The 57,671-nt window shown below is 34.4% G+C and carries 59 protein-coding genes (1 of these 59 running past the window's edge); 28 read left to right on the top strand and 31 right to left on the bottom strand.

What is annotated here, in order from left to right:
* From AC4FQ5_RS14660 to ruvX, 5 genes are all read right to left on the bottom strand, one after another.
* Nucleotides 1-919, bottom strand: partial view of an FUSC family protein gene (locus AC4FQ5_RS14660; protein WP_491144481.1) — the 5' portion only. 161 nt of this gene lie to the left of the window's left edge; 919 of the gene's 1,080 nt are visible here — the first part of the coding sequence; its start codon is at nt 917-919; its stop codon lies off the left edge, out of view.
* Nucleotides 920-1,687, bottom strand: a complete 768-nt coding sequence (gene mazG / locus AC4FQ5_RS14655) for a nucleoside triphosphate pyrophosphohydrolase (RefSeq protein WP_491144479.1) — start codon at nt 1,685-1,687, stop codon at nt 920-922.
* Between the two features lie 123 nt (nt 1,688-1,810).
* Complete coding sequence (locus tag AC4FQ5_RS14650) at nt 1,811-2,374, bottom strand: DUF5606 family protein (protein ID WP_491144477.1); 564 nt, start codon at nt 2,372-2,374, stop codon at nt 1,811-1,813.
* 81 nt (nt 2,375-2,455) lie between these two features.
* Nucleotides 2,456-3,028 carry a peptide deformylase gene (gene def / locus AC4FQ5_RS14645; RefSeq protein ID WP_491144475.1) on the bottom strand — a complete coding sequence of 191 codons (573 nt, stop codon included), beginning with the start codon at nt 3,026-3,028 and terminating at the stop codon, nt 2,456-2,458.
* Nucleotides 3,025-3,441 (bottom strand): Holliday junction resolvase RuvX, encoded by a 417-nt coding sequence (ruvX, locus tag AC4FQ5_RS14640; RefSeq protein WP_491144473.1) that lies wholly within the window; start codon nt 3,439-3,441, stop codon nt 3,025-3,027. The genes def and ruvX overlap by 4 nt, the downstream gene beginning before the upstream one ends.
* 115 nt (nt 3,442-3,556) lie before the next feature.
* Between ruvX and AC4FQ5_RS14635 the strand changes: the two genes are divergently transcribed.
* Complete coding sequence (locus AC4FQ5_RS14635) at nt 3,557-4,039, top strand: SixA phosphatase family protein (RefSeq protein ID WP_491144471.1); 483 nt, start codon at nt 3,557-3,559, stop codon at nt 4,037-4,039.
* Between the two features lie 417 nt (nt 4,040-4,456).
* On the opposite strand, the gene AC4FQ5_RS14630 is transcribed toward AC4FQ5_RS14635, so the two are convergent.
* Nucleotides 4,457-5,998, bottom strand: coding sequence for a serine hydrolase (locus tag AC4FQ5_RS14630; RefSeq protein ID WP_491144469.1), 1,542 nt, complete (start codon nt 5,996-5,998; stop codon nt 4,457-4,459).
* Nucleotides 5,999-6,077: 79 nt separating this feature from the next.
* Between AC4FQ5_RS14630 and AC4FQ5_RS14625 the strand changes: the two genes are divergently transcribed.
* From AC4FQ5_RS14625 to AC4FQ5_RS14610, 4 genes are all read left to right on the top strand, one after another.
* Nucleotides 6,078-6,575 carry a metallophosphoesterase family protein gene (locus AC4FQ5_RS14625; RefSeq protein ID WP_491144467.1) on the top strand — a complete coding sequence of 166 codons (498 nt, stop codon included), beginning with the start codon at nt 6,078-6,080 and terminating at the stop codon, nt 6,573-6,575.
* A 118-nt stretch (nt 6,576-6,693) separates the two neighbouring features.
* The gene (locus AC4FQ5_RS14620) at nt 6,694-7,188 is read left to right on the top strand and encodes a DUF8465 domain-containing protein (protein WP_491144465.1); all 495 of its coding nucleotides are present in this window, start codon (nt 6,694-6,696) and stop codon (nt 7,186-7,188) included.
* Nucleotides 7,189-7,206: 18 nt separating this feature from the next.
* The gene (locus AC4FQ5_RS14615; protein WP_491144464.1) at nt 7,207-7,923 is read left to right on the top strand and encodes a DUF3822 family protein; all 717 of its coding nucleotides are present in this window, start codon (nt 7,207-7,209) and stop codon (nt 7,921-7,923) included.
* A 72-nt stretch (nt 7,924-7,995) separates the two neighbouring features.
* Nucleotides 7,996-8,595 carry an RsmD family RNA methyltransferase gene (locus AC4FQ5_RS14610; RefSeq protein WP_491144462.1) on the top strand — a complete coding sequence of 200 codons (600 nt, stop codon included), beginning with the start codon at nt 7,996-7,998 and terminating at the stop codon, nt 8,593-8,595.
* A 100-nt stretch (nt 8,596-8,695) separates the two neighbouring features.
* Here AC4FQ5_RS14610 and murI read toward each other — a convergent pair whose 3' ends face one another.
* The 6 genes from murI to AC4FQ5_RS14580 all read right to left on the bottom strand — a co-directional run bounded on the left by murI (nt 8,696) and on the right by AC4FQ5_RS14580 (nt 15,572).
* On the bottom strand, nt 8,696-9,526 hold the full coding sequence (gene murI / locus AC4FQ5_RS14605; protein WP_491144460.1) for a glutamate racemase: 831 nt from the start codon (nt 9,524-9,526) through the stop codon (nt 8,696-8,698).
* Between the two features lie 42 nt (nt 9,527-9,568).
* A complete protein-coding gene (locus AC4FQ5_RS14600; RefSeq protein ID WP_491144458.1) occupies nt 9,569-11,164 on the bottom strand; it encodes a DUF4139 domain-containing protein in 1,596 nt (531 codons plus the stop codon).
* Nucleotides 11,165-11,202: 38 nt separating this feature from the next.
* On the bottom strand, nt 11,203-12,327 hold the full coding sequence (gene hemW, locus AC4FQ5_RS14595; RefSeq protein ID WP_491144456.1) for a radical SAM family heme chaperone HemW: 1,125 nt from the start codon (nt 12,325-12,327) through the stop codon (nt 11,203-11,205).
* 51 nt (nt 12,328-12,378) lie between these two features.
* Nucleotides 12,379-13,329 (bottom strand): PorP/SprF family type IX secretion system membrane protein, encoded by a 951-nt coding sequence (locus AC4FQ5_RS14590; RefSeq protein ID WP_300354316.1) that lies wholly within the window; start codon nt 13,327-13,329, stop codon nt 12,379-12,381.
* 51 nt (nt 13,330-13,380) lie between these two features.
* The gene (locus tag AC4FQ5_RS14585) at nt 13,381-14,445 is read right to left on the bottom strand and encodes an RluA family pseudouridine synthase (RefSeq protein WP_491144454.1); all 1,065 of its coding nucleotides are present in this window, start codon (nt 14,443-14,445) and stop codon (nt 13,381-13,383) included.
* A gap of 71 nt (nt 14,446-14,516) precedes the next feature.
* A complete protein-coding gene (locus AC4FQ5_RS14580) occupies nt 14,517-15,572 on the bottom strand; it encodes a PASTA domain-containing protein (RefSeq protein WP_491144452.1) in 1,056 nt (351 codons plus the stop codon).
* 153 nt (nt 15,573-15,725) lie between these two features.
* Between AC4FQ5_RS14580 and AC4FQ5_RS14575 the strand changes: the two genes are divergently transcribed.
* The 4 genes from AC4FQ5_RS14575 to AC4FQ5_RS14560 all read left to right on the top strand — a co-directional run bounded on the left by AC4FQ5_RS14575 (nt 15,726) and on the right by AC4FQ5_RS14560 (nt 18,317).
* Nucleotides 15,726-16,715 carry a D-alanine--D-alanine ligase gene (locus tag AC4FQ5_RS14575; RefSeq protein WP_491144450.1) on the top strand — a complete coding sequence of 330 codons (990 nt, stop codon included), beginning with the start codon at nt 15,726-15,728 and terminating at the stop codon, nt 16,713-16,715.
* Between the two features lie 68 nt (nt 16,716-16,783).
* Nucleotides 16,784-17,251 (top strand): pantetheine-phosphate adenylyltransferase, encoded by a 468-nt coding sequence (coaD, locus tag AC4FQ5_RS14570; RefSeq protein WP_491144448.1) that lies wholly within the window; start codon nt 16,784-16,786, stop codon nt 17,249-17,251.
* Nucleotides 17,252-17,281: 30 nt separating this feature from the next.
* Entirely contained in the window at nt 17,282-17,650 is a 369-nt protein-coding gene (locus tag AC4FQ5_RS14565; RefSeq protein ID WP_491144446.1) for a four helix bundle protein, read from the top strand.
* Between the two features lie 34 nt (nt 17,651-17,684).
* On the top strand, nt 17,685-18,317 hold the full coding sequence (locus AC4FQ5_RS14560) for a trimeric intracellular cation channel family protein (RefSeq protein WP_491144444.1): 633 nt from the start codon (nt 17,685-17,687) through the stop codon (nt 18,315-18,317).
* 58 nt (nt 18,318-18,375) lie between these two features.
* On the opposite strand, the gene AC4FQ5_RS14555 is transcribed toward AC4FQ5_RS14560, so the two are convergent.
* Nucleotides 18,376-18,942: a DUF2892 domain-containing protein gene (locus AC4FQ5_RS14555; RefSeq protein WP_491144442.1), complete on the bottom strand. Its 567-nt coding sequence runs from the start codon at nt 18,940-18,942 to the stop codon at nt 18,376-18,378.
* Between the two features lie 75 nt (nt 18,943-19,017).
* Nucleotides 19,018-19,512, bottom strand: a complete 495-nt coding sequence (locus AC4FQ5_RS14550) for a dihydrofolate reductase (RefSeq protein WP_491144440.1) — start codon at nt 19,510-19,512, stop codon at nt 19,018-19,020.
* A 162-nt stretch (nt 19,513-19,674) separates the two neighbouring features.
* Here AC4FQ5_RS14550 and AC4FQ5_RS14545 point away from each other — a divergent pair, with 162 nt between their 5' ends.
* From AC4FQ5_RS14545 to AC4FQ5_RS14525, 5 genes are all read left to right on the top strand, one after another.
* A complete protein-coding gene (locus AC4FQ5_RS14545; protein ID WP_263004791.1) occupies nt 19,675-20,283 on the top strand; it encodes a LemA family protein in 609 nt (202 codons plus the stop codon).
* The gene (locus tag AC4FQ5_RS14540) at nt 20,280-20,711 is read left to right on the top strand and encodes a TPM domain-containing protein (RefSeq protein WP_491144656.1); all 432 of its coding nucleotides are present in this window, start codon (nt 20,280-20,282) and stop codon (nt 20,709-20,711) included. The genes AC4FQ5_RS14545 and AC4FQ5_RS14540 overlap by 4 nt, the downstream gene beginning before the upstream one ends.
* Nucleotides 20,692-21,489: a TPM domain-containing protein gene (locus AC4FQ5_RS14535; RefSeq protein WP_491144438.1), complete on the top strand. Its 798-nt coding sequence runs from the start codon at nt 20,692-20,694 to the stop codon at nt 21,487-21,489. The genes AC4FQ5_RS14540 and AC4FQ5_RS14535 overlap by 20 nt, the downstream gene beginning before the upstream one ends.
* Before the next feature lie 306 nt (nt 21,490-21,795).
* Nucleotides 21,796-22,317 carry an NAD(P)H-dependent oxidoreductase gene (locus AC4FQ5_RS14530; RefSeq protein WP_491144436.1) on the top strand — a complete coding sequence of 174 codons (522 nt, stop codon included), beginning with the start codon at nt 21,796-21,798 and terminating at the stop codon, nt 22,315-22,317.
* Entirely contained in the window at nt 22,318-24,204 is a 1,887-nt protein-coding gene (locus tag AC4FQ5_RS14525) for a monovalent cation:proton antiporter-2 (CPA2) family protein (RefSeq protein WP_491144435.1), read from the top strand. It abuts the gene before it with no gap.
* Nucleotides 24,205-24,206: 2 nt separating this feature from the next.
* Here the strand turns inward: AC4FQ5_RS14525 and AC4FQ5_RS14520 are convergent, their stop codons facing one another.
* Nucleotides 24,207-25,007 (bottom strand): head GIN domain-containing protein, encoded by an 801-nt coding sequence (locus AC4FQ5_RS14520; protein WP_491144433.1) that lies wholly within the window; start codon nt 25,005-25,007, stop codon nt 24,207-24,209.
* 228 nt (nt 25,008-25,235) lie between these two features.
* Between AC4FQ5_RS14520 and AC4FQ5_RS14515 the strand changes: the two genes are divergently transcribed.
* Together AC4FQ5_RS14515 and AC4FQ5_RS14510 are read left to right on the top strand one after the other, a co-directional pair.
* Nucleotides 25,236-27,377, top strand: coding sequence for a M3 family metallopeptidase (locus AC4FQ5_RS14515; RefSeq protein WP_491144432.1), 2,142 nt, complete (start codon nt 25,236-25,238; stop codon nt 27,375-27,377).
* A gap of 393 nt (nt 27,378-27,770) precedes the next feature.
* Nucleotides 27,771-28,148 carry a YchJ family protein gene (locus AC4FQ5_RS14510; RefSeq protein WP_491144430.1) on the top strand — a complete coding sequence of 126 codons (378 nt, stop codon included), beginning with the start codon at nt 27,771-27,773 and terminating at the stop codon, nt 28,146-28,148.
* Between the two features lie 64 nt (nt 28,149-28,212).
* On the opposite strand, the gene AC4FQ5_RS14505 is transcribed toward AC4FQ5_RS14510, so the two are convergent.
* Together AC4FQ5_RS14505 and AC4FQ5_RS14500 are read right to left on the bottom strand one after the other, a co-directional pair.
* Nucleotides 28,213-28,713, bottom strand: coding sequence for an FKBP-type peptidyl-prolyl cis-trans isomerase (locus AC4FQ5_RS14505; protein ID WP_491144428.1), 501 nt, complete (start codon nt 28,711-28,713; stop codon nt 28,213-28,215).
* Nucleotides 28,714-28,809: 96 nt separating this feature from the next.
* Nucleotides 28,810-29,073: a VF530 family protein gene (locus tag AC4FQ5_RS14500; protein WP_491144426.1), complete on the bottom strand. Its 264-nt coding sequence runs from the start codon at nt 29,071-29,073 to the stop codon at nt 28,810-28,812.
* A 120-nt stretch (nt 29,074-29,193) separates the two neighbouring features.
* On the opposite strand from AC4FQ5_RS14500, the gene AC4FQ5_RS14495 reads away from it, so the two are divergent.
* Nucleotides 29,194-29,343, top strand: a complete 150-nt coding sequence (locus AC4FQ5_RS14495; RefSeq protein ID WP_491144424.1) for a hypothetical protein — start codon at nt 29,194-29,196, stop codon at nt 29,341-29,343.
* Between the two features lie 240 nt (nt 29,344-29,583).
* Here AC4FQ5_RS14495 and AC4FQ5_RS14490 read toward each other — a convergent pair whose 3' ends face one another.
* Nucleotides 29,584-30,432 (bottom strand): hypothetical protein, encoded by an 849-nt coding sequence (locus AC4FQ5_RS14490; protein WP_491144423.1) that lies wholly within the window; start codon nt 30,430-30,432, stop codon nt 29,584-29,586.
* Nucleotides 30,433-30,515: 83 nt separating this feature from the next.
* Here AC4FQ5_RS14490 and AC4FQ5_RS14485 point away from each other — a divergent pair, with 83 nt between their 5' ends.
* Both AC4FQ5_RS14485 and AC4FQ5_RS14480 read left to right on the top strand, forming a co-directional pair.
* A complete protein-coding gene (locus AC4FQ5_RS14485) occupies nt 30,516-31,721 on the top strand; it encodes a metallophosphoesterase family protein (protein ID WP_491144421.1) in 1,206 nt (401 codons plus the stop codon).
* A gap of 3 nt (nt 31,722-31,724) precedes the next feature.
* Nucleotides 31,725-34,769, top strand: coding sequence for an AAA family ATPase (locus tag AC4FQ5_RS14480; RefSeq protein WP_491144419.1), 3,045 nt, complete (start codon nt 31,725-31,727; stop codon nt 34,767-34,769).
* Between the two features lie 51 nt (nt 34,770-34,820).
* Here the strand turns inward: AC4FQ5_RS14480 and AC4FQ5_RS14475 are convergent, their stop codons facing one another.
* The 3 genes from AC4FQ5_RS14475 to AC4FQ5_RS14465 form a co-directional block, all read right to left on the bottom strand.
* Entirely contained in the window at nt 34,821-35,258 is a 438-nt protein-coding gene (locus tag AC4FQ5_RS14475; protein WP_491144417.1) for a lipocalin family protein, read from the bottom strand.
* 84 nt (nt 35,259-35,342) lie between these two features.
* A complete protein-coding gene (locus tag AC4FQ5_RS14470) occupies nt 35,343-36,362 on the bottom strand; it encodes an LLM class flavin-dependent oxidoreductase (RefSeq protein WP_491144415.1) in 1,020 nt (339 codons plus the stop codon).
* Nucleotides 36,363-36,579: 217 nt separating this feature from the next.
* A complete protein-coding gene (locus AC4FQ5_RS14465; RefSeq protein ID WP_491144413.1) occupies nt 36,580-38,721 on the bottom strand; it encodes a S9 family peptidase in 2,142 nt (713 codons plus the stop codon).
* 384 nt (nt 38,722-39,105) lie between these two features.
* Between AC4FQ5_RS14465 and AC4FQ5_RS14460 the strand changes: the two genes are divergently transcribed.
* The 3 genes from AC4FQ5_RS14460 to AC4FQ5_RS14450 all read left to right on the top strand — a co-directional run bounded on the left by AC4FQ5_RS14460 (nt 39,106) and on the right by AC4FQ5_RS14450 (nt 41,748).
* A complete protein-coding gene (locus AC4FQ5_RS14460; protein ID WP_263004813.1) occupies nt 39,106-39,618 on the top strand; it encodes a YceI family protein in 513 nt (170 codons plus the stop codon).
* Between the two features lie 75 nt (nt 39,619-39,693).
* Nucleotides 39,694-40,521 (top strand): 4,5-DOPA-extradiol-dioxygenase, encoded by an 828-nt coding sequence (ygiD, locus tag AC4FQ5_RS14455; RefSeq protein ID WP_491144411.1) that lies wholly within the window; start codon nt 39,694-39,696, stop codon nt 40,519-40,521.
* Between the two features lie 57 nt (nt 40,522-40,578).
* Nucleotides 40,579-41,748, top strand: a complete 1,170-nt coding sequence (locus AC4FQ5_RS14450) for a carboxypeptidase-like regulatory domain-containing protein (RefSeq protein ID WP_491144409.1) — start codon at nt 40,579-40,581, stop codon at nt 41,746-41,748.
* Here the strand turns inward: AC4FQ5_RS14450 and AC4FQ5_RS14445 are convergent.
* The 5 genes from AC4FQ5_RS14445 to hutH all read right to left on the bottom strand — a co-directional run bounded on the left by AC4FQ5_RS14445 (nt 41,745) and on the right by hutH (nt 46,196).
* Entirely contained in the window at nt 41,745-42,194 is a 450-nt protein-coding gene (locus AC4FQ5_RS14445) for a GNAT family N-acetyltransferase (RefSeq protein ID WP_491144407.1), read from the bottom strand. The genes AC4FQ5_RS14450 and AC4FQ5_RS14445 overlap by 4 nt on opposite strands.
* Nucleotides 42,195-42,336: 142 nt before the next feature.
* Complete coding sequence (locus tag AC4FQ5_RS14440; RefSeq protein WP_491144405.1) at nt 42,337-43,839, bottom strand: S8 family serine peptidase; 1,503 nt, start codon at nt 43,837-43,839, stop codon at nt 42,337-42,339.
* Between the two features lie 108 nt (nt 43,840-43,947).
* Nucleotides 43,948-44,319, bottom strand: a complete 372-nt coding sequence (locus AC4FQ5_RS14435; RefSeq protein ID WP_491144403.1) for a hypothetical protein — start codon at nt 44,317-44,319, stop codon at nt 43,948-43,950.
* A 40-nt stretch (nt 44,320-44,359) separates the two neighbouring features.
* Nucleotides 44,360-44,629, bottom strand: coding sequence for a GNAT family N-acetyltransferase (locus AC4FQ5_RS14430; protein ID WP_491144402.1), 270 nt, complete (start codon nt 44,627-44,629; stop codon nt 44,360-44,362).
* 76 nt (nt 44,630-44,705) lie between these two features.
* On the bottom strand, nt 44,706-46,196 hold the full coding sequence (hutH, locus tag AC4FQ5_RS14425; protein ID WP_491144401.1) for a histidine ammonia-lyase: 1,491 nt from the start codon (nt 46,194-46,196) through the stop codon (nt 44,706-44,708).
* Between the two features lie 127 nt (nt 46,197-46,323).
* Here hutH and AC4FQ5_RS14420 point away from each other — a divergent pair, with 127 nt between their 5' ends.
* Nucleotides 46,324-47,088, top strand: coding sequence for a hypothetical protein (locus tag AC4FQ5_RS14420; protein ID WP_491144399.1), 765 nt, complete (start codon nt 46,324-46,326; stop codon nt 47,086-47,088).
* 79 nt (nt 47,089-47,167) lie between these two features.
* Nucleotides 47,168-48,961, top strand: a complete 1,794-nt coding sequence (gene uvrC, locus AC4FQ5_RS14415) for an excinuclease ABC subunit UvrC (protein ID WP_491144397.1) — start codon at nt 47,168-47,170, stop codon at nt 48,959-48,961.
* A gap of 213 nt (nt 48,962-49,174) precedes the next feature.
* On the opposite strand, the gene AC4FQ5_RS14410 is transcribed toward uvrC, so the two are convergent.
* Nucleotides 49,175-49,999 carry an anti-sigma factor gene (locus AC4FQ5_RS14410; protein WP_491144395.1) on the bottom strand — a complete coding sequence of 275 codons (825 nt, stop codon included), beginning with the start codon at nt 49,997-49,999 and terminating at the stop codon, nt 49,175-49,177.
* 1 nt (nt 50,000) lies between these two features.
* A complete protein-coding gene (locus AC4FQ5_RS14405; RefSeq protein WP_491144393.1) occupies nt 50,001-50,567 on the bottom strand; it encodes an RNA polymerase sigma factor in 567 nt (188 codons plus the stop codon).
* A 134-nt stretch (nt 50,568-50,701) separates the two neighbouring features.
* Here AC4FQ5_RS14405 and msrB point away from each other — a divergent pair, with 134 nt between their 5' ends.
* Together msrB and AC4FQ5_RS14395 are read left to right on the top strand one after the other, a co-directional pair.
* Entirely contained in the window at nt 50,702-51,193 is a 492-nt protein-coding gene (gene msrB / locus AC4FQ5_RS14400; protein ID WP_491144654.1) for a peptide-methionine (R)-S-oxide reductase MsrB, read from the top strand.
* 131 nt (nt 51,194-51,324) lie between these two features.
* A complete protein-coding gene (locus AC4FQ5_RS14395; protein WP_491144392.1) occupies nt 51,325-51,894 on the top strand; it encodes a fasciclin domain-containing protein in 570 nt (189 codons plus the stop codon).
* Between the two features lie 62 nt (nt 51,895-51,956).
* Here the strand turns inward: AC4FQ5_RS14395 and AC4FQ5_RS14390 are convergent, their stop codons facing one another.
* From AC4FQ5_RS14390 to AC4FQ5_RS14380, 3 genes are read right to left on the bottom strand one after another with little or no spacing between them, the layout of a single operon-like run.
* Complete coding sequence (locus tag AC4FQ5_RS14390; RefSeq protein ID WP_491144390.1) at nt 51,957-52,712, bottom strand: hypothetical protein; 756 nt, start codon at nt 52,710-52,712, stop codon at nt 51,957-51,959.
* Nucleotides 52,713-52,738: 26 nt separating this feature from the next.
* Nucleotides 52,739-53,821 (bottom strand): putative type IX sorting system protein PorV2, encoded by a 1,083-nt coding sequence (locus AC4FQ5_RS14385; protein WP_491144388.1) that lies wholly within the window; start codon nt 53,819-53,821, stop codon nt 52,739-52,741.
* A gap of 12 nt (nt 53,822-53,833) precedes the next feature.
* Nucleotides 53,834-54,712 carry a DMT family transporter gene (locus tag AC4FQ5_RS14380; RefSeq protein ID WP_491144386.1) on the bottom strand — a complete coding sequence of 293 codons (879 nt, stop codon included), beginning with the start codon at nt 54,710-54,712 and terminating at the stop codon, nt 53,834-53,836.
* A gap of 369 nt (nt 54,713-55,081) precedes the next feature.
* Here AC4FQ5_RS14380 and AC4FQ5_RS14375 point away from each other — a divergent pair, with 369 nt between their 5' ends.
* The gene (locus AC4FQ5_RS14375) at nt 55,082-56,710 is read left to right on the top strand and encodes an acyl-CoA carboxylase subunit beta (RefSeq protein ID WP_491144385.1); all 1,629 of its coding nucleotides are present in this window, start codon (nt 55,082-55,084) and stop codon (nt 56,708-56,710) included.
* 189 nt (nt 56,711-56,899) lie between these two features.
* Nucleotides 56,900-57,370, top strand: coding sequence for a VanZ family protein (locus AC4FQ5_RS14370; RefSeq protein ID WP_491144383.1), 471 nt, complete (start codon nt 56,900-56,902; stop codon nt 57,368-57,370).
* The last annotated feature ends 301 nt before the right edge of the window (nt 57,371-57,671 follow it).

Raw genomic sequence — 57,671 nt, 5'->3', positions numbered from 1 at the left:
GATGAATGGGACTCCCCGCTTCTATTAAAAGTAAGGTAAGCGGCGTAATAAAAATCACGGCCAAACCATAATTTCTCACAATCATCAATTCTACAATGAACTGTAAAACTACAATAATTCCTATCATTATAATCTTTTCAGGATCAAAAAGTAGAATCAGCCAAGCCAAACCGAGACCGATGAAGGTTCCGAAAATCCTGTGCATATTTCTCTGACGGACATGCTCGAAATTCCGTCCCTGAATAATGGCAACAGTGGAAATGGAAATCCAATACGTATTTTGAAATTTTAAAAGATGGCCTACAATTAAAGTCAGCATCATGATCAAACCAATAATCGTACTTTCTACAAACTTGGTATATCTTCTCTTCTTAAAAACTCTTCGGGGAACACTCACCACCTCACTCTTTTCAACAAAAACGGAATATATAAAAGCCAATGAACATGATAAAATGGCTCCCATTACAACCAATCCAACTCTCGTAGGAATCATTTCCAAATCAAACTGAAAAGTGCTTGCCATCGCAGCAAGCATAATAAAGAAAAAATTTCCAGGTGGCGGAATTTTAAAATAAGAAGTGATGAAATGTGACAGAAAAGAAACAATCCCGAAGGATAAAGCTGCCATATAAATATTAAAGCTGAAAAAAAGACTTATGGTAAAGGAAAATATAATCCCAAAAGCGCAAACTGCCAAATGAATCATTCGCTGACTGATTGGTGCTGTGGTAAAATACAATATCGTCAACGCACCCAAGCTCGAAAGACTTCCGTAGTTTGGTTTTCCGGAAAACCAGCCCAGCAAAAGCGGCGTACCAATGCACAAAGCCGCAAGAAACGGAAAATGCCATTTCCTTTCAGTTTTCTTAATTTCAATCAGATACTGAAATCGGTTTCGTGCAGGATGATTGGTTTTCATTTAATCAAAACGTTTTGCTTTTTCCCAAAGAACATCCATTTCTTCGAGAGACATTTCGCCCAACTTTAAATTTTCTTGTAAAGCTAAATTTTCCATTTTCTGGAACCTTGAAATGAATTTAAGATTGGTTCGCTCCAAAGCTGAATCAGGATTTAAACCTGAAATTCGGGCGTAATTGATTAGCGAAAAAAATACGTCTCCCAATTCCTGTTCTTTTTTATCTAAATCAGTTTCCTCATGAAATTCCTGAATTTCTTCATCTACTTTTTTCCAGGCATCTTCAGCATCATGAAATTCAAAACCAATTCCTTTTACTTTATCCTGAATTCTATACGCTTTCACCATACTTGGTAAACCTTTCGGAACGCCACCCAAAATAGATTTATTGCCTTCTTTGAGTTTCAGTTTTTCCCAATTCTGTTTTACTTCTTCTTCATCTTTCACCTCAACATCACCGTAAATATGAGGATGACGGAAGATCAGTTTTTTATTCAATGAATTGATCACATCAGCAATATCAAAACTTTCTTTTTCTGAACCTATTTTAGCATAAAAAACCAAATGCAGAAGCACGTCACCGAGTTCTTTTTTAATTTCAATTAAATCTTCCTGCAAAAGCGCATCTGAAAGCTCGTACGTTTCTTCCAACGTCAGATGACGAAGCGTCTGAAGCGTCTGTTTCTGATCCCACGGACATTTTTCACGAAGGTCATCCATAATATCCAATAGTCTTCCGAAAGCTTCGAGTTTTTCTTGTCTGGTGTTCATATAATTTAAGAATTGAAATTAATGCAAATTTAGAAGTAATTTTCAGAGTTTCGTAAAAGTGCATAGAAATAAAAAAACCTCATCATTGCTGACAAGGTTTTGTATAGATTCAGATAAAATAAATTATCCCATTTTTCTGTGTGTACTTTTTGTAGCTGCTTTTGCTCCTGAGCTTGCTTTCACCTTAGGAGTTGCAGGTTTGTCAGCTTTCGGTGCTGCTTTTTTCGGAGCTGCTTTATCTGCGGTAATATCTGCTTCTGCACTTTCTCCCTCTACAGTTTCCGGTTCTGCTTTTACGAAGCTTTCTGGTGTAATATATCCTGCTTTGTGAAGAATATTATACCATTGAGCCAATTTTTTAATATCAGAATAGTATACTCTTTCTGTATCATAATTCGGAAGAGATGCTCCCATAAATTCTCTCAATTCTTCGTCAGTAGACTTATGAGAAATTGTTTCTTTGTACTCGTAGTTTTTAGCAATATTTTCAAAAACTTCAAACAAAGGAACTTCTTTGTCGAATGTGAACATAGCAATATTATCCAACAAACTCACCTGACTTGAGTTACCGATGCTTACTTTCTTTTTTGTTGTAACGTCTTCAATAATAAATCCGTTTTTCAATTGCGAAACTAATTTGTAAAGACCTGGTTTACCAGAAATCGAAATTATTTTTTCTAACAGCATAATCTTATTTTTTTAAAAATTTTAGCAATCTGCTCAAGACAAACCGCACTTTATTATTTATTTACTTATTTTCTATTTTTATTACTTCGGAAATCTCATTTTGTAGTTGATTGATACATCACCCTGAGAGATTTTCACCAGTTTACCTTTTACCAGTTTTTTCTTTAAAGAACTTAAATGATCGGTAAACAGCGTGCCTTCAATATGGTCATACTCATGCTGAATTACGCGGGCTCTAATATCGGAAAAAGTTTCTGTATGCTTCACAAAATTTTCGTCATAATATTCTATTACGATCGTACTTTTTCTCTTGACATCTTCCCGCACATCGGGAATCGAAAGACATCCTTCATTAAATTTCCACTCTTCACCCGATTCTTCAAGAATCTGAGCATTGATAAATACTTTTTTAAAGTCTATCAGCTCTTCAGCAATATCTTCATAATCTTCATCTTCTGCCAACGGACTTACATCTACGATAAACACACGGATATCTAAACCAATCTGTGGGGCAGCAAGCCCAATACCATTGGCACTGTACATGGTTTCAAACATATTGTCGATGAGCTCCTGCAAATCAGGATAATCTTTATCTATATCTTTTCCCACTTTTCTCAAAACAGGATCTCCAAAGGCTCTAATTGGTAAAATCATCTTGTTCTTTGTTCTAAAAAATTCTGCAATATGATGGTTGCACTTACTCTATCTATTAATCCCTTTTCCTGTCTCTGTTTTTTGCTCTTCCCGCTTTGGGAAATAAAAAACGAAGCCATTTTTGACGTAAATCTTTCATCAAGACGATGAACCTGAATATCTGGAAATTCTTTTTTAAAACTTTCAATAAATTTTAAAATATCCGTTTCCACTTCAGAAAGATTTCCCCGCAAATCAACAGGAAGACCAACTACAATGTCTTCTACTTTATTTTCGCTGAAATATTTTGTCAAAAATTCCATCAAAAACTTTGTTTCCACAGTCTGCAGTGCGCTGGCAATAATCCTCATATCATCGGTTACTGCAAGACCACAACGAGCCTTTCCGTAGTCTATCGCAAGGATTTGTCCCATAAGTCTGCAAATTTAAGAAATTTTAATGATTTTATTCATAACGCAGTTTTTTTTATAAAATGATGTGACATTCAACGATTTTTTTTTATAATTTTAATATTCCAAACTCAGAACTATGAAGAAACTCATCTTAGTAAGACATGCAAAAAGTGACTGGCCGGAAGAAACGGAAGACTTTGACAGACCTTTGGCTGACAAAGGGTTACAGGATGCTCTGAAGATGTCTAAATTTTTAAAAAACAATAATGTAGCGATTGACTATTTAGTTTCAAGTCCGGCGGTGAGAGCCTTGAATACGTGCAAAATCTTTAATCAGACCTACAGGCTGAATTACATAACAAACGAAAAATTATACAATCCTTCCGAAAATAATTTTCAGTCAGTAATTTATGATTTGAATAATGAGGTCGATTCGGTCGCATTGTTCTCACACAACAACGGAATTTCAAATTTTGCCAATTCGATTTCGGAAGATATTTTTCATTTTCCCACTTGTGGGGTTGCTGGTTTTGAAGTCAATTGTGATTCTTGGTCACAGTTTGATGGAGCCGATAAAAAGCTTTTATTTTTTTATGAGCCGAATAAGATCCAATTATAAATTTATTCTAATGAAAATCCGATTGAATACTTTTATTTTGACAGCAAGCATTTTTTGTTTGGGATACATTCTATTTTTAGTGTATTATTCTTTAAAAATGGAAAAGATCAATGTAATAAATGTATTTGCAGAAATTCTGACAATTCCGATCATCCTTGGAATCATTTTCTTTTTCTTCTTTAATATTTATATTTTAATTAAAAATAAATTTAAATCTGTATCAATAAATATTTTGAGTTTGTGTGTACAGTTAGTCTGCTTTTTAACAATATTTTTTGCTGATTAATAATTTTCAAAGTTTTTTGCTAAAAAAATAAAAAACGGACTAAAGTCCGTTCCTATTGATCATTGAACCATTAACATTTATTAAGTTGGTAAAGTATATCTAAAATGAATGTTAACGGTTCATTTTTTATTTCACTTTCTCTTCAAATCCAGATCATCAAAATCAAAACTAAAATCTGTAATATCAGAAATTGCTTTTATTTTTGCAGATTGAGCTTTTCCGTTTTCGTCATAGTTGAAAATAATATAAGCATCGGCATCGTAGCTTCTGTCGTCCCATCTGATGATGAAAGAATTGTTTGAATAGGGAAGCAATTCGCCTTTTAATCGTGGAGAATTCTGACAGGAAATTCTGTATGTATTTCCTTGCTGAATAATGTCAACATCACCAAACCAGACATCATTGTATTTCCCTACAAACTGTTCTGCTTTTGGCAAAAGGTTTTTTTCTTTTCTGAAAGCATCAGATTTGGCAAACGCTTCTTTTTTCTGCTTATCATATTCTGCATCGGCTTTTTTTATTCTGTCACCGTAAGTTTTCAACCAGTTTCTGTCAGCAATTCCAAGGTAAGAATCTTTTACAGTATTGGTAATTGTATTAAAAGCTGCTCCGGATTGTTGATTGGTCAAAACTACAATTCCAAGTTTCATATCAGGAATCAAAGTAAACTGAGTTACTGTTCCGATCAAACCTCCTGTATGCTGAACTTGTTTATGACCTTTCACATCACTTAAAAACCAGCCCAAGCCATAACCATAAAAACCTGTATCATAAGGGTTTTTCATCGCAACCGGACTTGCAATCTGCAAATTCCAAAGCTGCTGAATTTGTTTATCTGAAACTAATTTCTTTCCTTCTTTAGTGGTGAATCCGTTTAAAAGAAATTCTGCCCAAATTGTCATGTCTTTAATATTACTCATGATTCCACCTGCTGCATTTCCGGTTTCGTTCCAGTCGTGAGGAACTGCAATTGCTTTTCCGTCAACCGGAGCGTGCGCGTCGATTTTGTTGGTAACCGCTTTTGCCCTGTTGTAACTTCCGAAACTTGAATTCATTCCTACGGGTTTCATGATTCTTTGTTCGATAAAATCTGCCCAATTCAATCCCGAAACTCTGTGAATCACTTCTCCGGCAACGATAAACATCACATTATTATAATCTAAAGTTGTTCTGAAAGGATTTTCGGGTTTTAAATATCTTACGTTATGAACAATATCATTGACAGTCAGATTTCCGCCTTCAGGAAAAAACATCAAATCGCCCTGTCCAAGACCTAACCCGGCTCTGTGCGTCACCAAATCCTTAATCGTAACATTTTGAGAAACATACGGATCATACATCTGAAATTCAGGAATATATTTGGAAACTTTGTCATCCCAGTTCAGTTTTCCTTCGTCTGCTAAAATCGCTAAAGCTGTACAGGTAAATGCTTTAGAATTGGAAGCAATGCCTACTAAAGTAGTATCATCCATCGGTTGTTTTGTCGTCAAAGAACGTACTCCAAAACCTTTTGAATAAATAATTTTCCCATCTTTGATGACTCCGACCGACATTCCGGGAACATCGAATGTTTTTAAGGTATTTTGGATCAATTCGTCTAATTTCTTTTCTTCGACCTGAGCGAATGCGATAAAAGAGATAAGAACAAAGAATAGAGATAGCTTCTGCTTCATTTTTTTTAAATTTTTCCAAAGTTAATCAATTCGGTATTATTGAGTAAATTTGCATTTCAAAAGAAATTCTCATTTAACAATGACCAAAATCCTCCTACTCTCCGATTCTCATTCTTACATCGATGACCGAATTTTAGATTACGCTCAACAGGCTGATGAAATTTGGCATTGCGGAGATTTTGGAAGTTTTGAAATCATTGAACAGCTTGAAAAAATAAAACCTTTAAAAGGTGTTTACGGAAATATTGACGGCGCAAAAATCCGTTCAGAATTTCCCGAAGTGACACGCTTTTTTTGTGAAAATGTAGAAGTTTTAATGATTCATATCGGTGGTTATCCCGGAAAATATACACCTTTAGCACAAAAAGAAATCTCTGGAAAAGCACCGAAATTATTTATTTCAGGACACTCTCATATTTTGAAAGCGATGTTTGATCAGAAAAACAATCTTTTACATTTAAATCCTGGAGCTTGTGGAAAACAAGGTTGGCACAAAATGAGAACGATGATGCGATTTGTAATTGATGGTACAGAAATTAAGGATTTGGAAATTATTGAATTAGGAACAAAGATTTAATTATAATTGATAAATTTCCGGCATATTGGAGGAATCTAAATTTATTTTAAAAAATTTTTAGTGCTGAGATTCCTCCGGAATGACAAACTTTAAGTAGATATTTTGTTTAGAAAAAATTATGAAAATAGGCGATAAAGTTTCGGTAGTGGATGAAGATTTGAGTGGAGTAATCACTTCGGTTAATGGAAATATCGTGGTTTTCAAAGACGAATATGGTTTTACTCATCAATATCCGAAAGAAAAACTGGTTCCCAAAAATGCTTCTATCTACGAAAATATAAAAGTAGTACAAAAGGCCGAACCCAGAAAAGTAACTTCTAAAAAACACGATAAACATCCTTTGGTTCTCGACCTGCATTTTCACAATTTAGTCAAAAATCCGAATGACTATGATAGTTTTGAGAGATTATTTATGCAGAAGGAAAAACTGATTCAGACCATTAATTTTTGCCGGAAAAATCATTTGAAAAGGCTTGAAATCATACATGGAATCGGTGATGGTGTACTTCAGAAATTAGTTTGGGACGTCCTTGAAAGTCAAACAGGTCTGGATTTTTACAACAAAGAAATACTTCATCACCAATCGGGTGCGGTAATGGTAGAATTTCACTAAATTTGCAGCAATTGTCATATGAACGTACTAAATTTACTTTTCACGAAAGACGGACTGATCTATCAGATTTCCAAGAATAAAAATGTTTTGGAAGAGAAATCTTATCTGGTTGATGAAGAATCTCCGAAGAATTTTATTGCTCAAAAACTTGAAGAAGTTTTACTGAAACAAAGGTTTGATGAAGTTTCTGTAATCTCAGCATTAAATCATTTTACGCTAATGCCGGAAGGTTTTGCGGAACATGATGCAGGATATGATCTCATTTCTTTCAATGCGCCTGTTGATAAAGAAAATGAAGAACTCATGCTTTCGGTAAATAAAAAATTCAATGTCCAGTTTTATTATACTTTTCCGAAAGATTTTTATCGCAAAATCAAAGACCTTTCGATTCCTGTGAGATTTAATTTCTCGGGAGAAAAGTTTTTAAATTCTATTCATAATAAGAATAAAAAAGAAATTCACATCAATCTTTATCATAATCAGTGCGAGTTTTTTGCCATTGATAACAAGAAAGTAATTTTATACAATAATTTGGATGTCAATTCGGAAGTAGACTTTCTTTATTTCGTGATGTTTACATTAAGCAAAATCGGTTTCGGAATCAATGACACCAACTTTTTTGTTTATGGTGAAACTACAGAAAACGAAACTTTTATTTCAGAACTTCAGAAGTTTGTAAAAAATATAAAGATCGTTTTTGACAACATTCCGAATAAGAATTTCATCCTTAATTAGGTTACAGGATGCAGTTTTTAGAATTTAGTTTCTATTGCTACCTTTTACCTACTATCTAAAACCTAATAAAAAATGTACAGAATAATTGCCGGCAAGTGGAAAGCCAAAAAAATAGCAGCTCCGAAAAATTTTGATGTAAGACCGACCACTGATTTTGCAAAAGAAGCATTATTCAGCATTCTTGAGAACACTTACGACATGCAGTCGATATCGGTTCTTGATCTTTTTGCGGGTATCGGATCCATCACTTTTGAGTTTGCTTCAAGAGGCTGCAAAGATCTTACTTCAGTAGAAATGAATCCTAAACACACATCTTTTTTAAATTCTACAGCTTCAGAACTGGGTTTTAGTTTAAATGTAAGTGTGCAGCGTGGTGATGTTTTTGACTGGCTAAAGAAATTCAGAAATAAAAAATCTTACGAAATCGTATTTTCCGATGCTCCTTTCGAAATGGAAGAAAAAAAATATTACGAATTAATTTCATTGGTTTTAAACAATAAATACCTGAAACCGAATGGTATTTTGGTGATTGAACATCAAAGCAGGTTGAAATTTGATCATCCAAATTTCGTCGATACCAGAAGATACGGAAATGTAAGTTTTAGTTTTTTTAAACCAAATCAGGAAGAAACAACAGATTTAGAAGATATATATAATCAGGAAGAAATATAATTCCTGATTATACTTCTCTATTATTGCATTGTGAGCTGACTTCTCAGAGATAGTTGCGTAATCGTAGAAATCAGTTTCAAAACTCATTTTTTGAGTTTTTTTATAAAACTTTCAATTCTAAATCGATTGTCTTTCCGAAGAACTTTTTTGAAATTTTTTCAAAGTTTTTGGTGATATCTGACAGGTAAAACTGGTACGTTGGTTTCGGGTTATTCTGATTTAATAAATTGTATTTATCGAGAATAATATTAAGATGGTTTGCTACAATATTCGGCGAATCTATTACACGAACACGATTTCCGTAATATTGTTTAATCTCATCAATCAAAAGAGGATAATGGGTACATCCTAGAATCAGTGTTTCGATATTTTTCAATTTAGCATTACTCAGATAATTGTAAATGATCGAATGCGTAATCGGATGATTTTTAAAACCTTCTTCAATCGCCGGAACCAACAACGGAGTCGCCAATTCATCAACCTTGATAAATTTATTATGCTTACGAATGCTTTTTTTATATAAACCTGAATTTACTGTCGCTTTCGTAGCAATTACTCCAACATTCGTATGAATCTCGTAAGCAACCTTTTCAGCGACCGGATTGATCACATCAATTACCGGGACTTTTCCTGCTACAGCTTCCATTACGTCATTTAGAGCATTTGCTGTGGCTGTGTTGCATGCAATTACAATTGCTTTGCAGTTTTGTTCGAGTAGAAAATTGGTGATTTTCGTAGAATATCCTATAATCGCTTCTTTGGATTTTTCACCATAAGGAAGATGTTTGGTGTCTCCGAAATAAATAAGATCTTCATTGGGAAGAAGTCTCTTGATTTCTTTAGCCACCGTTAAACCTCCCACTCCACTATCAAAAATTCCGATAGGCTGCTTTGGTGAAAGATGCGAATAATCCTGTTTTTTAGTTTTCAAACGAATGAAATTTTATGCAAAAATAGTGAATAGAATTTAAAATTAATTAAGATTACTAATTGAAAAATCTTTCGGATATCTTACTTTATAACTTACTCTGAATTTCTTTGTTTCTGATGGTGAAATTTTAACATCCCAAGTCAAATATCCTTTTTCTTTGTCTTGTTCTGCATTATCCGTCTGCAATAATTCTATTTTGACCGACTCGTCTTTACTAAGTGGAAACTGATCTTTTATTTCTATCTCAATAGCCTCTTTTTTATTATTCCTTATGACAATATCGTATGTAATTGTCTTTTCCTGATAAGATGAAAACATTTTCACGCTAGATTTATCATCAATTACCTCTTTTCTGACACTGATTTTCTTATCATCCCCAAGTGTAATACTTAATTCATCAGTTGTCTGATTGGGTTTAATTGTTGTTTCGCCAATATACATATTTTCAAAGACAATATTTGCCGAAGCCGAAATCAGATTATATTTATTAAAATCTTTAATTTTAGCGATTAAGAAAGCATCTTTACTATATTTTGGCGCAACAAAATACTTATAAACTGCGGGAATCTTTTCCTGTTTCAAGTTAATAAAATTTTCCTGATCATTTGAGAGAATATCATAAGGAACGTCAACATCAAAGCTGATATTGAACTGATTTTCAACAGATTTAAAAGCATATCCCATTACCACAACTTCTTCTATTTCTTTGGTTTTTACAGTATCACTTTGAGTGCTATAGCCTCTTATTGACACTTGATCTTCAGCTTTAAAAGAATTTAAAAACCATGGATTTAAAACCGGTGCTGTACTATTTCTGCTTGATCTTCCATTGATTAAAGATAGTTTTACGCCTTTCCAATCGAGACCTGTATCTTGTCTTACTTTTGCTTTAAACAAAACATCCAAAGGCTCAGAAAGTTTATTTCCTCTTACTTCATAGAAAGGTTCCCAAGATGCATTTTCTGCCAAATAACTAATATCTGCTTTCACATTTGTAGCAGAAGAGCTCATTACCTTTAAAATTAAAACTCCGTCTGAAGATGCTTCTTCCATTTCAGAATTGATTTTCAGGCTGCTTCTCAATCGGTTTAGTTTTCTTTGAAAATCTGCATTCTTTTTGTTGATTTGAGATATTGTTGTACTGATTTCCAGCCTTTTGCTCTTGTAATAATCTGCGAGCTGCATCAGTTGAGCGACACTTGATGTATTGCTTCCAACTAGAACAGTTTGATTTTTATCTAAAAGTTCGAGCGTTTTGTTGTTAGCTTCAAGCTCCATACTTGCTTTATAAACAAGATCTTCCAGCAGTGTAATGCTGTCACTAACCTTTTTGATTCGTGGATTTGTATTATCCATATCATAATCAGACGTATAATTATCGGTAAATTGAACTGATAGAATGCTTACATTTTTATTGTTAACACTTACCTGCAATGACTTTTCGAAAATTTCTTCAGAAATATTTGTAATAACGACTTCCGAAGCTCCGGAAGGGATAGAAAAACTTGCTGAATTTTGAAGCTCGGCAGAACTTCTGTAAACATTTACAGCATTAACTTTTGCTTTAACAAATATGGGTTTTTGAGAATAATGTAAAACTCCAAGCAATAATAAAAATAGTAATAAATTTTTCTTCATCGGTTATTATATTTAATTCCAAATATACATTAATGACTTTAAACCTGAAACAAATCCGAAGCAATTCCGTCTGCCATAAACCAATGTTTTTCAGGAATTTTGAGATGATTATTTTCTTTGATCAAAATTCCATCAGCCAATTTTTGTTGAATTTCTTTGTAAAACTGATCTAAAATTTCTTCTTTAAATTTATTTTTCAAACTTTCAAGATCAACACCCCAAGTTGTTCTCAATCCGATCATGATCATTTCGTTAAACTGATCTTTTGGAGAGAGGATTTCGGTTTCTTTAGCCAGAAGATTAGAGCTTAATTTTTTAATGTATTGCTGATTATTGGCGATATTCCAGCTTCTTGCATCAAATCCGTTGTAAGAATGTGCAGAAGGACCGATTCCTAAGTACTCATTATACTTCCAATACGCAGAATTATGCCTTGAATGAAAACCTTTTTTAGCAAAATTGGAGATTTCATAATGCTCAAAATCATGATCTTTCAGAAAATCAATCATGTAATAAAACTCTCTGTTTTGTTCTTCTTCCTTAGGATTTGAAACTTTTCCATTGGCAATCCATTTTTCTAACGCCGTTTTTGGCTCAACAGTCAGCGCATAAGATGAAATATGCGGAACTTCAAGTGCAATGGTTTTATTTAAATTTTGTTTCCATATCTCTAAATTGGAAGTTGGCGAACCGTAGATTAAGTCAATACTTAGGTTTTCAAAGCCAAAATCCTGTGCCCTTTTGATAGAACCTTCGGCATCGGAAGCATTATGTGCACGATTCATCAACCTTAAATCTTCATCAAAGAAGCTTTGTGTTCCAATAGAAAGACGATTGACAGGAGAATTTGACAATTGCTTTAAAAAGTTTTTGTCTAAATCGTCCGGATTTGCCTCTAAAGTAATTTCAATATTAGAATTAAAACTAAAATATTTCAAAACCTCATCAATTAAAGACTTGATTTCATCGCCGGAAAGAATAGAAGGAGTTCCGCCACCGAAGTAAAGTGACTGCAAATTTTTGTTCTGAAGCTCATCTTTGCGGAGAAATATCTCCTTTTTCATCGCAGCAATCATTTCATCTTTAAAATTTAAAGACGTGGAAAAATGAAAATTGCAATAGCTGCACTTCTGTTTGCAGAAAGGAATGTGAATGTAAATCATAAAAAAAGCTCTGAAAAATTCAGAGCTCAAATTTATTTAAATTAAATCAGATTAATATCTAAATCCTCTATGATTAATAAAGTTATCAAAGTTGTAACCTAAACCGATCATGAAGCTGTTTCCACCGTACTCCTGAATGTCAGACATTCCAAGGTTGTAAGTAGCACCCACCATAAATTTGTTGAATCTTACTTTTACGATTGGTGAAATACTCAACTGCTGGTTATCAAATCTGTTCTGAACACCTCTGTAGCTTACCCCAAAAGAGAATGCGTTGATGTCGTTTGAGAAGGTAGCCATCAGGTTTAAATCCATCATTCTTGTAGAATTGGTATTTAAATTGATTAAAGCTGAAGGTGTAATGGCAATATTGTCTGCAATCTTCCAGTCATATCCTAAATTTAAGAAGAATTTGATTGGCGATGGCTCATAATTGTTAACAATAGATTCGTCGTTGCTTAACGCAATATCATTCACGGAAACACCTCCGAATAACCCTTTATATGTAGCAGCTAAACCGAAGTTTGCATATGCCATAAAGATATTACTTTCGTTTCCTTGTAATAATGGATCGTAGCCGTCTTCTGTATTAATTTTAGAATAATCAAAATTCATATTGTAAAAATTAACACTGGTACCAAAAGAAAACTGATCTTTTCTATCCCCTTCACTGCTTAATGGGATAAAGTAAGAAGCTCCCGCTGTAATACCTCCTGCTGATATAGGACCATTGCTATCTCTAAAAACGGAAATACCCGCTCCCACTCTGTCAAAAATATTAGCATTGATTCCCACAGACTGTACGTTTGGAGATTCGCTAAATTTTGAAAATTGTTGTTGATAGTTTAGATTAAGCTGTACATAGTCCGTTTTACCATATTGTGCAGGGTTGAACAGGAACTCACCATCTAATAGATATTGCTGATAGTATGGTAATGATTCTTGTGCTTTGTACGCATTAGACAAAAGAGCTAAACATACGATAGCATATAGTTTTCTCATAACAAATCTTGATTTCAATTCAACAAATATAAAAAAATTCTCAATATATTTTTAGTTTTCTAAATAATTTCTCCATTTTTTTACGGCATCCGCCATATCTTGAGGCATTGGGCTTTCAAAATACAATTCCTTTTTAGTCGTGGGATGTATAAATCCTAAAGTATGGGCATGAAGTGCATGTCTTGGTAAAATTTCAAAAACATTTTTTACAAACTGCTTATATTTTGGTAAATTAACTCCACGAAGAGCGATATTTCCCTCATATCGCTCATCGTTGAACAAAGTATGACCAATATGTTTGAAGTGGGCTCTGATCTGGTGCGTTCTTCCCGTTTCCAATTTACATTCTACCCAGGTCATGTATTTAAATCTTTCCAAAACTTTATAATGCGTTACAGCATGCTTCCCTGCGCTTCCGTCTACATAAGTATACATCTGCATTCTATTCTTGGGATGTCTTCCAATATGACCTGTAATCGTGCCTGTATCTTCTTTCACATTCCCCCATACAAAAGCCCAGTACAATCTTTTGGTTTTTCTTTCAAAAAACTGTTTCGCAAGAAAGCTTAAAGCATATTCGTTTTTAGCAATGACCAAAAGTCCCGAAGTATCTTTATCGATTCGGTGAACCAGTCCGACCCTGTCTAAATCTGATTTTTCTCCTTTCTGATCAAAATGATAAGCCAAAGCATTGACTAAAGTTCCGTCCCAGTTTCCAAAACCAGGATGTACAACCATGCCCGGCTCTTTATCTACGACCACCAAATCATCATCTTCATATACAATATTGATAGGTATATCCTGCGGAATGATCACATTCAGTCTTGGAGGGTGTGCAAGGAGTAAGGAAATCTGATCTCCAGGTTTTACACGATAGTTCTGCTTCACAGGATTTCCGTTGACCACTACATTTCCGGCTCTGCAGGTTTGCGAAATTTTATTTCTTGAAGAATTCTGACGGAAATTTAAAAGAAACTTATCAATTCTTAAAGGCTCCTGTTTGCCATCAACAGTAATATTCACATGCTCATACAAACCTTTATTCTCCTCATCAATATCTATATTGTTGGGATCTAATAATTCTTCGTCTAAAAACTCTTCGTTATCTTCTGTCATTCTATTATTTTTTACGTAAAAGGCTTCAACATTTTAAAGTTGAAGCCTGAATTTTATTATGAAGTCATCTTTTAAATGATAACTTTCTTACCTTTTGGTTTTTCAGCAGCAGGCGTTGTCGGCTTAGCTAAGTTGTCTGGATTGCCACCAGAAGTTTTTGGCTTCGTGTCTGTAGTTTTTGTTGTACTTACAGGCTTAGACGTTGTCGTTGTTGAAGGTTTTGGACTTACTGGTTTCGGAGTTACTACAGGAGGCGGAACATCATTTATCGGCTCATCCTGAAAATTAGGAACTTCTTCGTACCTGATCGGAGGTAATGTCGTATCAATTTTCATTCTGTAGGTAGAATTCAGCTGATCAATTTTATCACGCAGTTCCGCCGGAGTTTTCTTACTGGCCCAGAGATCAATCTGCATTCCCTGATCTCTTACATCACCAGCAGCAGGATCCTGATAATAAACGATATCTGAATCATCTTTACCCCCGTCTTCATAATCAACAATTCCTACCTCAAAGAGATTTCTTGAAATTAATGCTTTCGCTTCTTTTACCGTCAAACCTACAACATTCGGAATGGAGATATTTCTCATCGGTCCTGAACCCACTACAACATCAATGACTGAGAATCTTGGAATTTTTGTTCCCGGACTTAAAGATTGTCCTTTAAATAAAATTCTTAAAACCGCATCTTTCTGAATGCTTGGCTCAAAAATAGTATCTCCCACTTTCAAACCAACCTGATCTAATCTCTGGAATGCAAGACCCGAATATTTATTGATAACGTCTGGTACAGCAACAGGAGCCCAACTTCTTGGGTTAACTTTTAAAGTAATCGCTCTTCCGTCTTTTACACGAGATCCCGGCGCCGGATATACCTGAAGAACCTGAAAAGGTCTGTATTTAGGATTAAAGGTTGCGCTGTCTACTTCATAGTCGAGACCTGTGTCTTCTAAAATTTTGACAGCATCGTGTACAGATTTATTAACAACATTAGGAACAGGAATCTCTTGCCCATGGTTTGTGTGGTACTCCAGCCAACGAAATGTAAGCCATACCAATCCCACGAAAACTGCGATCGCTACTAATAAATTAACTAAAACTTTCCAATTGAAAAGTGATTTAAGCATACTTAAAAATACTTGAATTATAACGGCAAATATAACTAATAATTTTTGATTGCACTTTTTATTTAACAGAATTAGCATTTGTTTCAAATTTTCCGAAATTCAATTCGTGCGTGATATAATTTCATTAAATTTGCCTTAAATGATTAAACGGATATGAGCAAAAAACACGTTGCCGTAGTGATGGGAGGCTATTCTGACGAATACAAAGTTTCCCTGAAAAGCGGACAGTTGATCTACGATTCTTTAGACAGAGATCAATATAATGTATATAAAGTAGTCATTCTTAAAGATGAATGGTATTTTTTAGATGAAAATGAAAATAAACTTCCCATTAACAAAGGAGATTTTTCAGTTAATTTAAATACAAACAATATTTTAAAATTTGACGTCTGCTTCAATATCATCCACGGAACTCCCGGTGAAAACGGAATTTTGCAGGCATATTGGGACGCAATCGGACAAGCTTATACAGGATGTGATTTTTACCAAAGTGCTTTAACGTTTAATAAAAAAGATACCCTGGCCGTTTTATCTAAATACGGAATTCCATCTGCAAAAAGTGTTTATGTAAGAAAAGGTGAAGAAATTAATGTTGATGAAATCATTAAGAATTTGGGACTGCCGGTTTTTGTGAAACCCAATCAATCAGGTTCTTCTCTCGGAATTTCTAAAGTAAAAGACCAGTCTGAACTGGTTGCCGCAACCGAAATTGCCTTTAAAGAAGATGATGAAATTTTAATTGAAAGCTTCCTTGACGGAATGGAAGTTTCTGTAGGTGTCATAGATTTTAAAGGTGAAACCATCGTTTTGGGAATTACAGAGATTGTCCCTAAAAATGAATTTTTCGATTATGAAGCCAAATATGAAGGTGCTTCAGAAGAAATTACTCCCGCAAGAATTGATGCTGAAACCACAAAGAGAGTAGAAGAAATTGCAAAAAGAGCTTACAATTCTCTCGGAATGAGCGGATTTTCGAGAAGTGAATTTATTTTGATGGATGGTATTCCTTATATGCTGGAAATGAATACAAACCCTGGGTTTTCCCCGGCAAGCATCCTTCCTCAACAGGCAAAAATCTACGGAATTTCGATCAAAGATCTTTGCGGAAATGAAGTTGAAAAAGCTTTACAAAAGAGAAAATAGATATTAGAAGTTAGATATTTGAGTAAATAACTCATCATTTCTAACTCATAACTTATAATTAATTACGCATGAAAATTGCCGTTTTTCCAGGGTCTTTTGATCCTATAACATTAGGACATTACGATATTATTGAAAGAGCTGCGGCACTTTTTGACAAAGTGATTATAGCGATCGGACAGAATTCTCAGAAAAAATATATGTTTCCGCTCGAAAAAAGAATGGAATTCATTCAAAATTCAGTCGCAGAATTCCCAAACGTTGAAGTAGATCATTTTGAAGGTTTGACTGTTGATTATTGTTTTGAAAAAAATGCTCAATTTATTCTCAGAGGACTGAGAAATCCCGCCGATTTTGAATTTGAAAAAGCAATTGCTCATACCAATCGTACTTTAGCCCACAAAAAACTGGAAACTGTTTTCTTACTGACCTCATCAGGAAAATCATTCATCAGCAGCAGCATTGTGAGAGAAATCATCAACCACGGCGGAGAATATGAATTATTGGTTCCTGATGCAGTGAGGGTTGAGCATGAATAATTGGTAATAAGTAATTTAAGAATTCATAGTATGGATTTTAATCAAATATTTAGAGATCGTACAAAATATTTTTCGATTTCTATTATCAAATTATTATCTCCTTTACCTTATTCAGATGCACTTTCTATTGTAAGAAAACAAATTATCAGATCTTCAACTTCGGTTGCGGCAAATTATCGAGCGGTCGCAAGAGCAAGATCCGAAAAGGAAAGATTTGCGAAAATCTGTATTGTTGTCGAAGAAATTGATGAAACGCAACTTTGGCTTGAAATAATAGAAGAACTTAAATATTTAAATTTGGAAGAATTATCCAAAATAAAATCAGAATGCGAAGAATTGGTAAAAGTTATGACAACCTACAAATTTAAACTATCTCAAATTTTAAAACAACAATCTTAATTACTCATTACCAATTACTTATTATTCATATTGTATGCACGAACAGTTCAATCTCATCATAGAAATTCTCGGAACGATCTCATTTTCGATGTCGGGAAGTTTTGCTGCGATGCAGAAAAGACTTGATCCGTTTGGTGTGTTGATTATTGCTTTCGTGACATCAGTTGGTGGCGGAACAGTAAGAGATTTACTTTTAGATATTCCTGTTTTTTGGATGCATGATTTGTTGATGTGCGGTTTAATTTTGGCAACGAGTATTTTTTCAATGGTATTTAAATCTATTGAGAAAAATTTTAAAGTCACTTTATTTATTTTTGACAGCTTCGGATTGGGATTATTTACGATTATTGGTGTTCAGAAAGGCTTAAACCTGGATATTCATCCTTTAATCTGCATCGGTTTAGGAACCATCACCGGATGTTTCGGAGGAATTATCCGCGATATTTTACTGAACAGAATTCCTTTAATTTTCAGGAAAGAAATTTACGCAAGTGCATGTATTATTGGTGGTTCAACTTTTTTATTGCTTACACATTTCACCAATCTTTCTTATACTTTCATACAGATTTTCACGATTTTGATGATTGTAAGCGTTAGAACCTTAGCAGTAAAATACCAGTGGCAAATTCCTAAGTTTTATGGATATGAAAGTAATTCTGAAATGTAAATTAACAAAAAAATGCTCCAAACTAATCGGAGCATTTTACATTTTATAAGCTGTTTTATTAAAACTTCCCTCTGTTTCTCATATGAGGATTGTGAATATGCTTTTGCATGGTCGGCATTTTCAGCTGATCTTTCATCATCTTGATCTGATCAGTCATCATTCCCGCAGTATCTAGTGCTTTTGCTTCATCCAAAAGTCTTTGTCCTTCCTGTCTTCTTCCTTTTGAGATTGCTCCGGCCGCTAAATTTAAAGTCGCCATTGCTCTGTCATGTTTCATATTCAGACCATATTCCAAAGCTTTTTTCATCAAAGGTTCAACTTTCGTAGGATGATCCTGAGCTAAAACTAGCCCTTGAAGATAATGGTAATAACCATACTGTGTTTTGTGAAGCTGAGCTTTATAATCTGTGATATTGTTTAAAAATTTTGAAGCTTTTATCATATCCTGTTTTCTCAGTTGCCAAAATGCCAAAAGGATATTTTCGTTTTTAAAGAATAGAAAAATGGGCAAAGCAGATAATAGGAAAATTACAATTCCCCAACCTAAGTCTCTTGTGAAAATCATCATGTAAAGACCTCCCAGAATCAGAAGTGCCGCAACTGCGATTTTTATGTATTTATTCATTATTAAAATTTAGAAGTGCAAAGATAAAGAATTTAGATGTTAGAAGCTAAATGTTAGGAGCCAGAATTACCACAGCTATTCTGTCTTTATTTTATCAAAAGTCTGAAAAGAGAAATCGTACTGATTTTTTTCGTCTTTTTCATGGAAAACTTCTTCTGTCAATTTCCAGATTTTAGAATCAATTTTCGGAAAATATGTATCGGCATCCAATTGAGCCTTCACAAGGGTAACTTCTAATCTGTCAGCAATTTCCATTGTCTGTTCGTAGATATTTCCACCACCGATAATGAAAACATTTTCATCAATCTTTTTTGCGAATTTAACGGCTTCTTTAATGCTTCCAACAATCAAAATCCCTTCCTCAAACCAGTTTTTTTTTCTTGATATTACAATATTGGTGCGGTTTGGGAGTGCCTTTCCAATGCTCTCATAGGTTTTTCTTCCCATAATGATCGGATGTCCTGATGTGAGATCTTTAAAATGTTTTAAATCTTTCGGAAGATGCCAAAGCAACTGGTTATCAGCACCAATTTCATTTTTCTCGCCCATTGCGACCACTATTGTTGTCATTCAATTATTTTTCTGCAAAATTAGCACATAATTTGTATATTTGGGTAGCACAATAAAATTTAAAAAGAAAATAAAATAATCAACTTCATCAGACAAAAACTCTTTCAAAGATGAAAGAACAATTTCAAATAACTATTAAAATAAACAATTAAAAACTCACATATGAAAAACAAAGGTTGCCTGAGCGCCGGAACCATCGGTATTGCTCTTTTAATTATCGTTGCGGTATTATTTTTCTGGGGAAAAAGCGGATACAACAATTTTGTCACAAAGGAACAGACTGTAAATACCAAATGGTCTAACGTGGAAACGGTTTATCAAAAACGAGCCAACCTGATTCCAAATCTGGAAAGAACAGTAAAATCTTATTCAAAATTTGAGCAGGAAACTTTGACCAAAGTGGTGGAAGCACGTTCAAAAGCTACCTCAATCAACATTGATCCTACAAATATGACCGAAGCTGATCTGGCTAAATTTCAGGCAGCACAGGGAGAATTATCCGGAGCATTAAGCAGATTGATGGCAGTTGTAGAGTCGTACCCTAATCTTAAGGCAGACCAGCAATACATCAATTTCCAGAGAGAATATACGGCAATTGAAAACAGCATCAGAACAGAAACTGTTTATTATAACGGAGCTGCTCAGGATTACAACACTTCCATCAAGACATTCCCGAATAATATTCTGGCAAATTTCACCAACTTCAAAGAAAAACCATACTTCAAAGCAGCTGCAGGAGCAGAAAAAGCACCGGAAGTTTTCACAGAATAATGAGCCAATATCTTACAGATCAACAGATAGCTTCCCTTGTGGAAGCTATTCAGTCGGCAGAAGACCATTCTACCGGAGAAATTCGGGTGCATATTGATTCAACCACTGACGGCAATAATGCAGAAATAGCTTTTGAAGTGTTCAACAAACTTTGCAAGGATAAAACTGCAGAAAAAAATGCGGTTCTTTTTCATATTAATTTTGATCAGAAATATCTTACCATTATCGGTGACACAGGAATCCATGCAAAAGTGCATCAGTCATATTGGGATCATCTGCACGATTTTATCACTTCAGAATTCGCAAAAGGCAATTATTATAAAGCTTTAAAAAGTGCCATTCTCGAAACCGGTCTTGAACTCAAAAAATACTTTCCTGTAACGGGAGAAAACCACAACGAACTTCCCAATGAGATTACGTTCTCTTAAAATACTGTCTTCATTTTTCCTTATCTGCTTTTACTCTTTTGTAACGGCACAATATACTATTCCCGAAAAACCATCAGTTTTATATCCCGTATATGACGAAGGAAATCTTCTCACCAGTCAGGAAAAAAACGAACTCAACAACAAGCTCATCAAATTTGCAGATTCTACCTCAACGGAAATTGAAGTAATTATTATTTCTTCAACCAAAGGCGAAGACATCAATTATCTTGCAACCATGTTTGGTGAAAAATGGGGAATCGGACAAAAAGATGTTGACAATGGAGTTGTTTTTCTGATCGCAACCGAAGACAGAACCATGTCGATTCAACAAGGGCGAGCTGTTGAACAATATTTAACAGCTTCAGTTGCAGGACAGATTTTAGACTACATTGTTACTCCAAAATTCAAGCAGGGAAAATGGTACGAAGGAATTAATGGCGGGACAACTGCAATCATGGAAGCCGTGCAGGGTAAATTTAAACCTTTAGCCAATCAGAAAAAAACAGGAGACACCAGTATTTCCAAGTTGATTATTATCGGGTTTGTCATTTTCATTATTCTTATCGTTATTTTTGGGAACAGAGGCGGCGGTAATGACGATGGAGATGTAATTCTCAGCCGAAGAGGACGCAGAAATTACCCCGGTGGATTTTTTCCATTTCCCGGAAGCTTTGGTGGTGGTTTCGGTGGAGGAAGCTCTGGAGGAAGCGGCGGCGGTTTTGGGGGCTTCGGCGGTGGCGGAAGTTTTGGGGGCGGTGGTGCTTCTGGTGGATGGTAAAATTACTTTTTTATTTGTCATTCCGTAGGAATCTCAATAAAGTTTTAAATAGTTCGCTTAGATTCCTCCGGAATGACAAACAATTTTTTTTTCAGATACAGATAACATCAATTCAATTTAAACAAATATAGAATCGGTCATTTCAGATCGATTTTTCTTTTTGATCAAATTAAAACCCTTACAATTATAAATTTCTTTATCTTTTTAATATTGAATTCAATTTTTCATGTTGAAAAGTTAATAGAAACGGTGTAAAAACGACTTTTATCTAATATTTTTTCATTATATTTACTCAAAACAGGTTTTATGAAAAAAACGCTGGTGGTTTTTGCACATCCTTATCTGGAACACTCAAACTCAAATGTAGAGTTGATCAACTTCTACGTCCGTCATCAGCATTTTACTTTACGAGATCTTTACGAAGAATATCCTGATTTTCATATTGCTGCTTTTCGTGAACGGAAACGTCTGAAAAATTACGACCGGTTTATCTTTCAGTTTCCCATTATCTGGTTCGGAATGCCACCTTTGTTAAGACTTTGGATCGATGAAGTTTTTGACAGAAACTGGCTCAACGAGGGAGAAGAAAATCCTTTAGAAGGGAAAGAAGTTTATATCGTTGTGACGACCGGAGGAAAAGAAAGATCGTTCAGCAAAGAAGGAACGTATCAATATACAGTTGAAGAATTAATCAGCGGTCTTATTGTATCTTTAAAGGTTTTTAAAGCTAGGATCAAAGACATCATCATCGTTTACGAAGCCAACAAACTTTCAAAAAAAGAAATTATTTTACACAAACAAAAATTCGCAAAACTTCTAAATCAATAAATGGAATCTACTTTAGCCATGAATACCCTTCTTTTTCTGGGCGTTGCCATTATTATGGTTCCGTTGGCGAGAAAATTGGGTTTAAGTTCAGTCATTGGTTATATTTTAGGTGGAATTATCATCGGACCTTATATTCTGAAACTGACAGGAAAAGATGTTGACGACATTATGCATGCCAGTGAATTTGGAGTCATTATGCTTTTGTTTTTGGTCGGATTAGAACTGGAACCCAGAAAGTTCTGGGAAATGCGGAAGAAAATTCTTGGTCTCGGAATGACTCAAATGGTCTTAACGATTTCATTACTTTTCTTAATATTCATTTCAGTTGGATGGAAAACTGATAAAGCATTTGCCATTGCGATGTGTTTTGCGCTATCTTCAACAGCGATTGTTCTTCAGACTTTGCAGGAAAAAAACAGTTTTAAAACAGTTGCAGGAGAAGCATCATTCTCTACTCTGTTATTTCAGGATATTGCAGTAATTCCGATTTTGGCGATTTTACCTTTACTTGCCCATTCTAAAGTGAAACATAATGAAAATGAAGTTCAGGTTCTAATTCAAAAACTACCGGATTGGCTACAAGCCGGAACCGTAATCATGGGAGTTGTGATTCTGATTTTATTAGGAAGATATGTTTTTGTACCCTTTTTAAGGTACGTCTCAAAAGCGGGTATGACCGAATTACTAACGGCTTCTTCCCTATTTTTAGTTATCGGAGTTTCTGAATTGATGGTTTCGATCGGGCTTTCTCCTGCATTGGGAGCCTTTCTGGCAGGTGTTATGCTGGCAAACAGTGAGTTTAGACATGAGCTGGAAGCACAAATCGATCCTTTCAAAGGATTACTTTTAGCCGTTTTTTTTGTAAGCGTAGGTTCTACAATGAATTTTAATGTGATTGCAGCAGATCCTTTGTTTATTTTCTCAACCGTTTTTACAGTTCTTGCAGTAAAATTTGCTGTCCTTTTTGCTATCGGAAAGTTTTTCAAGATGGATAATCCTCAGAGTTTATTCTACGCATTTGCATTGTCGCAGGTTGGGGAATTCGCTTTTGTATTGATCAATTACGGATCAGATCTTTATCTTTTTGGAGCGGAATTAAATGCACAAATGATGGCAGTCACCGCAATTACGATGTGTATCACTCCCTTTCTTTTAATAATAAATGATAAACTGATTACTCCAAAATTCTTAAGTGGAATTCCTGAAGAAAAAAGTGATTTTGATATTCTCGAAAACAATATTACGCAAAAGAAAATCATCATCGTTGGTTTTGGTCATTTTGGAAGCACCGTAGGACGTTTATTAAAAGCAAATAAAATTAAAGCTACTGTTCTTGACAGAGATTCTGACCGAGTAAAGTTATTGCGTGGTTACGGATTTAAAGTTTATTATGGTGACGCCACAAGAATCCCAGTTTTGAGAGCTGCAGGAATTGAAGATGCGGAAATTCTGGTACTATGTCTCGATAATTCCGGAGATAATAAATTTATTGCAGAATTGGTAAGCGAGCATTATCCTGATGTAAAAATATTCGTAAGAGCAAAAAACAGGATTGACGCTTATTCTTATTTAAACAACGGAATCGACAATATTTACCGTGAAACCTTGGGAACTGCCGTAGATATGGCAGTCGATGTTCTCCACGAAACCGGAATGCGAAAGTATGCTGCACGTCGTCTCGGTCAGCGTTTTATGGCAATTGATAAAGCTTCGATCAGAAAACTGGCAAAATCTGATGACGATGATGAGATCCGCTTGTTTACCACAAAAGAACTCCTCCAGAGAGAGGAGGAGTTATTGGCTTATGACAATCTCAATTTTGATGGTAAAAACTGGGAAGGTTCTTCATCATCTGCCGAGGAAGACGATGAGGAGAATAAAGATTAATTTTATTGAATATTTACGCTTCCGCCGCTGCTTTCTTCTTTTTTCACGGTAGTCACGTTTCCTTTTTTATAAACATTCACGCTCCCGCCTGAAGAAGCTTCTGCATCAATAGTAGAACTTGCGCTCACTTCTAAGCTTGCACCACTGGATGCTTCCGCTCTAAGATTTTCTACAATGACATTTTTTCCATTCATACTGCTTCCTGATGATGAGCTTATCTCTGCATTTTTAGATTTACCGGAAATTGAAATACTCGCTGCTGAAGATGCATCAACATCCAGATCTACAGCCCAGATTTTACCGTCAAAACTACTGCTGCTGTCAGCAGAAATTTCAAGATCATTTGCTTCAAGATTGCCTGTGATGCTTGCAGCGCTTGAAGCCTCAATATCAGTTTTTTCCTGTGTAAATTTATCTTTTACATTGATACTTGCTGCAGAATTGGCAATCAGTTTCACAAAATCTTTAGCATAAATTTTCGCAGTCACATTATTCGTATTCATTACACGAAATCCTGTTTTGTAATGAATATGAATTTTTCCGTTTCTCCTTTCTACCAAAACCTCATCGATAATATTAGCCGGTGCAGAGATAACTACTTTTTCTACATCAGATTTGATAATTTCAGCTTCAATCGCCTGTGAAACTTCAATTTCGTCAAAATCTCCGCTGAATTCTTTTTGTTTTAAAGGTCCGTGATCTTTATTGGTGACATCGGGAAGCCATTTTGATTTTTCAGATTTTTCATTGCATGCGGAAAGAACAATGAGTCCGGAAAAAAGTAAAATTGCAGGATATTTCATGGTTGGTTTTAATAAATTTTGTTTGTATTAATATAACAACTAAAATATAAAAAATATTACATAGTTCTTTGCAGATTTTTCGATTCTTGCTGATTTCCAGATTTCAATTTAAATAAATCTGAGAAATCACTCAATCTGTGAGATCTTTTTAAGCAATATTTCAGAACACAAGCATTTTAAAATTATCAATTACTTTTAATATCTTTAGACTTTAATAATAATTCATCTATGAAAAACATTTCATCAGCATTATTAATTTCTGCCTTGGCATTCAATTACTCGTGTACCACAATGAAAACAAACGACATAAAACAGGAAATTCCTGTTCCGGATTCTTCGCTTTCTTCGAATCCGTTTATGAAAAAAAGTAAGCTTCAGTACGAAGCTCCAGAATTTGATAAAATTAAAGACGAACATTTCAAACCCGCTTTTGAATTTGGTTTAAAACAGCACGATGCTGAAATCCTTAAAATTGCCAACAATTCTGAAGCAGCAACTTTCGAAAATACAATTGTTGCTTTAGAAAAAAGCGGTGAAATTCTGAAAAGAGCCATAACGATATTCTCAAACCTGACAAGTGCGAACACAAACCCTACTTTACAGGCTTTAGATGAAGAATTTGCACCGGTTTTTGCGGCACATTCCGATAAAATGTATCTGAATGAAAATTTATATAACAGAATAAAATCGATTTCAGAAAACGGCTTAGATTCTGAAAGTAAAAGATTATTACAATTTTACAAGCAAAACTTTGAAATTGCCGGAGCCAATCTTTCTGCTGCTGATAAAGAAAAACTAAAGCAGTACAATCAGGAAATGGCTTCTTTGTCAACACAATATTCAAACAAATTGCTTGAAGCAAGAAAAGAAGGCGGAATTATCATTGACGATGTAAAAGAACTTGACGGACTTTCCGCTGACGAAATTGCAGCTGCGGCAGCCGATGCAAAAACTGCAGGAAAAGAAGGAAAATATCTTTTAGCTCTTCAGAATACGACACAACAACCCGTTTTACAAAACCTTACGAACAGAGCAACTCGTGAAAAAGTTTTCAAAGCTTCATGGATGAGAGCCGAAAAAGGAGGAAATAGCGACACGAGAGAAACGATTGAAAAACTGGCAAATTTAAGACTGAAAAAAGCTCAGATTTTAGGCAAAAAAAGCTTCGCAGAATGGAAACTACAGGATCAGATGGCAAAAACTCCTGATGCAGCGGTAAAATTGATGAATCAGTTGGCAACTCCTGCTGTAGAAACAGCAAAACGTGAAGCAAAAGACATTCAGGATTTGATCGATCAGCAAAAAGGCGGTTTCAAATTAGAACCGTGGGACTGGAATTTCTACGCTGAACAGGTGAGAAAAGCGAAATTTGATTTAGATGAAAACCAGATCAAGCCTTATTTTGAAATCACAACCGTTCTGGAAAAAGGAGTTTTCTTCGCAGCTGAAAAATTCTACGGACTTACCTTTAAAAAAAGAACTGATCTTCCTGTTTATCATCCCGATGTCGTAACCTACGAAGTTTTCGATCACGACGGAAAATCTTTAGCAATTTATTATTTAGACTTCTACACACGAGATTCTAAAAACGGTGGCGCATGGATGAGTAATTTCGTTGAACAGTCTTATCTGTTAGGAACAAAACCTGTTATTGTAAACTGTTACAATTATCAAAAACCGGCTCCCGGGAAACCTTCATTGATCAGTTATGATGATGTTACTACGATTTTCCATGAGTTTGGCCATTCGATTCACGGAATGTTTGCCAGTCAGAAATATCCTTCCCTTTCAGGAACCAATGTTCCGAGAGATTTTGTAGAATTTCCTTCGCAGATTAACGAACATTGGGCTTTAGATCCTGTTGTTCTTAAAAATTACGCTCTTCATTATGAAACGAAACAGCCAATTCCACAGGCTTTGGTTGATAAGATTAAAAATGCGGCAACTTTTAATCAGGGTTATATGACTACTGAATTGGTTTCTGCTGCCGCTTTGGATATGGACTGGCATTCAGTAACTAATGAAGGACAATTGCTTCCGGTTTTAGATTTTGAAAAACAATCTTTAGCTAACCACGGATTTACTTTATCAACCGTTCCGCCAAGATACCATACTCCATATTTCGCACACATTTGGGGCGGAGGTTATTCGGCGGGATATTACGCGTATTTATGGTCTGAGACTTTAGACAGCGATGCTTGGGAATGGATTTCAAAAAATGGCGGATTGACCAGAAAAAATGGTGACCGTTTCAGAAAATTCATTCTTTCTGTTGGTAATTCTGTTGATTTGAATCAGGCATTCAGAGATTTCACAGGACATGATCCCGATATCAAGCCGTTGTTGAGAAACAGAGGTTTTATTAAATAAATTTTAAAAAGCATTCATTTTTTGGATGCTTTTTTTATTAGTACAAATTGTAGGAATTTATTTCTCGCAGATTTTGCGGATTGAGCAGATTATCATTAGAATCTGTAAAAATATGTGGGAGAATTTTTAAACAAATAACACTATTGTTTTCACAAATCACACAATTTAGTTCCCCACGAATTGCACAGATTTACACAGATGTTTTTTGAAAAATTCAAATCTGCTTCATCTGCTCAATCCGCAAAATCTGCGAGAGATAGATTTTGACTAAAGCCAATTGCAATTATAATAATTTTTAGACGGGCTAAAGCCCGCCCCTACTGATTCCAAATTTGTGTCATTCGTGCAAAAATATTCGTGTACATTTGTGTTTGAAAATTTAAAAAATAAGAAATGAACTGTCCCTGCTGCTCCGGAAAACCCTACGAAGAATGTTGCAAACCGTATCACACGGGAGAAAAATATGCTCCGACCGCAGAAGCTTTGATGCGTTCGCGTTTCTCGGCATTTGCCATTCCGAATGGAAAGTATTTAATGGAAACAACTTCGCCCAGCAAGAGACAATTTCACAATACAAAAGATCTGCAGGAATGGGGAGAAATTAATGAATGGACAAAACTGGAAATCGTGGACAAACCTTCTCTCAGCAAAGTTGAATTTAAGGCTTTTTATACCGATGAAGAAGGACAAAAAAATGTTCACCATGAATTATCAAAATTCAAAATGATTCAAAACCGTTGGTACTATGTTTCGGGGGATTTTTTAGAATGATTTAATTAATAACAAAAAAATGTCCGAGCAAAAGTCGGACATTTCATATTATATTTAAATATTATTAGTGAGCTTCGTCTCCGTCAACTCCATGAGCATGACCGTGAGCCAATTCTTCTTCAGTCGCAGGACGCGTATTTAAAATTTCAACCTGAAAATCCAAAACTTTCCCAGCCATTGGATGGTTAAGATCTGCTATTACAACTTCAGGAGTAACTTCTACCACAAATGCCTGGAAATTATTTCCCTGATCATCAGATAGTGGTAAAATAGCTCCTACTGGTGGAATTCCAGCTTCACCAAACATATCGATTGGCAACTGGGCAATAGCATCTTCCTGCTTTTCACCGTACGCTTCTTCCGGCTGAATTACGAAAGCAGCATTATCTCCGGCTTTCAAACCTAAGATATTCTGTTCAAATTTTGGAATCATCATTCCAACTCCATATAAAAATGTAAGTGGATTTTCTGCAGTCGTTTCTTCAACAAGAACTTTACTTCCATCCTCTTCAATAGTGTGAAGTATGTAGCTTACCGCTACAACGTGATTGTGATCAATTGTCATAATTTTTCTTTTTTTCGTGAGATTTTTCACGATTAACGGCGCAAATATACTGCTTTTGAAATCATTGAATGCCGAAAACGTATTAAAAGAAAATTATTAAATGTCAAGCTTATTATCCTTTTTAGCTTCATTTTTCTTTTTCTGTCTCAAAACATAGAGATACAAACTCTCTACTTTAGTTCTTGCCCAATCAGTTTTTCGTAAAAATTTCAGAGATGAATTGATACTTGGGTTGTCTGTAAAACATTTGATATTGATCTGTTCGCCCAGTTTTTCAAATCCCTGATAATATTCTACCAGTTCTTCAAGAATGGCATCAAGTCTTTTTCCGTGCAGAGGATCTTTTGATTTTTCTTCCATAACGCAGTAAAATTAAAATATTTTATCCGACTTGACGACTAAAATTGTTTAGACTCTTAATCTTTAGTATTTTTGATGAAGATATTCTTATCAATAAAAATCACTCATTACAAAAAAAATATGAGCAAAAACAACGAAGCGAACAGGAAAAAGAATAAAAATAAAATCGATCAGAAAAAACGGAAAATTCAAAACGCAGAAGCAGAAAGAAAAGCACGTTTAAAGCAAATCCGGGAAGATTTTAAAGCAAGAGAAGCCAATAATAGTTAATCATATTCTTTAAAACGAAAAACTGCATTTAGTTACAAACAGCTTGCTTTACTTAAATGTCATTTGCATTTGATTACAAGCAAGGTTATTTTAAACAAAAGTAGAATGCATTTTGTCACAAACAAGGTTGTTTTGCCAAATGTAGCTTGCATTTGATTACAAACAAAGTTGTTTTAAACAAAAGTAATTTGCAGTTGATTACAAACATTGTTGTTTGAAGAAATTAAAAATTCAGAAAAACTATTCTGACTTTTCCTTCGATTTTTCTTCTTTTCCCTTTGTAATGTTCTCTGCCATATTTTTAAAATTCTCACTTTTCATAATGATAAGATTATTATTAGGATTCCAAATACTAGTAAATTTTTTAGAGACTGTAATATAGCTTTCCCAATTTGTAAATTTCTGATAAAGCATCAAAGTACAAATATCTGTCGGCGTCATGGTCTGCCAATTTTCAATCACATGAGAATGCACTCCACTTACGGTTTTTCCAACTTTATCGTCATTGATATTTTGGGCAATCATACTGTTATGAAGTCTTTCAACATTTTTCACTTCATTTTTATTATTGAAAGTAATCAGATAATCGTTTCCAAACACAACAACGTTATCAACAGAAGGTCCGGTCAAAACATAGACTTTCTTTACTTTGTTCTTGATAATGGGAACAATATTAAAATTAGTGTTCTTATATGATTTGAAGATCGTATCATTTTTTATCCTCGCTAAAGCATTTTGTCTGATTGTGAAATAGTCTGTTTCCAGCGGTGTAAAATCTCTTTCCTTCAAATCAAATTTTGCATCTTTTGGATTATAGTTTGTGGGAAAAGCAATGGTTGCCAAAACCTTATTCTCCTTCGAAAAAAAAACACATTTAGGAACAGATTCATCAATGTAGGAGAAATATCCACTTACATTTTCCATTTTAGCATAATTTTCTCTGAAGATATCCGTACCGTACCAACTTGCCATCTCGCTTCGGTACAGGGCAATTCCTTCTTCATTAATTTCTTTTGAAATTTTTTCGAGATTTTGAGCATTAAAAAGGGTAACAAGCAAAATAAGAAACGGAGTGAAAATACATTTCATAAGATTAGTTTTTTTCAAAAGTAGGAAATAACATTTTCTTTCAGAAATTTCACATTAGGTTTTTAGTTTCTTAAATTTGAAATATGAAAATTCTGCACACCGCCGATTGGCATCTAGGCAAACGACTAGACCGTTTTTCACGCTTGGAAGAACAGGTTTTGGTTTTAAATGAAATTGTTGAAATTGCCGATGAACAAAATGTTGATCTAGTTTTAATTGCCGGAGATTTATTCGATAATTTTAATCCAAGTGTTGAGGCAACAGAACTTTTTTATAAGACATTAAAAAGGTTATCACTAAACGGAAAGCGTCCTGTCATTGCCATATCAGGAAATCATGATTCGCCAAGCTTGATTGATGCACCAGATCCTTTGGCAAGAGAATGCGGAATTATCTTAATCGGTCATCCAAAAGCGAATATTGCTCCTTTTGCACTCGAACATTTTAAAATTTCAAATTCTACTCATGGTTTTATTGAATTACAATTAAAAAATCAACACTTCCCTGTGAGAATTTTACATACACCTTATGCGAATGAAGTTCGTTTGAAAGAATATTTCGGGGAGAACAAAGAGGAAGAGCTCAACAAAGTTTTAGCAGAAAACTGGGCAGCAATCGCCAATGAATTCTGTGATAAAAACGGAGTTAATCTTTTGATGGCTCATTTGTATATCAACAAAAAAGGAGCGCCTATTCTAGAAGAACCGGAAGGTGAAAAACCTATCAAAATTGGTAACGCAGACCTTATTTATTCGGATATTATTCCTCCGCAAATTCAATATACTGCTTTGGGACATCTGCACGGTTTTCAAAATATAGGAACTCCGGAAAAACCTGTTGTTTATTCGTCTTCGCCACTTTGCTACAGTTTCAGCGAAGCCGGGCAAACGAAATATGTTTCTATCATTGAAGCAGAACCCAATAAAGAAGTCTATTTTGAAAAATTAGCTTTAAAAAACGGAAAAAAACTGGTGAGAAAAACTTTTGATTCTGTGGAAAAAACAATCGAATGGCTTCAGAACAACCCAAATTCTCTAATTGAATTAACTTTAGAAAGCAGAACTTTTCCGAAAGTTGAGGAAATAAAATTGATTCATCAATCTCACAACGGAATTGTGCATTTTATTCCGAAAATTAAAAATCAGAATTTTAATGAAAATCAGTTGAATGAAATTAATATTAGTCGAGATCCTCTCCCTTTATTTATTGAATATTTTAAATTTAAAAATAATGGACAGGAGCCTAATGAGGAATTAATAAATTTATTTAAAGAAATCGAAAACTACTAATCTATGATTCCTATTCAGTTAATTATTGAAGGTTTGTACTCATATCAAGAGCGTCAAACAATTGATTTTAAAAACCTTACAGAGGCTGGTTTATTCGGCATTTTCGGTTCAGTTGGCTCTGGAAAATCTTCTATTTTGGAAGCTATTTCTTTTGCATTGTATGGTAAAACAGAAAGATTAAATGCATCAGGAGACAAACGTTCTTATAATATGATGAATTTAAAATCAAATAAATCATATATAGAATTTGACTTTATCAATTTTGAAAATAAAAATTTTAGAATTGCAAGAGAAACGAAACGTAATTCAAAAAACTTTAACGATGTAAAAACAACTTCGGTAGTTTTTTACGAACAGATAAATAATAAATGGATTCCTTTAGACCATACAGATATAAGTAATATAATTGGAGATTTGAGCTATGAAAATTTTAAACGCACTATCATAATACCCCAAGGTCAGTTCAAAGAATTTTTAGAACTAGGAGCAAAGGAAAGGACTGATATGATGAAGGAAATATTTAAACTCCAACGGTATGACTTACAAGATAATGCTTCAGTTTTAAATGCTAAAAACAGATCAGAACTTGATCAGCTGGAAGGTCAACTGAAAGGTTTTGAGGAAGTAAATAAAGAACAGATTTCTGCTCAAAAAGAAACTTTAAAGCTCGAAAACCAAAAACTTGAATCGATACAAATTCAGTTTAAACAGATTGGAGAAAAATATCAGCAACTCAAAAATTTAAAAGAAGATTTCGAACTTTTAAAAAAGAAAAATGAAGATTTTGAAAAGCTATCTGTCCAAAAAAATGAAGTTGACGCATTAGATACAAAAACTGAATTATTTGATCAGGTTTTCAGGGTTTTTAATCCTTTAATTGTTGAGAAAAACAAGCTTCAAAAAGAAATTGAATCTCATCAAAAAGAAAAAGAAAATCAGGCTAAAATTTTATCGGAAACTGATAATGAATTTAAATTTTTAACGGAAAAACTGTCAGCAATTTTACCCAAATTTGAAGCTTTGGATCAGTCAAAAATTCAGGAAAATGATTTGAATTTAATATTGCAAATGCTGAAATTTTCTGATGAAATTGAAACATTAAAAGACAGAACTAAAAAAGGTTCGGAAAAAGTACAGGAAGTTGAAGCGAATAATAAACTGATTGAAAAAAAACTTACCGAGCTTGCAAAAGAAACAGAAGTTTTAAAGCCCAAAAAATTAGATTCAACTTTATTGATTATTGTCGGAAACTGGTTTTTAGAAAATAAAAGTCTGAGTGAATCATTTCAAAAGCAAACTGAAAAAACGAATCAAAAGAAAGCTGAAATCGAAAAAATCTCAACAGAATTAAAACCTTTTGAAATCAATACTGAAAGTTTTAAAAATGACTTTAAAACTCAAATCGATATTTTAGAAATTCGGAAAAAAGAATTTTTGGAAAAACAAAAACACTTAGAAGTTCAGCAAAAGTTATCACATTTTGCAAATGAATTGCATGACGGAGAATCTTGCCCACTCTGTGGCTCGTTGGAACATCCGAATGTTGTGGAATTTGATGATGTGAATTCTGAATTGACCGAACTTCAAAAGCAAATTGAAAATCTTGAAAATCAAAAACAGGAAATTCAGAAAAGATCTTTAGAAATTGAGAAAATTCTCGACCGGAAAAATATTTTTGAAGAGCAATTGAAATCTGAAGAAGAAATTTTAAAGCAAATTCAAATCAGCATTCAACATCACACCCGGAATTTTATCTGGAAAGAATTTAATACTGAAAACGAAGCCGAATTTCAACAAAAACGTCTGCAGTCTTTTGAAATAGAAAAACAGATTGAGCAAATCAGTCAAAATATTTCTCAGGAACAGAAAAATCTTGAAAAAGAGCGGGAAACTCTTGATCAGTATAACAAAGCTTTGGAAAAATTCAGGTTGGATGAAGCGAAAAAAGCCGAGCAAATCAAAACCAATGAATCAAATCTGAAAATCCTGGAATGGAAAGATTATCAAGGAAAAGCGATTGCTGATGTTGAAGAAAACTACCGAAAACTTGCACAGTCAAATCTTGAAACAGAGCAGAATTATCAAAATTTAATCAAAAAAGAAAAAGAACTTTCGCCAAAACTTGCCGAACAGAAAACAATTGTTACTCAGTTAGAAAAAAGAATTTCTGAACTTGAAAAAGAAGTTTCTGACAATGAAAATGTTATTAAACAATCTTTGTCAAAACAAAATTTTACCGATTTGACTGAGGTTCAAACGATATTATCACAGGAAATTGATGTTCAACAATCCAGAAATAAAATCCAAAAATTCAGAATAGATTTTGAAACTCTGAAAAACGGAATTTCTGAACTCGAAACAAAACTTAAAGATTTTTCGTTTGATGAAGAGCATTTTTCAGCTGTTGAAAATCAATTTAAAGCAATAGAAAACGATGTAAAAGCCGCCAATGATTCGGTTGTGAAAATCACTTCAGAAATCGAAAGACTGGAGAAAGAATTTAAGAAAAAAGAAAACCTTTTAGTTGAATTATCCAAACTTCAGAAACGTGCAGACAATCTGAAAGTAATGACCAATCTCTTTAAAGGAGCCGGTTTTGTACAATATGTTTCTTCTATTTATCTTCGCCAGTTATGCGATCATGCAAACATCCGTTTCCATAGAATGACAAGGAATCAACTGAGTCTGCAATTAAATGAAAACAATGATTTTGAAATAGTCGATTATCTCAACGAAGGACGAAGCCGAAGCGTAAAAACATTGTCCGGCGGACAGGCTTTTCAAGTTTCTCTGAGTCTGGCTTTGGCTTTGGCAGAAAGTGTTCAGGCGAATGCAAAATCTGAAAAGAACTTCTTTTTTATTGATGAAGGTTTCGGGACTCAGGATCTGGAATCGGTAAATGTGGTTTTTGAAACTTTGATGAGCCTTCAAAAGGAAAACAGAATCGTTGGAATTATTTCGCACGTTGAAGAACTGAAAGAAAAAATTCCGGTGTCGCTGAATATCACAAAAGATGAGGAAAGAGGTAGTTTGATAGAAATCGTTTAAAAAAAATCCGGATCAACTTTGATCCGGATTTTTTACATTATTCTGAGATTATTATTTTACCAAAAACATCACCACTTTGTCATCAACACCGTCATTATTTTCATCATCCATATCTACAACAACTTGCAATTCGTTATTCGTTAATGATAAAACATCTGAAGTTTCGCCACCTACAACAATCTTTTTTGTTTCGGGATTGTACGTATATGCTTCGGATGATGTTCCATCTTCAATACATAAACCTGTACCGGATTGAGTATAGAAAGTTTTAATGTTCAAGAGACCGCCTGAAGTGAACTCGTACGTATTCTTTTTATCACAATCATCCGGAAATTCTGTATTTAAAACGGAATTATTGGTACCATTATAAATTACTGTTTTACTTTCCTTCCAGACACCCACAATAGAAACATCATTGTTTTCGTCATCTTTAGAACAAGATACAATTGCTAAAGCGCTTAATGACAGCAGTATTAATTTTTTTCTCATATTTGGTTTTTTAAGACCCCAAAGATAAAATATTTTTAATTAAATCCAAAAAAAAATATACTTACTATGTTTTTTATATTAAATTTATTTTATAGCGGGCTTTACTTTTTCACCAAATAGCTCAATAGATTTGATCATAATGTCGTTATTTGGATCCCCAACATCCATATGACCGATAAATCGTGTAATCCCGAAAATTTCTTTCATGTAATTGATTTTATCGGCTACTTCATTTGCATTTCCGATAAATAAAGCTCCGTCTTTACTTCTTCCGCCTTCATACTGCATTTTTGTGTACGGAGCCCATCCTCGTGAAGCTCCGATTCTGTCCATCTGAGATTTGTAATTATGAAAATATCCGTCAACAACTTCTTTTTTCTCGCTTACAAAAGTGTGAGAATGAATGGCAATCTGCATTTCAGACTCGTCATGTCCTGCTTTCAGGTATTCCTGTTTATAAAATTCAATTAAACTTTTAAACTGGATTGGCATTCCGCCGATGATCGCAACCACTAAAGGCATTCCCAATTTTGCGGCGCTCAAAACTGATTGCGGCGTTCCGCCAACCGCTCTCCAGATCGGAAGTTTACCATTGTTTTTCGCTCTTGGATAAACGGTCTGATTTTTCATCGGAGCACGAAGTTTTCCCGACCAGGAAACGTTTTCTTCGGAATTTATTTTTAATAATAATTCTAATTTTTCGTCAAATAGTTGCTCGTAGTCATTCAGAGAATAGCCATACAACGGAAATGATTCAATGAAACTGCCACGTCCTACATATATCTCGGCTCTTCCATCTGAAATAAGATCTAAAGTTGCAAAATCTTCATAGACTTTCACAGGCTCAGACGAACTCAGAACCGTTACTCCACTCGCCAGTTTTATATTTTTTGTGATGCTTGCTGCCGCAGCCAAAACCATTTCGGGTGAAGAAACCGCATAATCGGGACGGTGATGTTCTCCCATTGCGAAAACATCAATTCCCACCTCATCCATTAATTTTACCTGCTCCAAAATTTCACGGATTTTTATTCCGGCATCTTTATATTTTCCGGTTGCCTGGTCAAAAGCCAGGTCGCCAAACATTCCTATTCCTAATTCCATATTGTTGATTTTTATATGACAAAATTAGCTTAACTGAAATTCAGATGCATTGATTTGTGATAAGAACAACCAATTGTTTAACGTAATCTTTGTCATCCTGAAAGGATCTAAACAAATAGAAATAACTTTGTGGAGATTCCTCCGGAATGACAAACCGTATGGGTAAGTAAATTTTTAGACAAAAAAATCCAGTCTAAAAATTAGGCTGGATTTATATTTATTTCTTTAAATACTGATCAAAATAATCAGTTACTTTCTGCATCAGATGTACTCTGTCTTTTCCGATCACATTGTGCGGATGTCCCGGATAAACAAAGTAGTCTAACTGTACTCCATTGTCAACCGCAGATTTGATAAATTTCATTGAATGTTGCCAAACCACAACATCATCCTGCGCTCCATGAATCATTAACAGCTTTCCTTTCAGATTCTGAACCTTATCCAAAAGATTTGAAGCTGCATATCCTTGCGGATTTTCCTGTGGAGTATCCATATATCTTTCGCCGTACATAATTTCGTACATACTCCAGTCGATTACAGGTCCTCCTGCAACTCCCACTTTGAAAATTTCAGGATGGCGAAGCATGAAACTTGTCGTCATAAATCCTCCAAAACTCCATCCGTGGATTCCCAATTTTCCGGAATCTACATATGGAAGAGATTGCAGATATTTTACCCCCTGAATCTGGTCGTTTATTTCGGTAGTTCCCAAATTTCTGAAAACAGCCTGTTCGAATTTCATTCCACGGTTTGAAGAACCTCTTCCGTCCATCGTGAAAATGATGTATCCGTTTTGCGCCATGTATTCATACCAAAGATTTCCTGAAGCCGGGAAAGAATTGGTCACCAATTGCAAATGCGGTCCGTTGTATAAATATACGATTGCCGGATATTTTTTATTCGGATCAAAATTGATCGGAAGAATAATCTTTCCGTACAGTAAAGTTCCGTCGTCTGCTTTTAAGTTGATGTTTTTAATTTCCGGTCGCTGATAATTTTTTAGTGGATTTTCTGCAGTCAGAAGATTCGTCGATTTCAGAGAATTGGTATTGATGATATTGGCAATTCTCGGTGTATCTGAGTTGGTGTAAACATCATAGAGATAATTCCCGTCCTTGCTTAAGACTCCAGAATGCATTCCTTCTGCATTATCCAATTTTTGAGTTTTAAATGTCGCCCAGTTGATTCTGTACAAATGTCTTTCTGTCGGACTTTCCTGAGTTGAAACGTAGTAAATTTCTTTTTTCTTTTCATTAAATCCTAAAATATCTGTCACCAGCCAATCTCCTTTAGTGATCTGAGCAATCAGACCTTTCTCTAGACTATAGTGGAACAAATGGTTATATCCTGTTCGCTGACTTTGCCAGATAAAATCTGTATTTGAATTTGGGAAAAACAATAAGGGATGTTGTGGTTCCACATATTTGCTGTCGGATTCTTCAAACAAAGTTTTTATGAAATCCCCTGTTGCAGCGTCATACTGATTCATTTTTAAATGATTCTGGCCCCTGTTTAAGACTCCCACAAAAATATATTTAGAATCCGGACTCCATGTAACTGCCGTTAAATACTGATCTTTTTCGCCCTCAACTTTTAAGAAAGTAGTTGTTTCATTTTTAATGTTGTAAACACCCAATGTAACTTCATGTGACGTTTTTCCTGCCATCGGATATTTGATGCTGGTATTCACCGCCGGAGTTACAGACCAGTCGATGATCGGGTAATCTGCAACCATTTTCTGATCCATTCTGTAGAATGCTACACTTTCAGAATTCGGGGCAGGGAAAATTCCGGTATCAATTCCAAACTCGTTTCTGTGAACGTTGGAAGCTCCGTTGAGAATATTTTCATCAGAATCATTGGTCACCGCAATGGCTTTTCCGTTTTTGCTGATGAATAAATTGTTCTTTACCGTATACGCGAAAGTCTGGTTATCGGCAAACATTTTCACATTTAAAACATTTTCATCCATTGCAGACGAACGTTTTACCTTCCAGTCATTTCCTGATTTCTCTACCCAATACATCTGATTATTTGCACTGAAATAACCGTTTGAGCTGTTGGTGAATTTAATGGGTGGGACACCTTTAAGTTTTTTATCTGCGAAATTTTTATTGAGCTGCGTCAAGGAAACTAAAGTATCCTGTTTGTTGGTTTTCAAATCTGTCACCAAATATCCTCCTTTCACAGCCTGAATGTAAGATTTACCGTCATCTGACCATGAGAACTGAGAAATATTTTTTACTGCAAGATTGCTTCGAAGTCCATTTACAGCTTCTGCCATGGTATATTTCTGGGTCTGTGCAAATGCAGATCCGCCCAAAACAACCATTAATAAAGAAAATTTATATAATTTCATTTGATAAAAATTGAATCTGTCAAAAGTAAGAAATAAAACCCAACCGTTAAAAAATGTTAAATAAAAGATGAATTCGTTTTGACCTGAATCTCTTAACTAACTGTTTATACAGAATTCCCCTCCTCTGAGGGGTGGCGAAAATTCTAAAAGAATTTTTAACGGGGTGGTTTTATAGCCGTGATAGTAGCGGTTACCCCGCAGCAAACAATGGAAAAGCGGTGGAGCGAGGAGTATGAGTGGATAGCGCGAAATAGCTCCTAAAAAAAATTGATGAATGAAAAAGATTTCCGGTAAAAAAACTTATTTCTTATCCTAAATCAATGAATCGGGTACCGTTCTTGTTATACATTTGCATCATACAATAACAATTAAAAAATAAATACAATGGCTACAAAATGGAATTTAGACCCAACGCACAGTGAAATTACTTTTAAAGTAAAACACATGATGATTTCTAACATCAAAGGAAATTTCACCAATTTCACTGCTGAAATCGATGCTGATGATGATACTTTTAAAAATGCAAAGACTACAGCTACGATTCAGGTTTCTTCTATCTCTACACACAATGCAGACAGAGATACTCACTTGAAATCAGCAGAATTCTTCAACGCAGAAGCAAATCCTACAATTACTTTTGAATCTGATGCTCTGAACGATTCTATTACAGGAAATCTTACCGTAAACGGTATTACCAAGCCGGTAACTTTAGATGTAGATTTTGGAGGAATAAATGTAGATCCTTGGGGAAATACAAAAGCAGGTTTTTCTTTTGAAGGAAAGATCAACAGAAAAGACTTCGGCTTAAACTGGAATGCAGCTCTGGAAGCAGGGGGTGTAATGGTAAGCGAGGATGTGAAAATTGCAGGTGAACTGCAGTTTGTAAAGCAGGCATAGTAAATTAAATATAGTTTTCTGAAGATCCGGTGGTTTACTATAATCACCGGATCTTTTATTTTAAAAACAAATATTATGAATCTTAACGATCTACAAAACATCAGCGACAATTTTAAGAATACGCAGAAAATGCCTGTCCTTTTTCTGGGACATGGTTCGCCGATGAATGCTATTGAAGAAAATCAGTTTGTCCAGGGTTTCAGAAACCAGGCTAAAGAAATTCCGAAACCGAATGCTATTTTGTGTATTTCGGCGCACTGGTTTACCGCAGGAACATTTGTCACTGCGATGGATATGCCGAAAACCATTCATGATTTCGGAGGTTTTTCGCAAGCTTTATTCGATGTACAATATCCTGCTCCCGGAAATCCCGAACTGGCAAAAGAAACTGCCGAACTTTTAAAACCCATCTTAGTTGAGGAAGATCACAATTGGGGTCTGGATCACGGTGCATGGTCGGTTATCAAGCACATGTATCCTGAAGCAGACATTCCTGTGATTCAATTGAGTATCGATTATACAAAACCGCCGCAATATCATTTTGATTTGGCTAAAAAACTCAGTAAGCTTCGTGAAAAAGGAATTCTGATTATCGGAAGCGGAAATATCATTCATAATTTAAGATTAATCGACTGGCGGAATATCAATACCGTCGGAGCCGGTTGGGACTGGGCAATTGAAGCAAGAGAAAAAACCAACAACTGGCTTATGGACGGAAACTTCCAGAATATTATTGATTATCACAAACAAGGTGTATCTCTGCAATATGCAGTTCCGAGTCCTGATCATTATCTGCCTTTGGTTTATAGTTTGGCTTTGAAAGATCAATCTGAAGATCTGGTTTTATTTAATGATGAACTGATTGGCGGAAGCCTGAGTATGACGAGTGTAAGGGTTGGATAAATGAAATTTTTGTAATAATCTTTTTTTATCACTATAAATTTAGTAATATTGTTTACCATGAAAAAATTGATATTACTTTTAATTATAATTTTACCGTTTTATCTCGTAATTGCTCAGACCATCAAAGGAACGGTGGTGAATGACATTGAGAAACCGATCTCTAATGTTAATGTTTATCTTGATGGAACAAAAACAGGAACGGTTTCCGCAGCAGACGGAAGTTTTACCTTAAATCTTCCTTCAGCAAATAACAACAGTTTGGTTTTTCAGAAAGACGATTACGAAACATTTACGATCTCTGTTTCACAGGTTTTAAATAAAAAGCTGAAAGTTGTTTTAATTAAAGCTAAAGAAATTGAAGAAGTTAGAATTATTCCTTATACAGAAGCTGCATACAAAAATTACATTCGCTTTTTCCTGGATTCTTTCATTGGAAATGATAAGGAAAATGTGCGCATAAAAAATCAGCGGTCGCTCAAGTTTTCATTTGATAAAGAAAATAACATTCTCAAAGTGAAAGCTCCGCAAACATTAATTATTGAAAATAAAAATCTCGGTTATACCATTGATTACAATCTTGTGGAATATATTGCTGATTTTGAAAACAACACGACCCGATTTATCGGAACGAGCTTTTTTAAAGAAACGAAAAGCACCAATAAAGTAAAACTCAACCGAATGAATGCTTACGACGGAAGTCAGGTTCATTTTTTCAGGAGCGTTTATGAGAATAAAGTTGCAGATGAAGGTTTCATCGTGAATCAGATTACCAAATACCCCAATTCAAAATATCCTACTGAAGAAGAATTGCAGCGACTGAAAGATTTTGCAAAAACATTAAAATCAAAAAAAACACTGAATGTTCCTGAAGATATTTTAGATATCGGAAACAGAAAACGCAACGAGCCACCCTACAAAATCGCTGTTACCAAAACTCAGATCCCTGAGTCTGACTATACTAAAAAGACTGATGGAAAATTGTTTCTGGATTATGATCACATGATGCAGATCAATTTTAAAAGGTATTTTTATGAACTGAAAAAAGATCAGTTTGTGAAGGGAACTATTCCGATTATTCAGACTTCATTTCTTCATCCTGAAGATAATACTTTCGAAATTTATTCTGATGGAAACACTTCAAATCCTGGTCAGCTAACCAATCAGGGAGAGTTTGCAAAAGATAAAATTGAGAAACTATTACCGCTGGATTATAAATTGGGAGATTAATTAATTTCTTTTTCGAAACAAACACTATTTTCCACACCAATATATTGTCCGTAATTTGGAATTCTCTGATAACCAGATTTTTCATACAACGCGATTGCTTCTGGCTGTTTTATTCCGGTTTCTAAAACACATTTTTTATATCCAAGCTCTTTTGCCCAAATCTCCAATTGATTTAAAGTTTCAGAAGCTAAACCCATTTTTCTTTTTTGAGGATCGGTATACATTCTTTTTACTTCTACACTTTTTTCATCAAAAGGTTTTATAGCTCCACAAGCGACCGGAATATCATCGAGATAAGCAACAATACAATGTTTCAGCATATCAATTTTATTGAATTGATGGTAAAAATCGTGTTCGTCACCGTCACGTATTGCTAAATCTGCATCTAAAAATTGTACCAGTTTTTGAAAATCCTTATTTGTAGAGTCGACTCTTTTGAATATCATTTTTTTATTTTAAAGCAAATTAAGATAAAAATATAAAATTTCGAACATAGAAATTGTTTTACTAAATAGAAAATGCTCCCGACAATAATTAAATTATTCTTTTAATTATCAGTCGGAAGCATTGAAATTTAATCTAATTTATCTACTGTACAGCCTGCAAAACATTGATATTTCCATATCCAAAATCTGAATTTGGAGTCGGATAATATGTTGAAGACTGTCTCATTTTAGTTAAAACCTGTTCTCTCGTCCACGAAGGATTCTTTGACCATACCAACGCTGCAATTCCTGCGGTAGAAGCTGTTGCAACGGAAGAACCACCTACATAATCAGTTTGTGTGTTGTAATAACTTACCACCGGAATATTATTTCCTGAGGCACGCTCCATTTGATAGGTGAAATCAATTTCAGCTCCAGAATGACAGACATCACATTTTTGATTGGAAGTATTTTCTTTTACACCCGTGATTGCCTGTGTTTCTGGCATCCAGGCAGGGAAAATTACTCCGACGAAAGTGGTAAAGCTTGTAGAAGTTCCTCCTGCGCAGAAGATCAGTTTACCTTTAGAATAAGCGTATTTTACACCGTCTTCAATTTTTCCGACAGAGAAAATATGTCCCATTGACATAGAGATGATCTTTACTGAAGTATTATTTGCCAATGCAGTAAACGCTAATTTCACACCTTCCTGTTCGTGATAACCATCCAAAACTACATTGGAAGCAGCTCTGTAAGTCACTAAATTAGCATTGTAAGCAACACCAACCGGTTGTCCCTGATTATTTCTCGGAGCCGCCATTGCAGAAGCCATGCTTGTTCCGTGACCGCATTTGTCATCTGAACCGTCAAAACCTGAACTCCAAGGCCAAACAGAATCTACGTACACTCCGTTTTTACTGATCGATCTTCCGGAAGATAAACCATTATTAAAACTGTTGCCAAAAAGACTCTGATTCGCCGAAACTCCGGAATCAATTAAACCAATCGTAATTCCTGCACCTGTACTATAGCTCCAAGCGTTGGTAATATTATGTTTGTAGAAAGACCATGATGCTTTTGCATTTGGTGTCACTGTTGTATAATCTGCTGCGTTTAAAGCGGTTGATTCAAATCCACAACCGGATGAGCTTCCGCTTGATTTGGCGACACCGTTTATTTTAGTTTCATTTTCAAAATAATGGTAATCTGCAGGTTCGAAATAACGAATGGTTTTTAATTGACGAAGAGCAATCACAGTTTCCTGCTTTTCGATGTAAACATCAATTTGATTTAGATATTCATCGGATGCCAGTAGAATACGATCCTTTTCGCCTTCATATTTTGAAATTACATCTAGAATTTCGTTCTGTAAAGTTTCTGAATTTGAGGATTTACTACGGTCAAAATCATCTTTAGAATCTCCAAAACCGATTGATGCAACTTTGTTTCCCTGAACAATTCCACTCCATAAGAAATGGGATGAAGATTCGTTCCAGGAAAATCTGCCTTTGGTTTTAGTAGTCTCGTTGATTTTTTCATTGATTTGTCTCGCAGTAAGCGGATCGGTCTGTACAATTTCACTTTCAACTGATGAGGTTTGCAGATCATCATTGTTACAAGAACTCAAAACGAAAGCCGTGAGTAATAGGAATACACATTTTTTCATAGTAAAATATTTTTTTTGGTAAAACCAAGATATTACTTTACTCTGAATTACAGGAGATTAAATTAAAATTTATTCTAATTTTACTATGCTTTAAATAATATCAAAAAATCAAATATTTAAATATTTTTCAGGAATTAATTTAATAAAAATACAACTATCTACTTGATTTCTTTTGTCAAAATACTTAAAATCATCATTATATAAAACTTTTCCATTAATTTTAAAAATCATTTTCCAATTATAATTTCCAAAAAAAATAATTGGTTGTAATAATTCATTTGAGTTATCTTTTAGTTCAAAATTCCAAATATATTTCTTAGATCGATCTCCAAAAATTTCTATTGTATTTGGGTAATTTTCTAAAATTTCTAATTCTTCATTGATATCCTTTATATGCTTATACATTTCAACTTTTTTAGAATTTTTATTTTCCGGAAAATATTTAAACCCTAATTTTTTCCAGTAAAATTGACTTTCCATAGGTGAGCAATGTAAAGTGAATGAATAATATTTTCTTTTCTTATATTTTTTTGAAAATTTCTTCAAACATCAATTTTCCTATTCCTTTATTACGATATTCTATTTTAATTTCTGCAGTTTCAATTTTTATTACTAAATTATTTTTAACTACTTGTAAACAGTAAAAGCCAACTGTTTCTGATTTGTATTCAGCTACAATTAATGTTTTATTTTTAAAACAAGAATATAAATAGGTTTTTTCATTTCCCCATTTTTCTATATCTTCAATATTCTCGATAGTAGGATTAAATATAAATTTTAGTTCTTCCATAGTGTATTTTATACAGGTAAATTTAAAACAAAAAAGCGCCCATCTCTGGAAGCTTTTGTTTGTATTATATTTAAATTTAAAAATTCACCACAAATCTTCTCTCATTTATCAATTCAGCAATCGCTAATATATCTTTTCCGATCAATCTGTCATCTTCCAGTTTATCAACTTTTGAACGAAGAATTGCGAAGTTTTCTTCAATAATTTTTGAACATTTCGCAGGTCTTCTGAATTCTAAACCTTGAGCAGCAAACATCAATTCAACCGCCAAAATATTTACTAAATTTCCTAAAACCTGATTGAATTTTCTCCCTGAGATACTTCCCATCGAAACGTGATCTTCCTGCCCCAAACTTGTAGGAATAGAATCTGCCGATGCAGGGAAACAAAGCGTTTTATTCTCCGTCACCAAAGCCGCAGAAGTATATTGAGGAATCATAAATCCTGAATTCAAACCTGAACTTTCCGTTAATAATCTCGGTAAGCCGTACTTACCTTCAAGCAATAAATAACTTCTTCTGTCCGAAATATTCCCCAACTCAGCCGCCGCCAAAGTTGCATAATCTAAAGGCATCGCCATTAATTGTCCATGGAAATTCCCTCCTGAAATAGATTCTTCGGCACTCAAAACAATCGGGTTATCGGTCACAGAATTCAATTCTGTTTCAGCCATTAATTTTAAATGCTCAAAAGCATTTCTACTTGCACCATGCACCTGCGGAACACATCTCATCGAATAAGGATCCTGTACTCTGTCGCAATATTCGTGGGATTTTAGATTATCGGAATTTTTCAAAAATTTCAGCATTCTTGCCGCCACTTTTTTGCTTCCTTCAAAAGGTCTGATGTCATGAAGCTCTTTTTTGAACGGACTTGCAGAACCTCTGTATGCTTCAAGACTCATCGCTGCAGTCATGTCTGCCAAATCTAATAGATATTCAAATTTCTCAAGACCTTTTATTGCATGAGCCAAAATAAACTGAGTTCCGTTGATCAGTCCCAAACCTTCTTTCGGACCTAAAACCAGAGGTTCAAGCTGATGTTTTTCAAGAATTTCTGCTGTTTCAAAGATTTCGTTTCCTACCCAAACCTGACCAAGGCCTAAAAGCGGCAAAACCAAATGAGACAAAGGTGCCAAATCTCCTGAAGCTCCCACAGAACCCTGTTCCGGAACGACAGGAATAATATCTTTCTCCAACATCAGAATTAATCTTTCAATGACCTCCAGAGAAACTCCCGAAAAACCTTTTGACAACGCATGAACCTTCGTAATCATCATGATTTTTGAAAACTCTTTATCAATCGGTTTTCCAACGCCAACTGCGTGAGAAATAATCAAATTATACTGAAGCTGCGCAGTTTCGTCAGCAGAAATTTTAGTATCACAAAGAGGTCCGAATCCTGTGTTGATCCCATAAACACAACGATCTGACTCTACAATTTTCTTTACATTATCCTGAGATTTTAGGATCTGTGCTTTTGCAGTTTTGTTTAATTTAGCTTTATCAGGGGTTTTACAGATTTCCAGAACATCATGGAAACTCAAAACATCTACTCCGTATATCATTTCAAAAAATTTGCTTAAAAATACACATTTTGAGGCGAAATGAAAATGCAAAACAAATGTTGTCATTTATTTTTAAAACCAATCAAATTATTTATTATTTTTACGCCCTAACATTAAAACTAAATGTATGAAAATTAAAGCTTTATTACTGGCACTTTCTCTTACCAGTACATTCTCATTCGCTCAAGACAAAGTGAAGTACTCTAAAGAAGACATCAAAAAAATGGAAACTTATCTTTTTAACGAAGGATTTCCGGGACCATCAACAAAAAAAATCTCAACCATCATTTCAAAAGACGGAACTGTCAATAAAGGTTATTGTGACAATATTGAAACCAAAAAAGGGCAGATTTACGAAATTTCTATAAAAGACAGCGCAACAAAAAAACAACTGGTTTTCAATGCAGACAACGTAAGCGAAATGTACATTTACCCTACGAAATTGGCTAAAATTTTGAAAGTTGGAAAACACATGACTAATGTAAGAAGCTTAAGCACTAAAAAACTGAGTAAAAATACAACTGATGGTCAAATTCAATTTGTAAACCAAACCGTTTCTTTAAAAAACAAAAAAGACGATAAAGAGTTTTTAATGCAACTTATAAATCCTGAATTTAGCGAAATTATTTCTGTTTATCATGATCCGAGAGCAAAGGAAACTTCGGGTATGACTGTAGGATTTGGGATGCAGCTTGGTGGCGGACTTGCAAAATCGTTTTATGTAAAAAAAGGAGAGAAAGTTCTTTGGCTTCATAAAGATGATTTTGAAGACAATTACGATTTCTTATTTGGTGACAATGCAGAATTCATGAAAAAGTACCCTAAAAAATCTGTAGAATGGGGATTTTTCAGCTTTTTGGTCAATGAATATACTGAAATGAGCAACGGATAAAATTTAATTTTAAAATATTTCAAAGCTGTAGAAAGTTCTGCAGCTTTTTTTGTGCATTGAAATTGCTTAAATTTGTTTTATGAATCCTTCTTTAGAATTACAGCTTAAAACTTTACCATCAGAACCCGGAGTTTATCGTTATTACGATAAAAACGGAAATTTATTGTACGTGGGGAAAGCTAAACATTTGAAAAAAAGAGTTCTCTCCTACTTTAATAAAAATCTTTTAGGTTCCAGAATAAAAATAATGGTCGGAAAGATTCATCGGCTGGAAACGACCATTGTCAATAGCGAATATGATGCACTTTTATTGGAAAATAATTTAATAAAAGAACATCAGCCGTTCTATAATGTCATGTTGAAAGATGACAAAACCTATCCCTGGATTTGCATTAAAAACGAAGATTTTCCACGGATTTTTCTGACGAGAACGAAGATCAAAGATGGATCAGAATATTACGGACCTTATGCAAAAGTACGTCCCGCAAAGATTCTTCTGGATACTATAAAACATATTTATAAGCTCAGAACCTGCAATCTCAATTTATCTCCTAATAAAATTAATGACGGGAAATATAAAGTCTGTCTTGAATTTCATATAAAAAATTGCGAAGGACCATGTGAAGGATTGGAAAGCAAAGAAGAATATGATGAAAAGATCGATGCGATACGGGGAATCATCAAAGGAGATTTTCAGACTGCAAAGAAATATCTGGTTACGCAAATGATGAAATATGCTGAAAACTTTCAGTATGAAAATGCTCAGATTATCAAAGAAAGACTTGATATATTGGAGGATTATCAGGTAAAACATACGGTCGTAAACCCAAATATTGATGATGTAGATGTCTTTGGGATGACAAGTGACGAAACTGCAGCCTACGTTAATTATTTTAAAATCAGAAACGGAAATATCATCCAAAGCTTTACAACTGAAATTAAAAAAATCATTGAAGAAAGTGATGAAGATATTCTGGAGGAAGCATTAATTGAAATTCGGCAGAAGTTTGAATCGAATTCAAAAGAAGTACTTATACCTTTTCATCTGACACTTGAAATTCCGAATGTAAAACTGATTGTTCCGAAAATGGGCGACAAAAAACGAATCGTAGAACTTTCTGAGAAAAATGCCAAAGAATACAGAATTGAGAAGCTGAAACAGGTACAGATTGTTGATCCTGAAAGACATTCCAACAGAATCATGGCAGAAATGCAGAAACTCTTGAGAATGCCTGTTGAGCCGCGACATATTGAAGGTTTTGACAACTCAAATATTCAGGGGACTAATCCGGTTTCGGCATGTGTAGTCTTCAGAGACGGAAAACCAAGCAAAGCAGATTACAGAATCTTTCATCCCAAAACCGTCACAGGTCCGGATGATTTTAAAACCATGGAGGAAGTAATTTTCCGTCGTTATAAAAGAATGCTTGATGAAGGTGAGGATCTGCCGCAACTGATTTTAATTGATGGTGGAAAAGGACAACTTTCCTCCGCCATTAAAAGTTTAAAATTACTGGGGCTTTACGGTAAGATCACCATCGTAGGTATTGCCAAACGGCTTGAGGAAATTTTCTTTCCCGAAGATCCAATTCCACTATATCTTGATAAAAAATCTGAAACTCTAAAAGTTTTGCAGCGGGTACGTGACGAAGCACACCGTTTTGGGGTAAGACATCACCGAACAAGACGTACCAATTCAACCATAAAATCTGAGCTTGAGGAAATTCCCGGCGTAGGCGACAGAACCATTGAAATGCTTTTATCTAAATTAAAATCAGTAAAAAGAATTAAAGAGGCCAGTCTGGAAACTTTAGAGGAAATTTTAGGAAAAAGTAAAGGGAAAATTGTTTATGAATTTTTTAACAGCAATTAAAATTCTAGTACGGTTTATTTTCAAAATAAATACTTTTCAATCGAAGAAATCCAAGCAAAGTAGTTGAGCAGATCCATTCTAAATTCAAATTATCATTGTTGAGATTCCTTCGAAATCACAAACTCTGGTTACATTTTATGTTAATAGCAAATAATTCCAAATGAAAAAGCTCTTATTACTAAGAGCTTTTTTATATTTTAAAGAAAGATTTTTTTAAACTCCTCCCATCACATACATATTCTCCATAGTCGGAACTTCACTGCCACCTTTTTTCTCAAGAGTGATAGCAAAAGCCTGTGCATTTGTGATATTAGAAATAGCTATTCTGCTGTCTATTTCTTCAGAATACATTCCTGCGCTTACAGGTTTTCCGTCAGCAATAGCCCAAAGCTGGTATTGCATTCCTTCCGGAGCTTTTGGCAAAGAATTTGCAGATAGATAAATATCTTTGGAATTACTGTCCCATAAAACAGTTGCCTTAGCTTCAGGGTGTTTTTCAACACCTGCCAATACAACTTTTTTCATATTTGGATTTGCAAAAATATCTAGTTTTTGCTGCATATTCTGCAAGGCTAACTGGCTGGATTTCCGATCACTTTCCATTTTTACAATCTGCTCATTAATCTTTGACTGACTATTCATCCAATAAAGATTGATTCCTATACTTATCAGAAATAATACAGAGGCAGCAACTGCAAAATTTTTCCAGCTGTTGGTCTTTTCGTGTTTTACTACCGTAATCCTTTTTTCCGACTCCATATCATTGATACCATTCCGGATAGGAATTACAGGTTCTTTAATTTCAACGGGTGTTTCCTGTTGAATCTTTTCCCAGATTTTAGCTTTTAAATGTTCTGGTGGGTTCACAGCCTGCGCTGTAGCAAGCATCTCAAAAGTTTTTTGTGCTTCCTCAAAAGCTTCTCTTACTTCAGCATTATTCTTCATTACACACTCCAGAATACCTGCTTCCTCGGGAGAAGCATGACCTAGAATGTAAGATTCTAGAATTCCGGATGATATGTATTCTTTACTATTCAACTTATTGATAATCTTTTAATAAATCTTTTAATTTCATCAATGCATTACGCATTTTCGTTTTTACAGTACCCAAAGGCATGTTCAGTTTTTCTGATATCTCACTCTGCGTATACCCCTGATAATAAGCAAGATTTATAAGTTCCTGCTTATCTGATTCTAAAGTTTCAAGCACATTGCTGAAACCAATAAAATCTGAATTATTAGTGGTTGAAAGTTCCGCATTGTTATATACGAAATCAGGTATTGATTGGTTTTTTAATTCGTTCTGAAAACTTTTGGATTTTAAATAATCGATTGCCGTGTTTCTTGCAATATTGATCATCCAGGTATAAAATCTCCCTTTTGCAGTATCGTACTGGTGAATAGAATTCCAGATCTTCATAAAAACATCCTGAATAATTTCTTCAGTATACTCTTTTGACTGCACAATCCGAAGAATCACCCCATATAATGCCCCTGAATAGTGGTCATATAAGTGGTGAAAACCTGATTCGCTCTTTTCTCTGAGCAAAGCAATAAGTTCGTCTTCCGAATAGATTGTTTTAATATTGAAAATTTTACCTACCAAATTTAATGAAATAAAACGGACAACAGAAAAAATCTTTTAAAAAATTTATCTCGTATATATATTCATAAACATTTATTATAAAATTTAATTTAAAAATGAAAAATAAGATCACGAGAATATTTTCTGCTCTACTGATGATTCTGACTTTTGGAAATATTGCTGCACAGTCAGAAAACTTCAAAGCAAAAAATCCTTATTACTCAAAGACTTCTACAGCTCCTTTGAAAGTCAGCAATGCAGAATGGAAAAAAATTCTTAAGCCGGAGTTATATCAGGTTGCAAGAGAAGGTGCTACCGAAATGGCTTTTACAGGAAAGTATTATGAATTTGATGTAAAAGGTACCTATTACTGTGCTGTTTGCGGGAATGCTTTATTTCTTTCAACTTCAAAATTTGCTACCACCTGCGGATGGCCATCTTTCTATGAACCTCTGCGAAAAGATGGGGTGAAATACAAAAAAGATCATTCTCACAATATGGAGCGTACCGAAGTTCTTTGCGGAAGATGCGATTCTCATTTGGGACATATTTTTGACGACGGACCAAAACCTACCGGAAAAAGATTCTGTATGAATTCAGTTTCTTTAGAATTCGTTCCTAACCAAAAAGCAAAGAAACAAATTTAAATTGTTGATTTTCAATTAAATAAAATAAATTTTCGAAAAAATTAAAACTAAAATCATCTTACTGTCGTAGATGAAAGCAAGAACAAAATTTTAGAAATACTCAAATAATAATAATTTAAAAAATCAAAAAAATGTACACAAAATCAAAATTTGCAGTATTAGGAATGATTGCTTTATCATTTGCATTAAGTGGAAATGCAGCTGCCCAGAAAATGAGAGAGAAGACGGTAATGGTTGGTGGAGCACCAATGTATCCTTCTAAAAATATTGTAGAAAATGCAGTAAATTCTAAGGATCACACAACATTGGTTGCAGCAGTAAAAGCAGCAGGTTTGGTAGAAACTTTACAAAGCGCAGGACCTTTTACCGTATTTGCTCCTACTGATGCGGCTTTCGCAAAATTGCCTGCAGGAACAGTAGAAAATTTGGTAAAGCCTGAAAATAAAGAAATGCTTACGAAAATTTTAACGTATCACGTTCTTCCAGGAAAATACAGCTCTAAACAAGTTTGGGCAGCGGTGAAAGCAGGAAATGGAAAAGCAATGATGAAAACAGTTGAAGGAGAACAACTTACTTTTTGGACAAAAGGAAATGATTTGTACGTAACTGACGCAAAAGGTAACAAAGCAAAAGTAACAATTGCTGATGTCAATCAGTCAAATGGTGTTATACATGTAATAGATACTGTTCTATTACCATAGTTTTAGTTTTTATGGTTTATTTTAAGGGAGCCTTATCTGTTATCCAGATAAGGCTTTTTTATTTATTTTAAAATGAAAACTTCTTTTGAATAATCGTCGTTGCCTTTGGGCATTTCAATGACAATATTTCCGTTTTCATAATAACCAAGAGTTGACTCTCCTGAATTCAATTTTACTTTGAATGTATCTTTTTTACTTGTTGATTTGAAAGTTGCGAAAGGTACAGAACTATTATTTTCAACCAAAATGAACTGACTATCGTCTATCTGAACTTTTTGCAAACTCACTTTTCCGTTCGAATATTTTCCCGATTGAGCTGCAGAATTTTCTACTTTCTGAACCGAAACTTCTTTTGCAGGTTCAGAAGATTGTACTTCCTGAACAGCCACCTGCATTTGAATTTCTTTCGGACTTGAAACCGGAACAGTTACCAGAGCCTGTTTTAAAGCATCCTGAAAACCTTCTTCGAATTCTTTAATCGAGGTGCTCGCTTTTTGGCTCGCAATTACTTTACCATTGCAATCTTTAAATTCCAAAACGACCTTATTTCGTAAAAAACCACTGTCGTTGATAACATCTGCATTCAAAACACTGCATGGATTTGAATTTGCTTCCGACGTCCATTGACTTCTGTTTCCTGAAACAACTACATATTGTTTTTGTTTAAGAGTTTTAGAAAGCAACACATCCAATTTATATTGATCATTCTTAAATCCGCTGAATTTCTCGGGAAGCGCAATATATTTATAATCGGAAACCTTTTGCGCAAACGAAAACGTAATGCAGAGAGCTGCTATAATTGTTGAAAATTTCTTCATTGTAATTAATTTAAAATAATCTGAATTTAATCATTCCTAAATTCACCCATATCCAGTTTCAGAGAGAAAAAGTTTGAGAAGAAATTTGATCCGCCGATTCCTGAGTTGCTGATGGCATAATCAAGCGTCAAACCCCTGTATCTTATCCCTAAACCTGCACTCGGCTGGAAAGAAACTTTTCTGCTTAAATCTTCAATATCTGTAATCGACTGGAATCTGTTGACCCCTACTCTAACAAAAATCATTTTCTGATAACCCAATTCAGCACCCGCATATGGAGTGATACTGGCAAAATCGGTAGAGAGAAGAGCCGCTGTTTTAGCAAAATCTACATTGATTCCTGCTTCAGGTAAAACATATAAACTGCTGTTGATTTCAAATAATTTACTTGCGCCTGCATTCAATTTCGGCATTGTCAGTTCCATTTTATCGGTTGGTGCAGGGTTGAATTCTTCACCATTTACAACTGCCGACAATTCGTTTTGATTAATACTCCAGAAATTTACTGTAGTCGTTGCATCACGAAGTATTCCCCCGAATTTCCAGCCGTTATCTGCTTTATAAATTGCACCAACATCAAAACCGAAGCCGTAACCACTTGCGAATTTTCCTACATTTCTGTAAACAATTTTAGCGTTGATACCAACATCCAGCTTTGGATTTCCCCCCGGACTGAATGCATAAGAAATAATTCCGGCATAATCTGACTGTGAGAATTTTGTAATTTTATCGTAATCAATATTTCCTTCAGTATCAATCAGCTGAGTGGTATTTAAGATATTATCAACACCCAGTCTTACAATTGAAACTCCGAAAACTCCTTCTTCCAAAACTTTTGCGTAAGCCAGATAATCATATTTTGCGATCGATTCAAAATATTCAGCGTGCATTGCTGCTCCCTGCCAGTCTTTTTTAATTCCGTTCAGACCTGCAGGATTCCACATCGGTGAGTAGACATCATCCTGATTGGAGATCACAGCTCCCCCCATTGCCAAACCTCTCGCTCCGGCTCCGATATTTAAAAATTCATTGGAATATTTTCTGATGATCTGAGATTGCGAAAACCCAAATACAAGGGAAAATAATAGTAAAAGATATTTTTTCATCATATAAATTGATGCTTAGTTAATTGTTTTTTGTTTCCTGGTTTTGATCAAAGCATTTGCTACAATTGCCAAAATCATCACCAGCGATGCCACGTAAAATACCGGACTCATATGTTCTGATTCCCCAAAGATAAAAAAAGCTAGTATAATTCCGTAGACTGGCTCCAAATTTACTGTTAAAATTAATGTGAAAGGCGAAATATATTTCATGAGCTTTACAGACTCAAGCATCGGAAATGCTGTGAAAACACTTGCCAACAAGCATATTAACGTCAAATCTCGGTAATTTATTTCATTCATTGAAAATATTTGACCAGATAATAAATAAAATATAGCCAAAATAAGCCAACCGCTGAAGATTTCGTAAAAGATAATATTTCCAGGACTGGTTTTTCCAAAAATCTTTCCATTAAAAACAGAAAAGATCGTCCCAAAGACAGCACACAAAATTCCGAAGAAAATACCTTGTTTATATTGGAATTCAGTTTTAAAAATAAGAAGAATACAGGCTACAATAACGATTCCCATCACAACTTCTGAAATATCAACTTTTCTTTTAAAAACCAAAGGCTCCAGAATCGCTGCAAATAATGTCGACAAAGACAAACAGCTTAAAGCAATTGAAACATTAGAAACTTTTATCGAATAAAAAAAGCAGAGCCAGTGAAGCGCCATAAAAAAACCTATCGCTGCAAGCTGTAAAAAAAGTTTTTTAGAGACTTTGATACTTTCCTTTTTGAAAACTCTTATAAAGACAAATAAAAATATGGCTGCGAACAGCATTCTGTAAAATACCAGAATTTGTGCATTGGCAGTAATCAGTTTTCCCAAAATTGCAGTAAATCCCCACAAAAAAACAATCAAGTGCAACCTGAAAAGAGCTAATTTTTGCATGTCTGTTTAATCAATATTTAAAAAACACAAATCTACGAATAGGTTTTATTAAACATTAAAATTTTACCGTATAATCTAATTTTAATTTTACCAAAATAAAAGCTACAAAAAAAACCCTGAAAGTCTGTTCAACTTTCAGGGCCTTCAAATAATAAACTATTAAAAAAATAAACTAGGAACAGAGGATTTATAGCGGAGTAATCAGCTCCTTTCCTCTTATGTAAAATTATAAAAAAAACAAACATAAAAAAACATATCTGTGTTAAATATTTCATAATTTTATGATTTTCAATGCGTTGAATCATAAAACTCAATGATATTTTATTTTTTTTAAAAGTAGTATCTTAGGCACATTAAAATAGAAATTTCATGGATATTGAATTCAACAAAAGAGAAGATCAAAACAAACTAAAATTATCTGAAATAAATCGTTTGCTTTCTGAAATAAAAAAAGGAGGAGGAGAAAAAAGACTTCAAAAGCTTCGCGATGAAGGAAAAATGACGGCAAGAGAAAGAATTGAATATCTTCTTGATAAAGATGCAGATTCCATTGAGATTGGTGCTTTTGCAGGATATGAGATGTATGAGGAGCATGGCGGTTGTCCGAGTGGCGGTGTTGTAGTGGTAATGGGTTATGTTTCCGGAAAGCAATGTCTGGTTGTAGCCAATGATGCTTCGGTAAAAGCTGGTGCGTGGTTTCCGATTACAGGAAAGAAAAACCTGAGAGCACAGGAAATTGCTATGGAAAATAAACTTCCGATTATCTATTTGGTTGACTCTGCAGGAGTTTATCTTCCGATGCAGGATGAGATATTCCCGGACAAAGAACATTTTGGAAGAATTTTCAGAAATAATGCTAAAATGAGTGCAATGGGAATCATTCAGATTTCTGCTGTAATGGGAAGTTGTGTAGCAGGAGGAGCTTACCTGCCAATCATGAGCGATGAAGCGATGATCGTTGATAAAACAGGCTCTATCTTTCTTGCAGGAAGCTATCTTGTGAAAGCTGCCATCGGTGAAAGTATTGATAATGAAACTTTGGGTGGTGCAACAACGCATTGCTCGATTTCCGGAGTGACAGATTATAAGGCTAAAGACGATCAGGATGCTTTAAACAGAATTAAGAACATCATGAAATCTATCGGAAGCTACGAAAAAGCTGGCTTCGACAGAATTGAAAGCTTTCCTCCAAAAGAAAAAATAGATAATATTTTCGGCATCATGCCAGTTTCCCGTACCGATCAATATGATACTTTAGAAATCATAAAATGTCTTGTTGACAATTCTGAATTTGAAGAATACAAAGCAGATTACGGAAAAAGTATCATTTGTGCTACGGCAAGAGTTGACGGCTGGTCTGTAGGAATTGTTGCCAATCAAAGAAAATTAGTTAAAAGCGGTAAAGGCGAAATGCAGTTTGGCGGAGTGATTTATTCTGATTCCGCTGATAAAGCAACCCGATTTATTGCAAACTGTAATCAGAGAAAAATTCCTTTAATATTCTTACAAGATGTAACAGGTTTTATGGTGGGCTCAAAATCTGAACATGGCGGAATCATTAAAGATGGTGCAAAAATGGTCAATGCAGTTGCAAACTCTGTTGTTCCTAAGTTTACCATTATTACAGGAAATTCCTACGGAGCCGGTAATTACGCTATGTGCGGAAAAGCTTACGATCCACGTTTGATTGTAGCTTGGCCATGGGCAGATCTTGCGGTAATGGGTGGTTCTCAGGCTGCAAAAGTTTTGGCTCAGATTCAGGAATCCACTTTAAAAAAACAAGGAAAAGAAATCACTGATGAAGCACATAAAGAAATTTTGGATTCTATTTCCAAAAAATATCAAAAACAGACTGAAGCTACTTATGCAGCATCAAGATTATGGACCGATGCAATCATTAATCCGGTAGATACAAGAAAATGGATTTCTATGGGAATTGAAGCTGCAGATCATTCTCCAATTACAGAAAAATTTAATCTTGGAGTTATTCAGGTATAATAAGTAAGACATATTTTTACCCATAGGTCTCACTCTAAAAAGTGAGACTTTTTATTATGTTAAATTGTCCTAAAGAATTATAAAGTCTCTAAACGGCATACTATTCAGGTAAGATTTTTGTTATAAGTATAATGAAAAACTAATAAGCACTTCAACCTCTTTTTAATTACTAATCCCAAAAGGAAACCTATGAAAAGATATTTTGCAGTATTTATTGCCCTATATACCGTCGTTTTACTATATATGATGTTCTATGCTTCTGGAAGAGAACCCTCCGAGATCTCGTATATCCAACATCAGCCATTTATTACCATACAACATTTTTTGAATGATCAAAACATAGACAACCAAGCTTTTGTTGTGAATATATTTGGTAATATATTCTTATTTAGTCCGTTTGGCTGGTTAGGATTATGCATAAGAAAATTCAATGGTTTTCTTCCAATCACTCTATTTTTTTTAATTGCAATAAGTATAATTGAATCAGTACAATATATGACAGGAAGGGGAGTTGCTGATGTTGATGATATATTTTTGAATACTTTAGGAATGCTTATCGGTTTCTTTTTGTTTAAATATGCAACTTGGAAAAATATAGCCAATATCAAATTTCATTTTGATTTATTTGAAGAGAAAAGAAGAGTTTCCACAGCTTCATAATTTATATTAGTTTAATAATCTTCATTTATTATTTTAATAGAATTACTGTCATTCTTGATTGTCTTTTTCGACTGTAAACTTTTTTAATACTTTAGAAAAATAATATTTTCACAATAGGAAACGGTAAATAGTATCTATGCTTTTTTGTTAGTCAAAGATTTAGTTTAAGTATTATACTATGTGATTATTAAATCTCATTCGAACTTTTACACTTCATCTTTCAGTTTCTTCCAGCTAACGGTTATGAACAAATATTTAATTCCTGAAGGTTTTTAATTTCTAATTTTGATTTTATAAAGCT

Source organism: Chryseobacterium sp. DT-167 (assembly GCF_058310155.1).
The sequence above is the reverse complement of the archived record's forward strand: the minus strand, read 5'-3'. Positions and strand labels throughout refer to the sequence as shown.

Bases quoted from the DNA above. Each gene is read 5' to 3' on its own strand.
- mazG (WP_491144479.1), bottom strand. From the start codon at position 1,687: ATGAACACCAGACAAGAAAAACTCGAAGCTTTCGGAAGACTATTGGAT.
- AC4FQ5_RS14650 (WP_491144477.1), bottom strand. From the start codon at position 2,374: ATGCTGTTAGAAAAAATAATTTCGATTTCTGGTAAACCAGGTCTTTAC.
- def (WP_491144475.1), bottom strand. From the start codon at position 3,028: ATGATTTTACCAATTAGAGCCTTTGGAGATCCTGTTTTGAGAAAAGTG.
- ruvX (WP_491144473.1), bottom strand. From the start codon at position 3,441: ATGGGACAAATCCTTGCGATAGACTACGGAAAGGCTCGTTGTGGTCTT.
- AC4FQ5_RS14635 (WP_491144471.1), top strand. From the start codon at position 3,557: ATGAAGAAACTCATCTTAGTAAGACATGCAAAAAGTGACTGGCCGGAA.
- AC4FQ5_RS14630 (WP_491144469.1), bottom strand. From the start codon at position 5,998: ATGAAGCAGAAGCTATCTCTATTCTTTGTTCTTATCTCTTTTATCGCA.
- AC4FQ5_RS14625 (WP_491144467.1), top strand. From the start codon at position 6,078: ATGACCAAAATCCTCCTACTCTCCGATTCTCATTCTTACATCGATGAC.
- AC4FQ5_RS14620 (WP_491144465.1), top strand. From the start codon at position 6,694: ATGAAAATAGGCGATAAAGTTTCGGTAGTGGATGAAGATTTGAGTGGA.
- AC4FQ5_RS14615 (WP_491144464.1), top strand. From the start codon at position 7,207: ATGAACGTACTAAATTTACTTTTCACGAAAGACGGACTGATCTATCAG.
- AC4FQ5_RS14610 (WP_491144462.1), top strand. From the start codon at position 7,996: ATGTACAGAATAATTGCCGGCAAGTGGAAAGCCAAAAAAATAGCAGCT.
- AC4FQ5_RS14600 (WP_491144458.1), bottom strand. From the start codon at position 11,164: ATGAAGAAAAATTTATTACTATTTTTATTATTGCTTGGAGTTTTACAT.
- hemW (WP_491144456.1), bottom strand. From the start codon at position 12,327: ATGATTTACATTCACATTCCTTTCTGCAAACAGAAGTGCAGCTATTGC.
- AC4FQ5_RS14590 (WP_300354316.1), bottom strand. From the start codon at position 13,329: ATGAGAAAACTATATGCTATCGTATGTTTAGCTCTTTTGTCTAATGCG.
- AC4FQ5_RS14585 (WP_491144454.1), bottom strand. From the start codon at position 14,445: ATGACAGAAGATAACGAAGAGTTTTTAGACGAAGAATTATTAGATCCC.
- AC4FQ5_RS14580 (WP_491144452.1), bottom strand. From the start codon at position 15,572: ATGCTTAAATCACTTTTCAATTGGAAAGTTTTAGTTAATTTATTAGTA.
- AC4FQ5_RS14575 (WP_491144450.1), top strand. From the start codon at position 15,726: ATGAGCAAAAAACACGTTGCCGTAGTGATGGGAGGCTATTCTGACGAA.
- coaD (WP_491144448.1), top strand. From the start codon at position 16,784: ATGAAAATTGCCGTTTTTCCAGGGTCTTTTGATCCTATAACATTAGGA.
- AC4FQ5_RS14565 (WP_491144446.1), top strand. From the start codon at position 17,282: ATGGATTTTAATCAAATATTTAGAGATCGTACAAAATATTTTTCGATT.
- AC4FQ5_RS14560 (WP_491144444.1), top strand. From the start codon at position 17,685: ATGCACGAACAGTTCAATCTCATCATAGAAATTCTCGGAACGATCTCA.
- AC4FQ5_RS14555 (WP_491144442.1), bottom strand. From the start codon at position 18,942: ATGAATAAATACATAAAAATCGCAGTTGCGGCACTTCTGATTCTGGGA.
- AC4FQ5_RS14550 (WP_491144440.1), bottom strand. From the start codon at position 19,512: ATGACAACAATAGTGGTCGCAATGGGCGAGAAAAATGAAATTGGTGCT.
- AC4FQ5_RS14545 (WP_263004791.1), top strand. From the start codon at position 19,675: ATGAAAAACAAAGGTTGCCTGAGCGCCGGAACCATCGGTATTGCTCTT.
- AC4FQ5_RS14535 (WP_491144438.1), top strand. From the start codon at position 20,692: ATGAGATTACGTTCTCTTAAAATACTGTCTTCATTTTTCCTTATCTGC.
- AC4FQ5_RS14530 (WP_491144436.1), top strand. From the start codon at position 21,796: ATGAAAAAAACGCTGGTGGTTTTTGCACATCCTTATCTGGAACACTCA.
- AC4FQ5_RS14525 (WP_491144435.1), top strand. From the start codon at position 22,318: ATGGAATCTACTTTAGCCATGAATACCCTTCTTTTTCTGGGCGTTGCC.
- AC4FQ5_RS14520 (WP_491144433.1), bottom strand. From the start codon at position 25,007: ATGAAATATCCTGCAATTTTACTTTTTTCCGGACTCATTGTTCTTTCC.
- AC4FQ5_RS14515 (WP_491144432.1), top strand. From the start codon at position 25,236: ATGAAAAACATTTCATCAGCATTATTAATTTCTGCCTTGGCATTCAAT.
- AC4FQ5_RS14510 (WP_491144430.1), top strand. From the start codon at position 27,771: ATGAACTGTCCCTGCTGCTCCGGAAAACCCTACGAAGAATGTTGCAAA.
- AC4FQ5_RS14505 (WP_491144428.1), bottom strand. From the start codon at position 28,713: ATGACAATTGATCACAATCACGTTGTAGCGGTAAGCTACATACTTCAC.
- AC4FQ5_RS14500 (WP_491144426.1), bottom strand. From the start codon at position 29,073: ATGGAAGAAAAATCAAAAGATCCTCTGCACGGAAAAAGACTTGATGCC.
- AC4FQ5_RS14495 (WP_491144424.1), top strand. From the start codon at position 29,194: ATGAGCAAAAACAACGAAGCGAACAGGAAAAAGAATAAAAATAAAATC.
- AC4FQ5_RS14490 (WP_491144423.1), bottom strand. From the start codon at position 30,432: ATGAAATGTATTTTCACTCCGTTTCTTATTTTGCTTGTTACCCTTTTT.
- AC4FQ5_RS14485 (WP_491144421.1), top strand. From the start codon at position 30,516: ATGAAAATTCTGCACACCGCCGATTGGCATCTAGGCAAACGACTAGAC.
- AC4FQ5_RS14480 (WP_491144419.1), top strand. From the start codon at position 31,725: ATGATTCCTATTCAGTTAATTATTGAAGGTTTGTACTCATATCAAGAG.
- AC4FQ5_RS14475 (WP_491144417.1), bottom strand. From the start codon at position 35,258: ATGAGAAAAAAATTAATACTGCTGTCATTAAGCGCTTTAGCAATTGTA.
- AC4FQ5_RS14470 (WP_491144415.1), bottom strand. From the start codon at position 36,362: ATGGAATTAGGAATAGGAATGTTTGGCGACCTGGCTTTTGACCAGGCA.
- AC4FQ5_RS14465 (WP_491144413.1), bottom strand. From the start codon at position 38,721: ATGAAATTATATAAATTTTCTTTATTAATGGTTGTTTTGGGCGGATCT.
- AC4FQ5_RS14460 (WP_263004813.1), top strand. From the start codon at position 39,106: ATGGCTACAAAATGGAATTTAGACCCAACGCACAGTGAAATTACTTTT.
- ygiD (WP_491144411.1), top strand. From the start codon at position 39,694: ATGAATCTTAACGATCTACAAAACATCAGCGACAATTTTAAGAATACG.
- AC4FQ5_RS14450 (WP_491144409.1), top strand. From the start codon at position 40,579: ATGAAAAAATTGATATTACTTTTAATTATAATTTTACCGTTTTATCTC.
- AC4FQ5_RS14445 (WP_491144407.1), bottom strand. From the start codon at position 42,194: ATGATATTCAAAAGAGTCGACTCTACAAATAAGGATTTTCAAAAACTG.
- AC4FQ5_RS14440 (WP_491144405.1), bottom strand. From the start codon at position 43,839: ATGAAAAAATGTGTATTCCTATTACTCACGGCTTTCGTTTTGAGTTCT.
- AC4FQ5_RS14435 (WP_491144403.1), bottom strand. From the start codon at position 44,319: ATGGAAAGTCAATTTTACTGGAAAAAATTAGGGTTTAAATATTTTCCG.
- AC4FQ5_RS14430 (WP_491144402.1), bottom strand. From the start codon at position 44,629: ATGGAAGAACTAAAATTTATATTTAATCCTACTATCGAGAATATTGAA.
- hutH (WP_491144401.1), bottom strand. From the start codon at position 46,196: ATGATATACGGAGTAGATGTTTTGAGTTTCCATGATGTTCTGGAAATC.
- AC4FQ5_RS14420 (WP_491144399.1), top strand. From the start codon at position 46,324: ATGAAAATTAAAGCTTTATTACTGGCACTTTCTCTTACCAGTACATTC.
- uvrC (WP_491144397.1), top strand. From the start codon at position 47,168: ATGAATCCTTCTTTAGAATTACAGCTTAAAACTTTACCATCAGAACCC.
- msrB (WP_491144654.1), top strand. From the start codon at position 50,702: ATGATTCTGACTTTTGGAAATATTGCTGCACAGTCAGAAAACTTCAAA.
- AC4FQ5_RS14395 (WP_491144392.1), top strand. From the start codon at position 51,325: ATGTACACAAAATCAAAATTTGCAGTATTAGGAATGATTGCTTTATCA.
- AC4FQ5_RS14390 (WP_491144390.1), bottom strand. From the start codon at position 52,712: ATGAAGAAATTTTCAACAATTATAGCAGCTCTCTGCATTACGTTTTCG.
- AC4FQ5_RS14385 (WP_491144388.1), bottom strand. From the start codon at position 53,821: ATGATGAAAAAATATCTTTTACTATTATTTTCCCTTGTATTTGGGTTT.
- AC4FQ5_RS14380 (WP_491144386.1), bottom strand. From the start codon at position 54,712: ATGCAAAAATTAGCTCTTTTCAGGTTGCACTTGATTGTTTTTTTGTGG.
- AC4FQ5_RS14375 (WP_491144385.1), top strand. From the start codon at position 55,082: ATGGATATTGAATTCAACAAAAGAGAAGATCAAAACAAACTAAAATTA.
- AC4FQ5_RS14370 (WP_491144383.1), top strand. From the start codon at position 56,900: ATGAAAAGATATTTTGCAGTATTTATTGCCCTATATACCGTCGTTTTA.